The 57671-nt window shown below is 51.0% G+C and carries 53 protein-coding genes (1 of these 53 running past the window's edge); 21 read left to right on the plus strand and 32 right to left on the minus strand.

Translation table 11 applies throughout. The features are described 5' to 3' along the window. Positions 1–278 precede the first annotated feature (278 nt). Together JOD20_RS13810 and JOD20_RS13815 are read left to right on the plus strand one after the other, a co-directional pair. Positions 279–1949: an acyl-CoA dehydrogenase family protein gene (locus tag JOD20_RS13810; RefSeq protein ID WP_204755825.1), complete on the plus strand. Its 1671-nt coding sequence runs from the start codon at positions 279–281 to the stop codon at positions 1947–1949. Positions 1950–2158: 209 nt separating this feature from the next. Further along, a complete protein-coding gene (locus JOD20_RS13815) occupies positions 2159–3244 on the plus strand; it encodes an STAS domain-containing protein (protein WP_204755826.1) in 1086 nt (361 codons plus the stop codon). On the opposite strand, the gene JOD20_RS13820 is transcribed toward JOD20_RS13815, so the two are convergent. The 4 genes from JOD20_RS13820 to JOD20_RS13835 all read right to left on the minus strand — a co-directional run bounded on the left by JOD20_RS13820 (position 3241) and on the right by JOD20_RS13835 (position 6233). Then, a complete protein-coding gene (locus JOD20_RS13820; RefSeq protein WP_204755827.1) occupies positions 3241–4035 on the minus strand; it encodes a nitroreductase family protein in 795 nt (264 codons plus the stop codon). The genes JOD20_RS13815 and JOD20_RS13820 overlap by 4 nt on opposite strands. 16 nt (positions 4036–4051) lie before the next feature. Then, a complete protein-coding gene (locus JOD20_RS13825; RefSeq protein ID WP_204755828.1) occupies positions 4052–4807 on the minus strand; it encodes an SCO1664 family protein in 756 nt (251 codons plus the stop codon). Between the two features lie 111 nt (positions 4808–4918). Continuing rightward, positions 4919–5524, minus strand: coding sequence for a DUF3090 domain-containing protein (locus JOD20_RS13830; RefSeq protein ID WP_204755829.1), 606 nt, complete (start codon positions 5522–5524; stop codon positions 4919–4921). A gap of 37 nt (positions 5525–5561) precedes the next feature. Then, complete coding sequence (locus JOD20_RS13835; RefSeq protein WP_204755830.1) at positions 5562–6233, minus strand: MSMEG_4193 family putative phosphomutase; 672 nt, start codon at positions 6231–6233, stop codon at positions 5562–5564. Positions 6234–6643: 410 nt separating this feature from the next. On the opposite strand from JOD20_RS13835, the gene JOD20_RS13840 reads away from it, so the two are divergent. After that, positions 6644–6922, plus strand: coding sequence for an HU family DNA-binding protein (locus tag JOD20_RS13840; protein ID WP_054535028.1), 279 nt, complete (start codon positions 6644–6646; stop codon positions 6920–6922). A 114-nt stretch (positions 6923–7036) separates the two neighbouring features. Next, positions 7037–7501: a GyrI-like domain-containing protein gene (locus tag JOD20_RS13845; protein ID WP_204755831.1), complete on the plus strand. Its 465-nt coding sequence runs from the start codon at positions 7037–7039 to the stop codon at positions 7499–7501. Between the two features lie 203 nt (positions 7502–7704). Here JOD20_RS13845 and JOD20_RS13850 read toward each other — a convergent pair whose 3' ends face one another. After that, positions 7705–8190, minus strand: coding sequence for a hypothetical protein (locus JOD20_RS13850; RefSeq protein WP_204755832.1), 486 nt, complete (start codon positions 8188–8190; stop codon positions 7705–7707). An 81-nt stretch (positions 8191–8271) separates the two neighbouring features. Between JOD20_RS13850 and JOD20_RS13855 the strand changes: the two genes are divergently transcribed. Beyond that, the gene (locus JOD20_RS13855; protein WP_204755833.1) at positions 8272–8727 is read left to right on the plus strand and encodes a redoxin domain-containing protein; all 456 of its coding nucleotides are present in this window, start codon (positions 8272–8274) and stop codon (positions 8725–8727) included. Between the two features lie 32 nt (positions 8728–8759). Here JOD20_RS13855 and JOD20_RS13860 read toward each other — a convergent pair whose 3' ends face one another. From JOD20_RS13860 to JOD20_RS13920, 13 genes are all read right to left on the minus strand, one after another. Further along, positions 8760–9080: a hypothetical protein gene (locus tag JOD20_RS13860; protein WP_204755834.1), complete on the minus strand. Its 321-nt coding sequence runs from the start codon at positions 9078–9080 to the stop codon at positions 8760–8762. A 20-nt stretch (positions 9081–9100) separates the two neighbouring features. Further along, positions 9101–9439, minus strand: coding sequence for a hypothetical protein (locus tag JOD20_RS13865; RefSeq protein WP_204755835.1), 339 nt, complete (start codon positions 9437–9439; stop codon positions 9101–9103). Positions 9440–9495: 56 nt separating this feature from the next. Continuing rightward, positions 9496–10179: a response regulator transcription factor gene (locus JOD20_RS13870; RefSeq protein WP_110519387.1), complete on the minus strand. Its 684-nt coding sequence runs from the start codon at positions 10177–10179 to the stop codon at positions 9496–9498. Beyond that, positions 10160–12208, minus strand: a complete 2049-nt coding sequence (locus JOD20_RS13875; protein WP_204755836.1) for an ATP-binding protein — start codon at positions 12206–12208, stop codon at positions 10160–10162. The genes JOD20_RS13870 and JOD20_RS13875 overlap by 20 nt, the downstream gene beginning before the upstream one ends. Before the next feature lie 593 nt (positions 12209–12801). After that, positions 12802–14007 carry a glycerol-3-phosphate dehydrogenase subunit GlpB gene (gene glpB / locus JOD20_RS13880; RefSeq protein ID WP_204755837.1) on the minus strand — a complete coding sequence of 402 codons (1206 nt, stop codon included), beginning with the start codon at positions 14005–14007 and terminating at the stop codon, positions 12802–12804. Between the two features lie 2 nt (positions 14008–14009). Further along, on the minus strand, positions 14010–14789 hold the full coding sequence (locus JOD20_RS13885; protein ID WP_204755838.1) for a hypothetical protein: 780 nt from the start codon (positions 14787–14789) through the stop codon (positions 14010–14012). Next, a complete protein-coding gene (locus tag JOD20_RS13890; protein ID WP_204755839.1) occupies positions 14789–15760 on the minus strand; it encodes an ABC transporter ATP-binding protein in 972 nt (323 codons plus the stop codon). The genes JOD20_RS13885 and JOD20_RS13890 overlap by 1 nt, the downstream gene beginning before the upstream one ends. A 9-nt stretch (positions 15761–15769) precedes the next feature. Continuing rightward, entirely contained in the window at positions 15770–16615 is an 846-nt protein-coding gene (locus JOD20_RS13895) for a hypothetical protein (RefSeq protein WP_204755840.1), read from the minus strand. Positions 16616–16624: 9 nt separating this feature from the next. Then, a complete protein-coding gene (locus tag JOD20_RS13900; protein ID WP_054535040.1) occupies positions 16625–16999 on the minus strand; it encodes a hypothetical protein in 375 nt (124 codons plus the stop codon). A gap of 111 nt (positions 17000–17110) precedes the next feature. Further along, positions 17111–18337, minus strand: a complete 1227-nt coding sequence (locus tag JOD20_RS13905) for an endo-1,4-beta-xylanase (RefSeq protein ID WP_204755841.1) — start codon at positions 18335–18337, stop codon at positions 17111–17113. 88 nt (positions 18338–18425) lie between these two features. Further along, positions 18426–20186: a cellulase family glycosylhydrolase gene (locus JOD20_RS13910; protein WP_204755842.1), complete on the minus strand. Its 1761-nt coding sequence runs from the start codon at positions 20184–20186 to the stop codon at positions 18426–18428. Positions 20187–20300: 114 nt separating this feature from the next. Continuing rightward, complete coding sequence (gene nadC / locus JOD20_RS13915; RefSeq protein WP_239583859.1) at positions 20301–21146, minus strand: carboxylating nicotinate-nucleotide diphosphorylase; 846 nt, start codon at positions 21144–21146, stop codon at positions 20301–20303. Between the two features lie 237 nt (positions 21147–21383). Then, positions 21384–22919 (minus strand): nicotinate phosphoribosyltransferase, encoded by a 1536-nt coding sequence (locus JOD20_RS13920; protein ID WP_204755844.1) that lies wholly within the window; start codon positions 22917–22919, stop codon positions 21384–21386. 388 nt (positions 22920–23307) lie between these two features. On the opposite strand from JOD20_RS13920, the gene JOD20_RS13925 reads away from it, so the two are divergent. From JOD20_RS13925 to JOD20_RS13945, 5 genes are all read left to right on the plus strand, one after another. After that, complete coding sequence (locus JOD20_RS13925; RefSeq protein ID WP_204755845.1) at positions 23308–24987, plus strand: acyl-CoA mutase large subunit family protein; 1680 nt, start codon at positions 23308–23310, stop codon at positions 24985–24987. A gap of 291 nt (positions 24988–25278) precedes the next feature. Further along, positions 25279–26370, plus strand: a complete 1092-nt coding sequence (locus tag JOD20_RS13930; protein ID WP_204755846.1) for an nSTAND1 domain-containing NTPase — start codon at positions 25279–25281, stop codon at positions 26368–26370. A 243-nt stretch (positions 26371–26613) separates the two neighbouring features. Further along, positions 26614–27600, plus strand: a complete 987-nt coding sequence (gene glpX / locus JOD20_RS13935) for a class II fructose-bisphosphatase (protein WP_338034188.1) — start codon at positions 26614–26616, stop codon at positions 27598–27600. A gap of 349 nt (positions 27601–27949) precedes the next feature. Next, positions 27950–29200, plus strand: coding sequence for a transcription termination factor Rho (rho, locus tag JOD20_RS13940; protein ID WP_083469902.1), 1251 nt, complete (start codon positions 27950–27952; stop codon positions 29198–29200). 538 nt (positions 29201–29738) lie between these two features. Continuing rightward, positions 29739–30554, plus strand: coding sequence for a mechanosensitive ion channel family protein (locus JOD20_RS13945; RefSeq protein WP_110516272.1), 816 nt, complete (start codon positions 29739–29741; stop codon positions 30552–30554). Here JOD20_RS13945 and JOD20_RS13950 read toward each other — a convergent pair. Both JOD20_RS13950 and JOD20_RS13955 read right to left on the minus strand, forming a co-directional pair. Beyond that, on the minus strand, positions 30490–30846 hold the full coding sequence (locus JOD20_RS13950) for a putative quinol monooxygenase (RefSeq protein WP_204755847.1): 357 nt from the start codon (positions 30844–30846) through the stop codon (positions 30490–30492). The genes JOD20_RS13945 and JOD20_RS13950 overlap by 65 nt on opposite strands. Positions 30847–30915: 69 nt before the next feature. Next, positions 30916–31683 carry an MBL fold metallo-hydrolase gene (locus JOD20_RS13955; RefSeq protein WP_204755848.1) on the minus strand — a complete coding sequence of 256 codons (768 nt, stop codon included), beginning with the start codon at positions 31681–31683 and terminating at the stop codon, positions 30916–30918. A gap of 116 nt (positions 31684–31799) precedes the next feature. Between JOD20_RS13955 and JOD20_RS13960 the strand changes: the two genes are divergently transcribed. From JOD20_RS13960 to panB, 3 genes are all read left to right on the plus strand, one after another. Beyond that, positions 31800–32498 carry a lysoplasmalogenase gene (locus JOD20_RS13960; protein WP_204755849.1) on the plus strand — a complete coding sequence of 233 codons (699 nt, stop codon included), beginning with the start codon at positions 31800–31802 and terminating at the stop codon, positions 32496–32498. Positions 32499–32963: 465 nt separating this feature from the next. After that, positions 32964–33779 (plus strand): Rossmann-like and DUF2520 domain-containing protein, encoded by an 816-nt coding sequence (locus JOD20_RS13965; RefSeq protein ID WP_204755850.1) that lies wholly within the window; start codon positions 32964–32966, stop codon positions 33777–33779. Positions 33780–34197: 418 nt separating this feature from the next. Continuing rightward, positions 34198–35064, plus strand: coding sequence for a 3-methyl-2-oxobutanoate hydroxymethyltransferase (gene panB / locus JOD20_RS13970; protein ID WP_204755851.1), 867 nt, complete (start codon positions 34198–34200; stop codon positions 35062–35064). Between the two features lie 52 nt (positions 35065–35116). Here panB and JOD20_RS13975 read toward each other — a convergent pair whose 3' ends face one another. The 5 genes from JOD20_RS13975 to JOD20_RS13995 all read right to left on the minus strand — a co-directional run bounded on the left by JOD20_RS13975 (position 35117) and on the right by JOD20_RS13995 (position 39982). Then, the gene (locus JOD20_RS13975; RefSeq protein WP_204755852.1) at positions 35117–35890 is read right to left on the minus strand and encodes an HAD-IIA family hydrolase; all 774 of its coding nucleotides are present in this window, start codon (positions 35888–35890) and stop codon (positions 35117–35119) included. Positions 35891–36124: 234 nt separating this feature from the next. Beyond that, positions 36125–37174, minus strand: coding sequence for a glycosyltransferase family 2 protein (locus tag JOD20_RS13980; protein WP_204755853.1), 1050 nt, complete (start codon positions 37172–37174; stop codon positions 36125–36127). A gap of 77 nt (positions 37175–37251) precedes the next feature. After that, a complete protein-coding gene (locus JOD20_RS13985) occupies positions 37252–38118 on the minus strand; it encodes a lysophospholipid acyltransferase family protein (RefSeq protein WP_204755854.1) in 867 nt (288 codons plus the stop codon). Between the two features lie 339 nt (positions 38119–38457). Continuing rightward, positions 38458–39531: an inositol-3-phosphate synthase gene (locus JOD20_RS13990; RefSeq protein ID WP_054535056.1), complete on the minus strand. Its 1074-nt coding sequence runs from the start codon at positions 39529–39531 to the stop codon at positions 38458–38460. 148 nt (positions 39532–39679) lie between these two features. Next, complete coding sequence (locus tag JOD20_RS13995; protein WP_204755855.1) at positions 39680–39982, minus strand: hypothetical protein; 303 nt, start codon at positions 39980–39982, stop codon at positions 39680–39682. 304 nt (positions 39983–40286) lie between these two features. On the opposite strand from JOD20_RS13995, the gene JOD20_RS14000 reads away from it, so the two are divergent. The 5 genes from JOD20_RS14000 (at position 40287) to JOD20_RS14020 (ending at position 46265) form a co-directional block, all read left to right on the plus strand. Then, entirely contained in the window at positions 40287–42419 is a 2133-nt protein-coding gene (locus JOD20_RS14000; protein WP_204755856.1) for an ATP-binding protein, read from the plus strand. Between the two features lie 140 nt (positions 42420–42559). Further along, complete coding sequence (locus JOD20_RS14005) at positions 42560–42715, plus strand: hypothetical protein (protein WP_204755857.1); 156 nt, start codon at positions 42560–42562, stop codon at positions 42713–42715. An 83-nt stretch (positions 42716–42798) separates the two neighbouring features. Then, positions 42799–44295, plus strand: a complete 1497-nt coding sequence (pdxR, locus tag JOD20_RS14010; RefSeq protein ID WP_204755858.1) for a MocR-like pyridoxine biosynthesis transcription factor PdxR — start codon at positions 42799–42801, stop codon at positions 44293–44295. An 89-nt stretch (positions 44296–44384) separates the two neighbouring features. Next, positions 44385–45299, plus strand: coding sequence for a DMT family transporter (locus JOD20_RS14015; RefSeq protein ID WP_204755859.1), 915 nt, complete (start codon positions 44385–44387; stop codon positions 45297–45299). A 30-nt stretch (positions 45300–45329) separates the two neighbouring features. After that, positions 45330–46265 carry a branched-chain amino acid transaminase gene (locus JOD20_RS14020; protein WP_204755860.1) on the plus strand — a complete coding sequence of 312 codons (936 nt, stop codon included), beginning with the start codon at positions 45330–45332 and terminating at the stop codon, positions 46263–46265. Positions 46266–46377: 112 nt separating this feature from the next. Here JOD20_RS14020 and JOD20_RS14025 read toward each other — a convergent pair whose 3' ends face one another. Next, a complete protein-coding gene (locus tag JOD20_RS14025; protein ID WP_204755861.1) occupies positions 46378–47811 on the minus strand; it encodes a hypothetical protein in 1434 nt (477 codons plus the stop codon). A gap of 223 nt (positions 47812–48034) precedes the next feature. On the opposite strand from JOD20_RS14025, the gene JOD20_RS14030 reads away from it, so the two are divergent. From JOD20_RS14030 to JOD20_RS14040, 3 genes are all read left to right on the plus strand, one after another. After that, positions 48035–48754 carry a class I SAM-dependent methyltransferase gene (locus JOD20_RS14030; RefSeq protein ID WP_204755862.1) on the plus strand — a complete coding sequence of 240 codons (720 nt, stop codon included), beginning with the start codon at positions 48035–48037 and terminating at the stop codon, positions 48752–48754. Between the two features lie 86 nt (positions 48755–48840). After that, entirely contained in the window at positions 48841–49581 is a 741-nt protein-coding gene (locus JOD20_RS14035; RefSeq protein ID WP_204755863.1) for a TylF/MycF/NovP-related O-methyltransferase, read from the plus strand. A gap of 31 nt (positions 49582–49612) precedes the next feature. Continuing rightward, positions 49613–50134, plus strand: coding sequence for a hypothetical protein (locus tag JOD20_RS14040; protein ID WP_204755864.1), 522 nt, complete (start codon positions 49613–49615; stop codon positions 50132–50134). On the opposite strand, the gene JOD20_RS14045 is transcribed toward JOD20_RS14040, so the two are convergent. The 6 genes in view from JOD20_RS14045 to JOD20_RS14070 are tightly spaced (at most 50 nt apart) and all read right to left on the minus strand, a layout consistent with a single transcriptional unit that may run on beyond the window. Beyond that, positions 50109–51275 (minus strand): glycosyltransferase family 4 protein, encoded by a 1167-nt coding sequence (locus tag JOD20_RS14045; RefSeq protein WP_204755865.1) that lies wholly within the window; start codon positions 51273–51275, stop codon positions 50109–50111. The genes JOD20_RS14040 and JOD20_RS14045 overlap by 26 nt on opposite strands. A gap of 8 nt (positions 51276–51283) precedes the next feature. After that, positions 51284–52618, minus strand: a complete 1335-nt coding sequence (locus JOD20_RS14050) for a polysaccharide pyruvyl transferase family protein (RefSeq protein WP_204755866.1) — start codon at positions 52616–52618, stop codon at positions 51284–51286. Next, positions 52588–53859, minus strand: coding sequence for a lipopolysaccharide biosynthesis protein (locus JOD20_RS14055; protein ID WP_204755867.1), 1272 nt, complete (start codon positions 53857–53859; stop codon positions 52588–52590). Before JOD20_RS14055 ends, JOD20_RS14050 begins: the two co-directional genes overlap by 31 nt. Positions 53860–53909: 50 nt before the next feature. Then, positions 53910–55100: a glycosyltransferase gene (locus JOD20_RS14060; RefSeq protein ID WP_204755868.1), complete on the minus strand. Its 1191-nt coding sequence runs from the start codon at positions 55098–55100 to the stop codon at positions 53910–53912. Next, the gene (locus JOD20_RS14065) at positions 55100–56233 is read right to left on the minus strand and encodes a glycosyltransferase (RefSeq protein WP_338034189.1); all 1134 of its coding nucleotides are present in this window, start codon (positions 56231–56233) and stop codon (positions 55100–55102) included. The genes JOD20_RS14060 and JOD20_RS14065 overlap by 1 nt, the downstream gene beginning before the upstream one ends. An 8-nt stretch (positions 56234–56241) precedes the next feature. After that, a protein-coding gene (locus tag JOD20_RS14070; RefSeq protein ID WP_204755870.1) for a hypothetical protein crosses the window boundary here: on the minus strand, positions 56242–57671 show its 3' portion. The gene runs 619 nt beyond the window's last position; 1430 of the gene's 2049 nt are visible here — the last part of the coding sequence; the start codon falls outside the window, past its right edge; it ends in the stop codon at positions 56242–56244.

Consider the following 57671-nt stretch of genomic DNA (forward strand, 5'->3'; position numbering starts at 1 on the left):
TAGAATTCCTCGGATCACTGGCTGCTGACACGTCCAGTATACGCGGATTCTCTGCCGTTTGTACATCGCATCGATTAACTACCTACCCTTGTAAGCACCCCCCAGCCCCCTCTCCCACGAAAACGCGGGCGAGGGGGAGCACCAATTTCACTACAAATCATGCAAAAACTACGCCATTAAAGCCCCTCGCCCGTGCCACGGGAGAGGGGTTGGGGTGAGGGAATCTAGCCGTGGTTAATCTGATGTACCATTACATCTAATAGCTAGGAGTTGCAACGATGCCACCCTTTAATCAACCAGCACCACAGCTTACCAATCAATATACAAGTGATCGCCTGCTGCAATTGTATCTGCGCCGCCGTTTGCCCGCCGAGGTCTTGGCCCAAATCGGCCCCGCGCTGCACGAAATGGGCGATTTAGCCGCCAATGAACTGTATCAATTGCAATTGACTGATCGGCTTAATGAGCCTGAATTGACCCAGTGGAATGCCTGGGGCGAACGCATCGATCAGATTGTGTTGACTCCGCTCTGGCAGCGTGCCCAGCAGATCGCAGCTCAATCTGGCTTGATTGCAACTGGCTACGAACAAACCTTTGCTGAATATTCGCGCACCTGCCAATTTGCCTTGGCCTATCTCTTTCACCCTTCGAGCGATGTTTATAGTTGCCCCTTGGCGATGACCGATGGCGCAGCCCGCAGCTTGCTTCAATCGGGCAATCAGGCGTTGATCGAGCGCGCCATGCCCCATTTGACTAGCCGCGATCCCAAGCAGTTTTGGACGAGCGGCCAGTGGATGACTGAATCGACGGGTGGCTCGGATGTTGGGCTTTCAGAAACGATTGCCCGCCAAGATGCTGATGGCACATGGCGTTTGTATGGCCGCAAGTGGTTTAGCTCGGCCACAACCTCGCAAATGGCCTTGACCTTGGCGCGACCTGAGGGCAACCCTGCTGGCGGGCGTGGTTTGGCCTTGTTCTATGTCGAAACCCGCGACCAACACGGGCGGCTCAATCAAATCGAAGTCAATCGGCTGAAAGATAAATTGGGCACGCGCAAAGTGCCGACAGCTGAGCTAAATCTGCTTGGCACGCCAGCAATTCCTGTCGCAGGCTTGCAGGATGGCGTGCGGGCGATTGTGCCAATGTTGCAACTTACCCGCACATGGAACAGCGTTTCGGCGGTCGGCTTTATGCGGCGCGGCATGGCACTGGCCCAAGATTATGCTCAAAAACGCTTTGCTTTTGGCTCGCTGCTCAATCAAAAACCGCTGCATATCGATACTTTGGCTGGCTTGCAGGCTGAGTATGCTGGCGCATTTCTGCTAACGTTCTATTTAATCGAATTGCTGGGCTTGGATGAAGTTGGCAAGAGCACGCCCCAACAACGCCAATTATTGCGCTTACTGACCTCGATTACCAAATTAACCACTGCTCGCCAAGCAGTTCAGCATACCAGCGAAATTGTTGAGAGCTTTGGTGGTGCTGGCTATGTCGAAGATACTGGCTTGCCAAGCCTCGTGCGTGATGCGCAGGTGCTTTCGATGTGGGAAGGCACAACCAATGTTTTGGCGCTCGATAGTTTGCGTGCGATCAGCGAAGATCCGAGCATTTGGCCAAGTTTGCGCCAGCAAGTCAACCTGTGGCTGAGCAACGTCCATGATCCGAGCCTTAGCCAAGCAATTGAGCTAGCCCAAACCTCGCTTGATCGCTGTGAGCGCTGGCTGGCTGAGAGCAATCGTGATCGGGCGGCGGCAGAAATGGGCGCACGTCGTTGGGCATTGACGGTTGGCCGAACACTTGAATTGGCATTATTACTTGAGCATGCTCAAGCAGCTTTGAGCGAGCATGCTGATCATTGGTTGGCGGCGGCAGCACGGCGGTTTAGTTGTAGCCAGATTAATCTGATTGTGGCGATCGATCCTGATGATAATCAACTGTTGCTGAGTTAATTTTTACAATTGCATAGCTGGAAAATCCTAACATGCGATCATATTCAACTATTAATAATTATGCTAGGGTACTATGAAAAAGCGGTTGAGCCTAGTACTGTTGTCTGTTTGCGCGCATGAATAGCCTAGGGTATAGTAGGGCAACTTGTTATTCCTCCAACGATCCAATAATTAATGGTTTAGCCGATTGAGCTAAAAAGGGTTTTTTCATGAAAGCACTACTAGCGTGGTTAGCTCAGGTTGATCATCCGCTTGAAGATGTGCGGCGACGTGGCCAAATTATCATCAGCGTGATGTGTGCGATTTTTGTGATTGCAGTAATTGCCCTCCCATCATTAATCTTTAATCCCAAGCCATTAACCTCTGGTGTGGCCTTAGGCTTAGGTATTATCTTGTCATTGATCGTTATTCCACTGGCGCGCCGAGGCAAAGTATCGTTTGCTGGTTGGATTGTTGTGATCTCAACGGCTTTTATTATCTCGATTCCCATGATTTTACGCGGCGAAAGTAGCTATACCTTGGCCTATTTGTTGATTCCGGTCTTGATTGCTGGGGTCGTGCTGCGGCCATGGCAAATTGTCGGCGTTTTGATGGGCATATGGGTCATGATTTTGGTGTTGGAATTGAATTATCCTACAGCGCAGACCGTTGCCACAAGGGGCGGCGTATTAACCCACGCCCTGCTCATGACGTTTATCGGCGCAGTGATTAGCTTTGTGAATAGTCGAATTACGGTTGGGGCATTTGATGCAGTGTCTGATGGTCAACAGACAATCGAGCAAAATGCTCGGCAATTGGCTGAACTTAATGCCTCGCTCGAACAACAGGTGAATGAGCGCACAGCAGACCTTGAAACTGCACTCGTAAAGTTGCAAGAGCGAGCCACTACCCAAGAACGCTTGCTTGATGAGATTGAACAGCAGCGCGAGGTAATTCGCGAAATGAGTGTGCCAGTCTTGCCAGTGGCGGCCAAAGTGTTGGTGATGCCACTGGTTGGGGCGCTTGATAGCGAACGGCTTAGCCGCCTGCAAGAGAATGCCTTACAAGCGGTGCAGCGTCAATCGATCAAACATTTGGTGCTGGATATTACCGGGGTTGTGGTGGTCGATAGCCAAGTTGCCCAAGGCTTTATTAGTGTGGTGCGGGCGGTACGCTTGCTTGGCGCAGAAACCATGCTAGTTGGCGTGCGTCCCGAAGTTGCCCAAGCCATGGTTTCGTTGGGCCTAGAATTGGATACCATCAGCACCTCGGCGACCTTGCAAGAAGGCCTGCAACGGATTCATAACTACAATTAAGCCTCGTTTGTTGGCTCAAACGGTTCGTCCCAACGGTTGGCATAGGCCAAGGCTGCGGTGCGCTTGCGCTGCGATGAGGTCCAATCGATCGTTGGGCGATCGGCGCTTTGTGGAATGTAGCCCAAACGATACAGCACCATCAAACTGTGCTCTTCAGGAATCTGCAATAGCTTGTTGATTTTCTCCCACTGGCCTTCAACTTCCATCGGAGTCGAGATAAACTGCATGCCAATGCCAAGTGAGGTGGCGGTTAGCCAAATTGTTTGCATCACCGCGCCCAACGAAAGCAGCGAGTACATGCCGGATAGATCGTCGGGCTTGTATTCGCTTTTATCCAGCGTAATCCCCAAAATTAAGGGCGAACCAGCCACCAACTTGCGGGCATCCTTGCCAAGCACTTTGGGCACTTGAAATTTGGCCATCAACTCGCCGCCACGCTCGGTAAAAATATATTTGGCAAAGGGTTTGAGCACTGCTGGCAGATTGTCGATCAAAATGCCATCGCCACGTTGATCAACTTCCTTCTTGGAGAAGCGAAAATATTTGCGATAGCGTTGCCAAAAGCGACCACCAGCCATTAATTTCTGCATCGATTCGCCAGCAATATCAGCTAGTTGCATACGCGTCGCCTGATCTTGGATGACGACGAAACGCCATGGCTGCGAATTAAAGTGCGAGGGTGCACAAGCCGCCATCTCCAAAATAGTTCGCACATGAGCTGGGTCGAGCGGGCGATCTTCAAATGGGCCATTGGTGGTGCGGCGCGAACGAATCGCATCGAGCAAATCCATAAATGGACATCCTTGTCTACACGGGCGGCCACGGAATTGAGCGCTGCCCATACGAAGCGGGGAATTTGGCATTGCTGATCAATCGGCTGAGCCGCTGGCGCATGGCTTTGATTTCACGTGGATAGAGCATGGCGTTGAGGGCTTGGGTTAGGCTGCTGTCTGGCTCCAAATCCTGTGCCAGTTGCTTGAGGTCAGCTAAATCTTCTGCGGGAATATCCTCGCCCACCCAATCCCAAATTACCGTGCGCAACTTATATTCATCGTGAAAGCAGATGCCATGATCAATCGCCCAAATCCGCTGATCATCATCAACGAGCACATGGCCACCCTTGCGATCTGCATTGTTGATCACAATATCAAACAAGGCCATACGCTGAAAATCGCGTTGGTGACCTTCTTTCAAGGTAAAAAAATGCTGCTCGTAATCGGCGTGAATCAGCAATTGCACCGAGCCAACGCCGTGGGGGCCTTGGCGGGTAACGGTTGGCGGCACCAAATGCCATCCCAAGGCATGGCTAATCATAAACGCCGCTGCCTCGCGTTTGTATAATGTGCCCTGCGGGAAATCCCAGAGCGGGTTCTCGCCACGTTGGGGTTTATAGACCGCCCCCAGCACCAGCTCGCTTGGGTCATCAGCATGGACTTCAACTAAAAAGGTATAGTTACTGCTCCATGGCAATAAGCCCTGCAATTCGATCCGGCCATCGCGCAGCACTTGCAAGATCGTTGCCAGCTCAAGCGCTAGGGGTTGCTCTGATTCGTTATCGCTCATGGGCTACCTCAGTATTTGGCAAATGGGGGGCGGGGGCTGAGGATCAGGACGTTGCTCAATCCCAAATTAGGCTAAACCTGATCCCTGATCCCCAGCCCCCGCCCCCTACTTCTACATTTCGGAAGCTTTTTTATTGCCGTGGCCGTTTTTCTTGACGCACATATGGCCTTCATCTTCCATTGGCTGCAAACATTGAGGGCAAATTGGCCGCCCGCCAGTGGTGATGATGTCCATCGCGTTGCGACTTAGCGCTTGCATTTGGGCGCGGGTTGCCGAAATGCGAACGCGACGTGGCTCGTTTTTGGCTTCTTCATCATCGTCGCTGCGTTGCTGCAAAATTGGATCAATATCTTCATCTTCATCATCGTCGCCCAACTGCAATTCATCGGCCTCGATGACCAACAGATCGCTGGTTGGGTCGTAGGCGAGCGCCATTTGAGCGATGCGGAAGAAGGGATTTAACGGTGGCCGCAGCAACAATTCGGCTGGGGTTGGCTCCTCGGATGCATCGGGCCGCGCCACGCCACGCTTATCCAATTCTTCGAGAATATCGTCAATGCGTAAGCATAACGCGCGAACCAACTCTTTTTCGGTGATCAACGAAACCAGATCGTTGCCTTTTTGGGCTTGAAGATAGAACGTGCGCTGGCCTGGCTGGCCAACTGCTGCTGCCGTAATATGGCTAACGCGGCGTAAATCGTAGACGAAATCTGACATACCGAACCTTTCAATTCAGTGTAAGCGAGAGCTTAGCTTAACCCACAGGCCGTTCAGTTTCCGGCGTAACCTCGTTTGGATCGTTCGAAGCAGGCTTGGCTTCAGGAAAGCTGGGCATTTCGCTGGTTTGATTGACACACAGCACATGCGGCCCGCTATCGTTGACCGTAACCACCGTCACTGAGGCTGGGCTAATGACAATTCGTTGAAACAAATCTAAATGTACGCCCAAATAATGCGCAATCATGGCTTTAACCACATCGGCATGGGCGAAAACGGCAATAACCTCATTGGGATGTTGCTGACGCAGCGCTTCGAGCGCATCGACCACCCGATTTTGCATCTCGCGCAAAGTTTCGCCGCCTGGAATCCGCGTTCCCGATGGAAAACGCTGGATATTACTCCAAGTCGGGGTATCGGCTAATTCCTTAATCGTGCGGCCTGTCCACTCGCCAAATTGAATCTCGCCAACGCCAGCCAAGATTTGAACCTCAAGGCCAAGCTGTTGCGCGATTGGTTGGGCGGTTTCGACAGCACGCTCAAGCGGGCTGCTATAGATCGCTTTGATCGGGGCGTTGGCCAAATGTTCAGCCAAGCGTTGAGCTTGGGCCTGACCTTCGGCATTGAGGTGGACGTTGGGTGTCCAACCAGCCAAGGCTTTACCAACCATATCGTTAGTAGCATGGCGAATTAATAAAAACGTCGTCATTGGTCTTGATTTCCTCCGCTACGACGCACAATACATCGTATTATACGGCGATTTTACTGCCAATGGTGAGCTTATGATGATTAATCTTTGGCCGCTAGCCGCTGGGCGTGCTATTGGCTGCTTAGTGCTGAACAAGCGCAGCCCACGCCCCAAGCGGCCAACCATGGCCAATTTGTAACCAGAATTTCTAAAGAAGCTTAATAAATCGCCCAAATCCAAGGCTGATGGCACTGCATTTGCTCTTTGCTAGGCCAAAAACCTACTCCCTGAGCCAAAAAGCACTTGCATTCTTGGCAAGGGTGATATAAGGTAGGTGCTATCGCGAATGCTTGAGGTATTACGAGGATACTAAAGCCATGCGGCTGTCTTTCTATTTTGGTGAAGACAGGTAGTGTAAGGAGTAACTCCAAATGCATCAATCGGATTTGATCAAGGCCATTGCGGAAAAATCAGGTTTGAACCAAGCCCAAGCTGGCAAAGCAGTTAACGCCTTGCTCGAAAGCATTACCGAAGCGTTGGCAGCTGGCGATCGGGTCGTCTTGACTGGCTTTGGCACCTTTGAAGTCCGCGAACGCCAAGCTCGCACTGGCTTCAACCCCAAAACCCGCGAGCCATTGGAAATTCCTGCTACCCGCGCCCCAGCATTCTCGGCTGGTAGCAACTTGAAAAAAGCTGTCACCGAGAAATAATGCTCGGTTGGCCCAACCACGGCTAGGCAATGGGCTTGGCCGTGGTTTTTTGTGGCTTGAAAATAGCACATTTGTTTTGTATAATTGCTTGGTTGTGTTGTATGAGGATTTTCTATGCAGGTCTATGAACGGGCTGGCGTAACAATTGCTGGCTTGGCAACTCGCACCACCAATCAAGCAGAAAGCGACCCCAACACTGGCTTAATCGGCCCATTGTATCAACGCTTTTTTAGCGAGAATATTAGCCAGCAGATCGCCAATGCTGATCTTACCAGCCGCTATGCGGTCTATACCCACTATGCCAGCGATCATCAGGGCGAGTACGATTTGATTGTTGGCCATGCGGTCAGCGGCGAGCAACCAGTTGCTGCTGGCTTAACTCAAATTACTATTCCTGCCCAGCGTTATTTGCGTTGGCAAGCAACGATTGCCCAACCAAGCGATGTATTTGGGCTGTGGGTGCAGATTTGGGACTATTTTAGCCAGCCCCAAACCTATCAACGCAGCTATACTGCCGATTTTGAATACTACGATTTTGCCCAGCCTGAGCAAGTCGAAATCTGGATTGCTATTCAGTAAGTTTTGAGTAGATCCCCGCGCCCGTGGCGTGGGCGAGGGGCTTTAACGCGCTGGTTCTCCCACAATTCCTTGGCGAAAAATGGTCGGCTCCCCCTCGCCCGCATTTTTGTGGGAGAGGGGGCTGGGGGGTGAGGGAACGCTCCATCGCCGACCAATCGCTCAAAACCTACCCTTGAAAGGAGGGGGCTGGGGGGTGAGGGAATTTATGTGGCATCAAGCGTTTGTTTTGTCCAATCGATGGTATAGCCAGCTGCCGACTTGTCGATGACCTGCTCAACTGCCCCCAATACTTGGCCAATAAAATCAGGATTTTCATGAACGAACACAATTGCCTCATTCGGCCCAGTGTTTGGCACCACTAACAAGCCATGTTGGTCGCGCCAGCCAAGATAATCGAAAAAGAGATACGTGATCGCTAGCACTAGGCCTGCAGATAGCACATTTTGGGCATCCTCGATTAAAAAGTTTGACCTTAAGCCCATCGTAATTGTTAAGCCTGTGGCTAAAATCAATAATTGCTTGGTCGGAAAAGCTTTGTAGATTTTTACTTGAGCAACTTTGGCAAGGTTTGCGATTGGAATAAGTGTCTGATCAATCCGTAGCCGCGTGCCATTAATCTGCATGTGTTCGGCGTGTACTGTGGTAACGCGGTGTTTGGCGATCGGTTCGATTGCTGATTCGCTTGGCATAATTCCCCTCAATTCACTCCAATGCGGAGTATAATGCAATACGGTATTTAGGATGAGTGTGTACATTAAGGAGCGATGCGCGTGGATAGTACCACCCTTAAAGTTGGCGATCAAGCCCCCGATTGGACATTAAGTGGCACCGATGGCGACGTGCATTTGGCCGACTTCCAAGGCCAAAAAAACGTTGTGCTGCTGTTTTATCCCTTAGATTTTAGCCCTGTCTGTTCGTTGCAATTGCCCAGTTATCAAGCCCGCAAGCCTGAATTCGATCAACGTGATACTGAGATTTTTGGCATTAGCACTGATAGTAAATGGTCGCACAAAGCATTTTCCGATCAGTTAGGGCTTGAATATCAACTACTCAGCGATTATCAACGCCAGGTTTCCGAAGCCTATGGCGTGTTGCGCCCAGAAGGCTTTACCAATCGCGCCGTATTTGTGATTGATAAAGCTGGGATCGTGCGCCATATTTCGGTAACCAACCCTGGCCAACAGCCCGACCAAAACGAAGTGATGAACGTGCTCGAAACCTTGTAAATTGCAATGGCGCGGTACTGCCCTGTATCGCGCTAGCTGATGATTGCCAGCACAATCACTAATCCTGCGTGCAGCAATGCCAAGCCAGCCAAGCTCTTAAATGCGCCATCAGGTAACCAATCGGGCCAAAGCCCAGCAGTTTGCTTAATTGGCTGGCGGTCTTGGCGATAGCGCGGGTGATAACGGCCATGCACATAGCTGGCAAGCATCAGCATCACCCCTGGAATGCTATCGATTAACATTCGCAAGCCAGTGCTTAGTCCGCCAGTTTGCCAAAATGGGCTATCGATCAAGGCTAAACATGTGCCGAATAAGCCAATCATTCCCACTAAAATCTGCTTCCAATATTTCATCGTTCTCTCCGATTATGCGTTTAGAAAAACAGCTTGCTCAATAGCCACAGCGCGCCAGATCCAACCAAACCAAGCTGTAGTCCAGTCAGCACCCGTTGTTGGCTTGGGCTGAGCCACGCATTAAATTGGGTTAGGGTTGGCTGTTGATTTGGTGCAGCATTTTCATAGCCATATTGGCGCATAAAAAGCCAGTAGTAGCCAACATTGCTCGCAACCCATAAGCCCCACGCAATCGTGACTAAACTTTTGAAATTTGCTTCAAGCGATGCGCTATTGACCAAGCTACTGGCTTGCTCAAGGCTCATACCTACGCCGCCTAGCCCGACCACAGCATACAACAGGCTATATTTTGGTTTCATCGCTGGCTCCAAATATTCTGTAACGCTGTACGCAGCGTTGTTGGTTTTGATGCAGCTTAGTTTGCGCCATTGGGTTGCAAAATATAGCCAACGCTAGGAATCGTCACCAAATATTGCGGCTCGGCGGGGTTTGGCTCGATTTTTTGGCGCAAACGATGCACCAGTTGTTTCAATAGGGTGCGATCGCCAATGCCATGCTGGCCCCAAACGTGGATGGTAACCTGTTCGTTGCTGACGACACGGCCTGCATTGGCCAACAAATATTGCAGCAAGCGAAATTCGCGATTGGTCAACGAGACAAAGCCCAAGCCTTCGCGGCTAACGCTTTGGCGCTCGGTATCCAGCACCAAATCGCCTTGTTGCAAGGGCGTTGGGCGTTCGCCGCCACCGCGTCGCAACAGAGCGCGCACCCGTGCGGTGAGCGTGCGAGGGCTAAATGGCTTGTTGAGATAATCGTCAGCGCCGCCATCCAAGCCCCGAATCAAATCATCTTCGCTGTTGCGCACAGTCAGCAACATTACTGGCACAGCCGATTGGGCACGAATTCGGCGACAAACTTCAAAGCCATCCAAACCTGGCATATTTACATCGAGAATCACCAATTCTGGTTGTTCGCTGGCAAATTGGGTTAAGGCTTGGGTTCCATCGGCAGCTTGCACCACGGTATAGCCTGCTTGGCTCAGGGCAAAGCCAATTAAGCCGCGTAATTCAGCATCATCATCAACGACTAAAATTTTCATCGCTTCCTCTGGGTAATTCAATCACAATCCGCGTGCCAAGGCTGCGAGCTGGTACATGAATGCGGCCATCGTGGCGCTCAATAATTGATTGAACGATCCACAAGCCCAAGCCTGCGCCGCTTTGCTCTGGCTCGTTGCGCCCGCGCACAAACAGGCGAAACGGCGATTCGCTGGGCGATGGCGGCATTCCTGGGCCTTCATCTTCGACCCAAACCTGCAAATGCTCGGCGCTTACCTCACCACCAATGCCAATGGTGCTATCGGGCGGCGAGAATTTGCTGGCATTGGCAAGCAGATTGACAAACACTTGGGTTAATCTGGTGGCATCGCCAGCCACATTCGGCAGTGGATAGGGCAAATCGACCTCGACTTGCTGGCGGCGTTGTTGAATTAATGGCAACATCAACTCAACTGCGGCCTCGACGACCGCATCTAAGGCGATTTCGCTGCGTCGAATCGTCAATTGGCCCGCTTCGATGCGCGCACTTTCCAACAAATTATCGATCAAATAGGTTAAGCGCAAGGCTCCACGCTGTAATGATACGATCAGTTGGCGAATTTGGGCGGTCGAAAGTTGCGGTAATTGATCAAGCAGCAGCTCCAACGAAGCTAATTGGGCTGAGAGCGGGGTGCGAAACTCATGCGAAATAGTCGCCAAAATTGTATCGCGCAAACGGCGTGAAGTTTCAATATCGGTTTCATCACGCATCACTTGAACATGATTGTGCTCAAGATCACCCGAACTGGTGATAATTACGGTGCGGCGGCGACCATCGCGCAACTGTAAATGCTCGGTGGCTTGGGCTTGACCGCGAAAACGGGCATGAATAATCGGGCAAGCTTGCTCACAAGGCCGCACGCCATCGATCAACTGTGGCTGCAAGACATCGCCACAAAAGCGCCCAATTGCCTGCTCAGGCTCGATGCCAAGCATGCTTGCTGCTTGTTGATTCAAATAGCGAATTCGCCGATCGCGATCGACGGTAAACACGCCTTCGACAATGCCCGCCAAAATAGCGTTGGCCTCAGATTGTTGGCGCTGAAGATCGGCAGTCAGGCCGCGCAGGCGTTGGCGCATATCTTCCAAGGTGCCAGCAAGCGTGCCAACCTCAACGCCTTTGGCGGGAGCCACGGGCGTGGTTAAATCGCCGCGACCAATTTGGGCGGCGGCTTTGGTCAAACGCCGCAACGGCCCGCCAACGTAGCGCCCAACCAACAAATTGAGGCCAAAGGCCAAAACTCCGCCAACCAAGGCAATTGTGAGCAACACTTCGCTGAGCCGCTGCGCCGAATTGCGAATTTGAGTATCGGGCAGGGTCACACTGACAACGCCAATTGGCTGGCCAGTGCTGGCGAGTAGCGGGGCGCTCGCGATGTACTGATGTTGCGCGCGCAAATAGCTATCGGTGGTTGAGTTTGTGTTGAGCGCCGCAGTTTGGGTTTGGCTTAATGGATCGTTGGCGTTGCTCAGGCGCTGTTGCGGCACAATCGCCACAGGCAAACTCAGAATAGTCGATAATTCAGCTTGATACTGTTGGTCAAGCTCGATCCAAACCGCGACAATGACGCTCGGATCGGTGGCGAGTGGCACGCGGGCAGCTAAGCGCAACAACGGGCCATCGAGCAATAATGCCCGATCTTCGAGGGCTGGCATGGCCGGAACCTCAGCTCCAACCGCGATTAATAGCTGGCCATCTTGATAGATTGCACAGCCCGCGAGATCACTGGTGGCTTGAAATTGGCTCAAAAATGTGCTGAGCGCAGCTTGATCATTGGTTTGCAACAAGCGGGCGAGAGTTGGGCGTTCGGCCAGCAGTTGCGCGGTTGTCAATACCTCGTTGCCTGAACGCTTCACATCGTTTTGAGCGATTGCAACGCCTTGGCGTACTCGGGCTAAGCCTTGATCATCGCCCAATTCGAGCAACAAGCTAATTGCCACCGTCGCAATTCCGACGATGGCAATGATTAACACAGCTAAGTTTACGCCGATCAGCAGCGTTGGTAGGCGAATTTTAGGCCGTAATTGCATCTCGATACCGCTGCACTATAAGGTTGATCCACGAAGCGCATGAAGGACACGAAGGATTGGAACCGCGAAGATCGCGAAGGCCACGAAGGCTCAGTTTTTTAGCCACAGATTCCACAGATTCTGTTTCTGCTGCCCTTGATGCTAGGTTGTAAGATCCCCTCACCCCCAGCCCCTCTCCCACTGAACGCGGGCGAGGGGAGCACGGATTCAGCGGTTCCCCCTCTCCCGTCGAACGGGAGAGGGGGCTAGGGGGTGAGGGGGAAAACCGTCACGCAATGTACCAGTACAGCTACAGGCTATTGGCTAGCGGACGATCGGTGTGATTTCCTGCCAATCATTCATCCAAAAGCCCTGGTTTTTCGCCACATATTAGCCAGATTATGTTCTTTTTCGCCACGAATGCCACGAATTGCACGAACAAGGTTTCGATAGCCCAAAGCCCATAGCCATCGTTCCTCTGCGCCTCTGCGTTAAAAACGGAACTCGATCCCTCGCCCCTATTTTGCCTTTTGCCTTCTGCCTTGGATTATGTTCTATGCTCTATGTTCTATGTTCTGACTTTCATCCCTCATAATTCATCCTTCTGACTTTCGCTATGTTCTATGTTCTTTAAACGCTTGGGTGGCACTTGCAAGGGCTAAACCCTCAACCCAGCGCTCGCGAATCGGGTCGCATCCGGCGAGAGCGGCCCCAACAATTTGCAAATTTTCGGCAATTGGCTGGTGCTCTGTATCAATTGGCTGGAGCTGTTGATTAACTGCAATGCCTGCTTGAAAGAGCTGATGTTGCTGGTGAAGATTGGGTTCGAACCACTGATCGCGCTCGGCTGGTTGCTGGACTGGCAAATTGAGCGCGGTTTCACGCAGCAGGTTGGGATAATCGGCGCGTAATCCACCGCCGCCAATGCCGCCAGTTGCCAAAATATAGTGCTTGGCGCTGTGGCGTTGTTCGCGGGCGGCGGCAGCGCTATATACTGCAACCAGCCGTTGGTGCTGAAACTCGCCGCGAATAACTTCTGCATTCAGTTGAATACGGCCATTTAACTGCTCAAAATGGCTGATTAACATGCGTTGCAAGCGTAATCCGGCCACATTGGTTGGCAAGGTTGGCACTTCGGCCACCAAACAGCCCAAGCTGGTTTGCAGTTCATTAACTATACTTGCGCTCTGGTCGAGGCCAAGAATTGCGGGAAACAGCAGGAGTTGTGCATCGTCGCGAATCTGATCGATCTGCTTGATGAGCGCTTGGCGAAAACTGGCTTGCTCGCATAAACGGGCCAAATTGACGCTATTGAAATCGCGGCTGCGTTGGCTTGGTGGCATCGTTAAATATGTGCCACGAGCGGCAATCCCTTGTTCTGCGAGCCGCGCTGCCAACAACGGCGGAAAGAAATCGCGCAATTCGTGAAAACCAAGCACCAAGACCCGATAATTGCTGATGATCGAGCGTTCTGCGTTGATCATCGTTAAGGGAACGGCGTTGGTTGGCCGCCACGTGCCAATTGCGGTTGGCAACCACGCATGCTGGCGCTTAGCAATAAAGCGATAGCCCTGCTGCTCGCTGAATTGCAGCCAAGCTTGGGTTGCTGGTTCCAGCGCTGATTGAATGGTCGAGAAAGGATGGTGAGCGCTTGGTTCGGCTGGTGGTTGGTGCGGCCAAAGATCAAGGCAGCCACTGCTCCACGGCAACGTGCCATGGCCCTTGGCCAACAACGTGACGCTTCGGCCTGCTTGGGCATGCAGAATCGCGCTCCACAAGCCTGCAAGGCCTGCGCCAATTACCAACACATCAGCTTGCACGCTTAGGCTCCTAGAATAATATCGCGGCGTTCAAAGGCAAAAAAGCCAAAGGCGCTGACCGCAATTAACAGGGCCATTTGACCACCCAAAATTGCCAAGGCTTGATTGATATTGCTCTCGTAGGCTTGGCGGGTAACGGCTAGCTCAAAGCCTGCGAAAAGCGGCGTTAATGGAATGCCAACGATGGTGCGAATAGCGGCCAAAATTTTGCCCAAGCTGCCATTCGGGGCAAAGGTATTGGTAAAAATATCGCTGGTGCTCAACGAAGCCAAGGCAACTACGCCCAAAATGCTCAAGCGCCAGCCTTGCGATAAGACCAAGCTGGAAAGCAACAGCACCAACGCGGTTACTAAGGCAATATCTAAAATAAGCGGCAACGCGCCAGCGCCCCAAATCACTGCATCCCACAAAACAGGTTTATTGATCAGCGTGACGATTAGCGTGCAGAGCAACAGATTCATTAGGCTAATTAAAAAAGCGACTAAAAATAAGCCAACCAAATAGCCTTTGCGCCCAAGCGAGCGCGCTAAAACGACATAGCCCTGTGGTCGATTGCCCATACCTGCCATCATTGTGGTAGTGAAAATTGTTTGACATAATACAAAAATGGCGGTCATGCCAAAGAATTGAGTTGCGGTGAGCTGGGCGGCTGTATTTGGTTTGCGCAGAAACACATAAGCAAAAATAATTAATGCGCCAAACTCAATTAAGAAACGCCCAGAGCGTTTATATTCGCTCCAGATAAAGCCTGTCCAAGCCCAAATTTGCCGAAGCTTTGCCATTATTGCTGCTCCTCGTTCGCTAACAAACTATCAAGAATTGCCAGCGGTGCTTGGGGCTGCATTTCTGCTGGTGGTTCTTTGCCCGATACAACGTGCAGGTACAGGTCGCGCAGATTGCCAAGCGTCGGTTGCAAGCTCGACACTGTGTAGCCTTCATCAAGCAGCAATTGCAATAACCGCCCTTGCAAGGCTGGGTTATTCTCGGGCACGGTGATAAAGCGATCATCGCGCACAATGCTGGGGTCAATCGAACGCAAGGCAAAATCGAGCGCATCGGTTGGAGTTTCTTTCAGTGTCAGCACGATGCCATTGGTGCCCGTTAGTTGGGCTAAATCGGTTTCGGCGGCCAGCGCGCCTTGGACTAAAATGCCCACCCGATTGCAAACCGCCTCGATCTCATCAAGCTGGTGCGAGCAAATTAAAATTGTATGGCCTTGACTGCGTAGATCGAGCAGGAGATCGCGCATTTCGAGTTGGCCTTGGGGGTCGAGGCCCGATGATGGCTCGTCGATCAGCAAGAGTTGCGGGTCGGCAAGCAAGGCTTGGGCAATCCCAACCCGCTGAGTCATCCCCTTGGAATAGGTGCGCATGCGCTTATCGGCGGCTTCAGTCAGGCCCACCAATTCGAGCAAATCGTTGACCCGACTTGCGAGGCTTGGGCCACGTTGGCCGCCAAAATTGCCCATATAGGTCAAATATTCGCGGGCGCTGCAATGGGTGTGGTAGCGCAAGCGTTCTGGCAAATAGCCAATTTGGCCGTGCATGGCGGCAGGCGTTTTGCCAAAAACCTCAATCCGGCCACTATCGGGGTATAAAAAGCCCATAATTAAATGAATTAAGGTCGATTTGCCAGCGCCATTTGCCCCCAGCAATCCATAAACTTGGCCTTCTTGGACCATCAAATTCAACTGGCGCAAGATCGTGGTTGTATCAAAACTTTTGACAATCTTTTCAAGCAAGAGTGCTGTCATACCTTCTCCCTACATCCAACGCTGCATGACAACCAAGACAATGCCGCTGAGCAAGGCCACTGGCAAGGCGCGCGTATAGCACCAACGCAAGCTTTCGTTCAACGGCTGGCGCACGGTTGAGCCGTTGATGTAGCGGCCAACTCCAGCCAAGGCCAAGGTCGTGGCAACGGTCAAGGCTATGTGCAGTGACCAATGCAAGCCTGCCGTAATTGGAAAGCCCAATAGTGGAATTAATGTGAGCAGGACGGTTGCACGAATTGCCCGCCCCCACTGGGCTAGCTCGGCGCTAGCGCGATTGAGTTCGGCTTCGGGGCCGCCAGGCGTTAAGCTCCAATCGTGGGCAAATGGCCCCCAACCCAGTGCAACCGGCAACGCCATGGCTGCGGCAATCAAGGCCAACACCCGCGCTGGCACAATGTTCCATTGCCAATTATCGCCTGTCCAGAGCGCAACGCCCAAGGCCAACCACAAGACAATCCGGCCTGCGCTACTCAATTGGGCCTCACGCATGGCTGCGCGCACGCTCGAAGCCGCCAAACTTTGCAAACCAGGCATCAGCGCCAGCATAAACGAGGTTTCGAGCAAGGCCCAAGCTAGCCACAATTGGCCTAATCGCGGAGTTGCCAGCGGTGAGCCAGCCCATGGCAAAAATGCAGGTGCAATTAAGCCCAAGAGCGCTGCGATTGCCAGACTAAGCGAGGTTTTGCCTCGCAATGCCGCTAATAGCCCGCGGCTCAAGCCACCCCCGGGCGCGTGCAACTTGGTAATCCCAATCACGGCGAGGGTCAAGAGCATTGTGGTAAGCATGCCTGGGTAGAGCAACGCAGCAATCAATTGTTCAATTAATGTATTCATAAGCGACCTTTAGTGTTTGGCGGTACGGGCGTTGAGTGCCTGAACGATGCCAGCCTGAATTGCCGTCACTGTCGGCGGATCGCCATCGATTTTCGCAGCAACCTGAATTTCTGGCAGTTCGGCCAAGCCGCCGCGCCCAAACGGATGCCCATCGATGCTGGCGCGGCCCAAGGCAATCAGCGGCGCACGATCAACGATAAAATCGCGCCAAACATTCATGAGTGCTGGGCGCAACAAGAGTGGAATTGGCCCGGTCAGCACAAAAATATCAGCATGGGCCGGAGTGGCTGCCCAGGTTAGGTTGCGCGCGCTGCGGATAGCCTCGGCTAAAATGCGAACTTCGATGCCGGTTGAGCCAGCATTTAGGTGATAAACCGCAATCACGCTGACCTCCATTTCGTATGAAACCGCGTGCTAGTATACCAGAGTCTGGGGGGCTATTGCGTGAGGAGTTTGATTCGGCATACAGCGTGTGCTCTATGCCGAATCAATGGTTTAGCGGCCTTCTTCGGTCTTGACGGCGTTAACAAAGCCTTGAATTTTTTCAAAGACTGGCCGTGGGCTCCAATCGGGATTGAGAATCCCGAACGAGGCCGTTTGATCAAGCGGGTCGGGCGAGGTTACCGCGAAATTGAGGTTCCACACAAACATCGTGGCGACCCATGGATAATCGCGGCGGGTCATTTGCAAGGCATCGAGCACATATTGGCCTTGTTGTTCAAGGCTAATTTCGTTGCCATACTCGTAGCCTGGGCTGGTATTTTGAGTTGCCCAGCCAAACTCCGTCACCCACACCTGATACTCGCTCATGCCATATTTATCCATCAAAATTTTGAGGTTTTCGATATGGCGGAAGTAGTGGGTTGGGCTTTCGAGCCAACCTGGGCCTGGGCCTGGCATATCGGGCCAAAGGGTCGCAGGCGGGTTGTACGATGGTGAGGGATGGAAACCCACGCCATCGATATGATCTTTGAAAATGCCATCTTTGTAGCTGAACATTTGCTCAAAGTAGGTCATATCATCGACTGCTGCTGGCGAATCGCCGGTTGAAGTCAACGCGCCTGAGATCACAAATGCTTCAGGATCAATCGGTTTGATCCGATTATAGGCTTCAACCAAGAGATCGACATATTTGGTTGCGTCGATTGACTCACGTGAGCCACCATTTTCGTGATCAAGATTTTGCTCGTTCCAAATTTCGTAGGCTTGGACTTTGCCTTTGTAGCGTACCACCAAGGCCTCGACGAAATCGCCAAAATCTTTGATATTATCGGGCATGCCGTTGGTGCCATCGGCGCGTGCCCACGAAGGCGAACGCACAATGCTCAACAGCACTTTGATATTTTTGGCGTTGGCATCGGCGACAATCGCATCAAGCTCGCCCCAGCCAAAGTTGCCCTTGGGGCCTTCAATATCTTTCCATTGAATTTGTTGGCGTACCCAATCGAAACTGGCGTTGTTCATCAAAGTTAAGGCGCGGTTCCGATCAGTATAGTAGAGTTGGGCAGCTGCGCCATATTGCAAATAGGGCAAGCTTAATGGGTTGCCACTGGTAACTGCTGGGTTCGTGCCCGTGGTTGGGGCCGCAGTTTCCGGCGTAGCAGTAGCTGCCTCAGGATTCGTTGGTTGGGCGGTAGGAGCGCTATCGCCACCACAGGCTGCCAAGATATTAACTGCGAGTAAACAGCCTATGGCAGCACTTAACCAGCGTAATTTTCGCATATCAAACTCCTCGTCAGACAACAAACACGAAGATCAAACACTGGCTTCAGAGCGTGATCTTCGTGTTGTGTAAACCGACCTCGGTTAATTATTTATGGGTTGCTGCAAACTGTTGCAATCGGGTATAGGCTGGGCGTGGGCTCCAATCAGGGTTCAATACCCCGAACGAAGCGGTTTCGTGCAGCGGATCAAATGATGTGACCGCGAAGTTTAAGTTCCACACGAACATTGCGCCAACCCATGGAGCGTAATCGTAGCGAGCCATATACATTGCTCGTTCGAGGTACGCGCCTTGTTCTTCGAGGGTGTTCGAGTTGCCATATTCAAAGCCTGGGCTGGTGTTGGCGGTTGCCCAGCCAATTTCGGTTACCCAAATTTGGCGGTCGCCGTTGCCACTGTTGGCCAGCACTTGATAGACATCTTCGATCCGTCGCCAGTAGAATTCTGAGTTGTCGCGCCAGCCTGGGCCTGGGCCTGGATTGTCTGGCCACTTGGTATCTGGTGGATTGTAGGTGCCACCGAAGTGTGCCCCAATTACGTCGACGTTGCTCCAGAATTTAGGAATTGCAAACATTTGGCTGAAGTAAATCAGCTCATCAATTGCAATATCGCTGCGATTGGTTGCGGTTGGCGTTGGCGAGCCAGAAACGACAATTGCTTCTGGGTCGGCAGCTTTCACGCCTTTGTAGGCATATTCGAGCATATCGACATAATATGAAGCGGTTGCAACTACGCCACCGTTTTCAATTGCGTAATTTTGCTCGTTCCAAATTTCGTAGGCTTGAACTTTGCCTTTGTAGCGTTGCGCCATGCGCTGCATGAAATCGCCAAATTTAGGGAAGTTGCGGCGTGATGGCAAACCGTGGGTGCCATTTTCGCTCGCCCATTCCGGCGAACGCACGACACTCAACAGAACTTTAATACCTTTGGCGTGTGCTTCGTTGACGACTTTATCCAACTCGCCCCAGTAGATTGTACCGTCGGCAGCTTGGAGATCTTCCCACGGTGCTTGTTGGCGAATCCAGCCGAAGGCTGCATTGTTGACCAATTGATACAAGCGATCACGTTCTTGGTAGAACGCTTGGACATTATAGCCATAGATAAAATCGGCTGGAATGGCTTCGTCACGAGTGTGATAGCGGAAGAACCATTCCTTGACTGCCAATTTTGGCTCGTCTTTGTGTTCGTTGTAGTATTGTTTGCCCAACAAACCAAGCAATACTTGATATTCAGGCTTTTCTTCTGGGTGATATTCGAAGCGATTACGCTCGAAATATTGAACCCAATAGACTTTGCCTGTATCGGGATTCAGCTCTTGGAATGGCTCCGACAAAGGATAGCCAAACACCGACAGGCCGCCATAATTGCGCCAGAAGGTCAAGAATGGGCCAGGTGTGTTGGTCAAGGTGTGTTCGGTTTCTGGGAACCAAACCGTGCCATTGTTGGGGTTAGCAACTGGCTTGAAGGCTGGTTCGTTTTCGCGACCCTTGGCCAATTCTTTGCCCAACAACCGCCCAAGCACAAAGTATTTGTTGCCATTGGTTGGGTGATTGAAGTTTTCAGGGTGCTCTTCTAAGATGGCACGTTCGAAATATTGCACCAAATAGAATTTACCAGGCTCGGTAAAGCTTTCTTGGACAAATGGCAAAGAAATAGGATAGCCCAACACGCGCATAGCGTTTGGCGTATTCTTCCAAAATTGCCAAAAATAGTTGACCGCTGATTGCCCGGTTTCGGGGAAATACTGGGCTAAAGGCGGCGGCGGTGTAGCCTCGGCCTTGGTTCCAGGTAGCACTACGCCCATGGCAATAAGCATGAGCAGGCCAAGACGAACCCATCGTCGTCGCATGGCATTCTCCTTTTATCGAAGCACTAAATCGTTCGCAAGCAATTGCTTAGGTCTGACTGCGTAATAGTAGCATGCCCAACCTGATAAATTGCTTATAGCCTACTGATGAGCACGTTACGAATTGATTGCAATGTCCAAGCTGATGTCGAGCGCAACTGCTGAGTGAGTAATCGCGCCGCACGAAATGAGGTTTACTCCCGTTTCGGCAACGGCCCGAATTCGCTCAAGCGTAATACCACCAGAAGCCTCAACCAAAGCGCGCCCAGCAATTAACTGCACCGCTTCGCTCATGGCTTCAATTGACATATTATCAAGCATGATAATGTCGGCTCCCCCATCAAGTGCTGCTTGTACCCCCGCCAAATCTTCAACTTCAACCTCGATTTTGGTGGTGTGCGGCGCGACAGCCCGTGCTCGCTGCACTGCGCCAACAATATCGTGGCCCCCAAGCGCCAGATGATTGTCTTTGATCAAGACACCATCGCCCAAATTAAACCGATGATTGGCTCCGCCACCTGCGCGAACGGCAGCTTTTTCCAAAGCGCGCCAGCCTGGCGTGGTTTTGCGGGTATCAACGAGTTTGGCTTGGGTTCCGGCGATTTTGGCAACATACAATGCTGTTTTGCTGGCAATGCCCGAAAGCCGCTGCAAAAAGTTAAGCATGGTGCGTTCAGCCATCAGCACCGAACGGGCTGGCCCGCTGAGGTAGGCCACAATCGTGCCATACTCAACTGCTGCGCCATCGTTCAGCACTGCTTGCCACTCCAAGGCTGGGTCGACCAAACGGCAAACCGCCGCCGCAACCTCCATTCCTGCGAGCACACCTTGATCTTTAACTAAAACATGGGCTTTGGCTGTTAAATCAGCCGGAATTGTGGCTAATGATGTTAAGTCGCCACCATCGAGGTCTTCTGCTAACGCCAATTCAATCAGGCGTTGAGTTGCTTGAGGAAGGTACATTGCACAAACACCATTGTCCTTGTACATTGGGTTTCGATTGTCAATCATAGCATAAAAATCCTTGTTGCGGGGATCAATCTGCCCAAGCGACCACGAATCCTGCAAACAACCCATGCTCAATGGTATTGCTCACAGGATTCTCTGGCAGTATCGATTTGGCTGATTGAATAATAAATTTATTAAAAATCTTTATAAATACGTCATCAAATACGCATCTGCTCATTAATATGATCAGATTTAGCTTTTGCGCATCTCTTTAATTAAGTTCTGTTTCAATTCCCACAAGCGTTGGCTGAGCGAAACGTGATAGATGTGGGGATTGACCAAGCGCAACACGCCAGGATCAAGCCGCGCCAAATCGCGCACGCGGCGTTCGCGCAACTCGGCCAAATCGGGCACATCGACGACGCGCCGCCCAGAATCGAGCACCGTGGCATACAAGGCTTCAATGGTGTGGTCGGCAGGCGTGAGCGTGCGCTGTTTGCCTGCATCAGTTGGATGATACAAATTCAGCGCTTCGCTTTGCTGTGGATGTTCGTCATCCAAGGTCAGAACATCGGCGCTGGCACGGCCACGGCTATCATAGACTCGCCATGCTGCTTTGCGCCCAGGCGTTGGCGTTTTCTGGGGGTTTTCCGAGAGCTTGATTGCAGGCTTCCAAGTATCGCGATCAAATAATGAAACCAATTTATACACGCCACCCAAGGCTGGCTCGCCCCACGATGTGACCAAATGCGTGCCAACCCCAAAGACCAAGCGCTTGATCACTGCATCGGCTTCAAGGCCATAGCGCGGCGCTTCGGCGCGAATTTGGGTCAGAATTTGCCAAATCACCAGCTCATCGAGATTGTTGGAGAGCACAATTGAAACATCGGGAAAGCCAGCGCTATTGAGCATTTTGGCCGATTGAATGCTGAGATAGGCCAAGTCGCCAGAATCGAGCCGAATGCCAACGGGTTTGTGGCCTTGGCGGCGCAGTTTTTCAAACACCTTAATTGCGTTCGGCACGCCGCTTTCCAAGGTATTGATTGTATCGACCAAGAGCAAGGTGTCGTCGGGATAGGCTTCGGCGTAGGCTTCGAATGCACCTAATTCGCCCATGCCCAAGGCCATGGCGGTTTGGACCAAGCTATGAGCATGCGTGCCGCTTGGTTGCACGCCCATATCGAGCGCTGCCCCAACGTTCGATGAGGTGTCAGCGCCGCCGATTAATGCCGCGCGCGTGGCCAAATTGGCTCCCCAGCCTTGGGCGCGGCGCAAGCCAAATTCCAAAAACAAGCCATCGCCAGCGCTCTCGCGCACCCGCGCCGCTTTGGTGGCAATCAAGGTGCTGAAGTTGAGCATATTAAGCAACGGCGTTTCGAGAATTTGGGCCAATACCAGCGGGCCTTCGACAATCGTCATTGGCACGGTGTGGTGCACCACGCGGCCTTCGGGAATTGCACGAATCGTCAGATTGCGCAGATCACCATATTTGCGCAGCCAGCCCAAGAAATCGCTGCTAAACAAAGGTTGGCCAGTGCGACCTTTCATGGTCGAAAGTGCGCCAATTTCGCCCTCGCCAAAGCGTGCCGTATCCATCCATTCGAGCAATGGTTGCATCCCTGCGGCTACCGCATAGCCCGCAGCATGTGCGCCATAGTTGGGATAGGCACGGAAATAGTGATCGAACAAGGCTGGTCGCTCGTGCAGCCCCAAACGATAATAAACCTGCGACATGGTTAGCTGATATTGATCAGTAAAGAGAATGCCATGTTGAAAGCGCGTTGTCATCTATCACGTCCTTTACAATTGTAAATTGACTTAGTGTCTATAATACACTAATTAATGAGAAATGCAATATGATCCACGAAGGACACGAAGAGCACGAAGGATGGAACCGCGAAGCGCGCGAAGAAAGCGAAGGGAAATTGGCTCTAGGCTTTGGGCTTTGGGCTAGCGGAACAATTGTTGCCATTTCAAGAAATTTCCAATAGCCAATAGCCTAGAGCCTGATCCCTTTTGATTTTTGATTTCTGACTTCATCCCTCATCCTTCATCCTTTCACTATGCTCTATGTTCTATGCTCTATGTTCTATGTTCTATCTTGGCGGTTCTTTGCTACAATGGATGCATATCGCATGAACGTTGAGATTTTTCATAACCCAAGGGGGAAACGACGATGTTTAGTCCCGATCAGTTAGCTCAAATGCGGGCGGCGCAGGAGCGCTGGAACGATGAAACGCTGGCTCCGACGCTCCAGAAAACTCCTGAACGTCCGGCGTTATTTAGCACCGTCTCAAGCGAGCCGATTCAGCGGTTGTATACGCCGCTCGATATTGCTGATACCGATTATGCCAAGGATATTAGCTTTCCTGGCGAGTTCCCCTATACCCGTGGGATTCACCCAACGGGCTATCGCGGCAAGCTCTGGACAATGCGCATGTTTGCTGGTTTTGGCACAGCAGAAGAAACCAATGCCCGCTTCAAATATTTGCTGAGCCAAGGCCAAACTGGGCTTTCGACCGCCTTCGATATGCCAACTCTCTATGGCCGCGACACCGATCATCCTTTGGTTGAAGGCGAATTTGGCAAGTGTGGCGTGGCCGTCACTTCCTTGGCCGATATGGAAATTTTGTTCGATGGCATTCCATTGGATCAAGTGACCACATCGATGACGATTAACTCGCCAGCGGCAATTGTTTGGGCGATGTATATTGCGGCGGCTGAAAAACGCGGCTTTCCGCGCGCCAAATTGGGCGGCACACTCCAAAATGACATTCTCAAAGAATATGCAGCCCAAAACGAATATATTTTTCCAATTGCGCCATCGATGCGCTTGGTCGTTGATACGATTGAATTTGCGGCCCAACACATGCCCAAGTGGAATCCAGTTTCGGTCAGCGGCTATCACATTCGTGAAGCTGGCTCAACTGCGGCCCAAGAATTGGCCTTTACGCTTGGTGATGGTTTGGCCTATGTCAAAGCCTGTATCAAACGCGGCATGAATATTGATGATTTTGCGCCACGAATTTCCTATTTCTTCAATGCCCACAACGATTTCTTCGAAGAAATTGCCAAATATCGCGCTGCACGGCGAGTTTGGGCACGCCAAATGCGTGATGTCTATGGCGCGAAAAATCCGCGCTCGTGGTGGATGCGTTTTCATACTCAGACCGCTGGCGTTTCGCTGACCGCCCAACAACCAGAAAACAACATTGTGCGGGTCGCAATTCAAGCGCTGGCAGCGGTCATCGGCGGCACGCAATCGTTGCACACCGATGCCATGGACGAAGCACTGGCCTTGCCATCGGAAAAAGCCGTGACAATTGCGCTGCGTACCCAGCAAATCATTGCTGAAGAAAGCGGCGTGATCAACACCGTCGATCCGTTGGCTGGCTCGTACTTTGTTGAAGCCTTGACCAACCGCATGGAAGCAGAATGTCTCGATTATTTCCGGCGGATCGAGGAACAAGGCGGCATGGAAGCTGCGTTGGAAAAAGGCTGGATTCAACAACAAATTGCCGATTCGTCGTATCGCTTCCAGCAAGAGGTCGATAGCGGCCAGCGCGGCTTTGTTGGGGTCAACAAATACACCGTTGACGACCCAATTGAAATTCCAATTTTGCAAATGGACCCCAACGGCGAGAGCAAACACATGGCGCGTTTGAACAAAGTGCGCAACGAACGTGATCAAGCACGTTGGTCGGCAGCTATGAATGATTTGCGCCAAGCAGCCCAAGGCGATCACAATCTGATGGAGCCAATTTTGGCAGCGGTCAATGCCTATGCCACCTTGGGCGAAATGTGCGATGTGTTGCGCGAAGTCTTTGGCGTGTATCAAGAAGTGATGATTGTCTAATTTGAACAAAGAACATAGAACATAGCTGTAATGGTTCAGTGCGTTAACGACGATTCCCCTCACCCCCTCGCCTCCGCTCCTGCCCGCGAGGCGAGGAGGAACCACGCAACCCGTGCTCCCCTCGCCCGCGTTCAGTGGGAGAGGGGCTGGGGGTGAGGGCATGTTCTTGATTGCAAATCCAATTAACCAGTACACATTGCTCTTTGGAACTTGCTAAGTTTCGAGTATCATAGACGTATGTTCAGCTAACGCTTTATGATGTTCTATGCTCTTTGTTCTATGCTCTAATTTATGAAACAACGCTATTTTTCCACAACACCCATCCACGATCCGCGCGACTTTGTTGGGCGTGAGCGTGAAATTGTTCAAATTAACGAAGCCTTGGCGGCTGGTCGCTCGTGTGCAGTGATCGGCCCGCAAGGCAGCGGCAAAACCTCGTTGCTGCATCATATTGGCCAAGCAGTGGCCATGGTGCTCGACGAGCCTCCCCAAGTTGTTTTTCTTAGCCTAACGCGGGTTAACGATGCCCGTGATCTGTATTCGCCAATGTTGCGGGCCTTGCGCGCCAACGGCGATGATGAGCTAAGCCTTACCCAAGCTTTCAACGAAACCAATACCCCGCCAATGTTGCTGTTGCTCGACGATTTGGAAGCAGCGGGCTTGGGCTGGATTGGCGTTGTGCGCAGTGCGTTGCGCGGTTGGGTTAACCAAGGCTTTTTGCAAATTGTAGCGGCTAGCAGCCAAGCGCTTGATCACGTTGCGCCCGATTTACAAAGCACGCTCAGCCAAATCACGCTGCCGCCAATGCCTGAACGCGAAGTGCGCAGTTTAATTGATACCCTGACCCAAAGTGCCAAGCTTGAGCCTGATCCCGCCACGATTAACCAAGTTATCAATTTGGCTGGTGGCTATCCCGCTGCAATCAAATTGGCCTTGGAAACGTGGGCACAGTCGCAGGCGACAACGGGATTTGATTGGCAGCAAGTGTTTCGTGAGCAGCAACAGCAAGCAGCCCATGCCAGTAATGGATTGGGTGGCTATAGCACAACAATTGAAAGCGAAGCCCTGCCAACCAAGGTTAAGCAACATCCTGCTCAGCCGAGCAAACCACGATCCAAAGCCGAAGAACCGCAACGCCCACGCACCTACAAAGCCGACGACCCGAGCGAATTTTTGATTATGCTGATTTTATTTTCGCTGGCGGTATTGCTTGGCTATTTGGTTGGCTCATGGTTGGGCCTTGTGGTTGGGCTGGCGGTGTTGGGCATGTGGGTTGGCTTGGCCCATGCGATGGTGCGCTGGCGTGGCAATGGCGCACTCAGCCATATCTATGTGCGAGCCACGCGCTGGCTGCCCTTGGTGGGCCGTTTTGCCCCCAAATAGTTCCCACGCATGCTGATTGACACTAGGACTAAGAACCTACTACGTTGTGGTAAAAAACTATGGTATTATCAGCCGCAGTTAGGCGAACCAAAGGCTCACACGCTTAATTCAACATCCTACAAATTTGATTGTGCTCGTTAGCAATCATCAATTGCTGCCGACTTTGCGAAATATGGTACAATCGCATTTTTAGAATAATCGTAAAGCTCGCAAGCGATGATATTGCGCAACAAGGAGGTTGGCATGAAGCTGGAGCGTAATTTGGGGTTTGATCTCCAACGGGCAACGGAAGCGGCTGCGTTACGGTCAGCCCGCTGGATGGGTCGGGGCGATAAGAACGAAGCCGATGGTGCGGCGGTCGATGCCATGCGTTTTGCGCTCAATGCCACCGATATGGATGGGATTGTGGTGATTGGCGAGGGCGAAAAAGACGAAGCACCGATGCTCTACATTGGCGAGCAAATCGGCAACGGCAACGAACCAAAGGTTGATATTGCGGTCGATCCGGTTGAAGGCACAACCTTGCTGGCGCAAGGGATGCCGGGGGCAATTGCGGTCGTCGCAGCAGCCGAACGTGGCAGTCTGTTCAACCCACCTGGAATCGTCTACATGGATAAAATTGCCGTTGGCGAATCGGCCAAGGGTAGTATTGATATCAATGCTTCGGTCGAGGACAATATCCGAAGCGTTGCCAAAGCACTTAAAAAACGGGTCGAAGACGTAACCGTGATTGTGCTTGATCGGCCCCGTCATCACGATGTTATTGCGCGGATTCGTGAAATGGGTGCGCGGATTAAGCTGATTTTGCATGGTGACGTTGCAGCGAGCCTCATGCCGAGTATGCTTGAGGCCCCCGCAGATATTCTGATGGGCATTGGCGGAGCACCAGAGTCGGTGATTTCGGCCTGTGCTATGAAGTGTACTGGTGGCGAGATTCAATGTAAGCTCTGGCCTCGCAATGATGGTGAGCGCGACCTAGCCCGTCAGAATGGCTTGGATCTCGAAAAAGTGTACACGACCAACGATTTGGTACAAGGAGACAATATTTTTTGGGCGGCGACGGGAATTACGACCGGAGATTTTCTCAAAGGCGTACAATTTTTTGGGTGGGGTGCTACCACTCACTCGTTGGTTATGCGTTCGGCCTCTGGCACAGTGCGCTACATCGAGTCTCGTCACCGTTGGGATAAATTGATGCGGATCTCAGATTTGCCGTTTGCTGAGCACTAAATCTATCATTGCTGCATAAGTTAGAAATTGCTTAAAATTGGGCAACGTCATGCGAAAAATGGCGTTGCTTGCTTTTGTCAGTCGTGGTATACTGCGTGCGACGCATTTGGGAATCCCCTTCCAGCGTCACATTCACACATCTCCAAACAGCAGCCAACTATTTAAAACACAACTCATTGTTACATCCCCTCACAAGATCGCTTCCCATTGTGGGCACGTCCGTGAACGCATGGTAGTGCGGCATATTGGTTGAACTATGCTATTAGTTCGCCACGCAACGCCATTGATTTTTTGAAGAGGTCGGATGATGCACGCCCGCTGTAAGAATTCATCGTAGGAGGATAGCACGGTGGTCAACCTTGCTGATTTAGAAAACAAAACGTTGAGCGACCTCCAAGAAATGGCTCGGGAGTTAGATATCTCTGGCTATAGTCGCCTCAAGAAACAAGACCTCATTTACAAATTAATTCAGGCTCAAACTGAACAAGCAGGCAATATTTTCAACACGGGGATTCTCGACATCGTTTCTGATGGTTTCGGGTTTCTGCGGAGCGATCGGATGCTGCCTGGCCCCGATGATGTGTATGTCTCACAAACCCAAATTCGTCGCTTTGGCCTCCGCACTGGCGACCGCATCTCCGGCCAAATTCGCCCACCCAAGGAAAGTGAACGCTACTATAGTTTGCTGCGGGTTGAATTAGTTAATGGCATGGACCCTGAGCAAGCTCGCAAGCGCCCCCATTTTGAAAAATTGACCCCGATTTTTCCCAATGAACGCTTTATTTTGGAAACCGAGCCGCAAATTCTCTCAACCCGTTTGGTTGATTTGATTGCACCAATCGGTCGTGGCCAGCGTGGCTTGTTGGTTTCGCCACCCAAAGCTGGTAAAACGATGTTGATGAAGGCGATTGCCAATGGTATCACCACCAATTATCAAGATGCCCACTTGATGGTCTTGTTGATTGGCGAGCGCCCAGAAGAAGTAACTGATATGCGGCGCTCAGTGCGTGGCGAAGTTATTGCCTCGACCTTCGATGAGCCAGTCGAAGACCATACCAAAGTTTCAGAAATGACCCTCGAACGAGCCAAGCGCTTGGTCGAAGGTGGCCAAGATGTGGTGATTTTGATGGACTCAATCACTCGTTTGGCCCGCGCCTACAACTTGGATATGCCGCCATCAGGTCGGACATTGACTGGTGGTATCGATCCGGTTGCGCTCTATCCCCCGAAGCGCTTCTTTGGTGCTGCCCGTAACATCGAAGGCGGCGGCTCCTTGACGATCATCGCTACCTGTTTGGTTGATACTGGTAGCCGCATGGACGACGTGATTTACGAAGAATTCAAGGGTACTGGCAACATGGAATTGCACTTAGAACGGCGCTTAGCTGAACGCCGCACCTATCCTGCAGTCGATATTGCCCGCTCTTCAACGCGTCGCGATGAATTGTTGCTCTTGCCTGAGCAATTGCGCCAAGTTTGGACGTTGCGGCGGATGGTGAGTATGTTGGGCGAAAACGAAGGCACCGAATTGGTGCTGACGCGCATGTCCAAAACCCGCACCAACGATGAGTTCTTGCTGACGCTCAACAAGAGCCTCTAGGATTCGATTCATCGCGATTCTTCCCTGTTCTCATTCATTGAGGGCAGGGAAGCGTTTTTTTTAAGGATGAAGGATGAGGGATGAGGGATGAAGGATGAAATTGCGTTTTGATCCACGAAGGACACGAAGCTACAAGAAGATTATTTTAGCCACGAATTGCACGAATTGCACGAATAATTTTTTAGCCACAGATTGCACAGATTTATTTGATTCTAATTTCTCCTAGCCCAATGCCAATCACATAATCCCCAAACTCCAACTCCTATGTTCTTTGCTCTATGTTCTATGTTCTCACTTCATCCCTCATAATTCATGCTTCATCCTTTCGTATGCTCTCTGTTCTTATTTTTGATTTTTGCTTTCTGCCTTTTGACTTTTGCTTTACCCTTCATCCTTCATCCTTCCCAGTGCCTTTTTGACTTTTGCCTTTTGACTTTTGCTTTACCCTTCATCCCTCATCCTTCATCCTTATACTATGCTACTCTGTGGCATGCGACTTGCCGCATACTGCGGCACAAAGATTTAGCAGAGGAACCCTATGTTCGATTGGCTTCAACCCTATTTACCACCAGCAAATAGCATTGCATACTACCTTCTTCGTGGCACAATTACCTTTTTAGTGGTTGCTGTAGCCGCTCGAACAATTAGCGTCATCATTCGGCGCGCTTTTCTCTCGAATGCCCAACTCTTGCGGCATAACCTGAGCGAGCGCCGCCGCACCACGTTGCGGGCCTTGGTTTCGTCGTTAACCAATGGCTTGGCGATATTAATTTCGTTGTTTTTGATTTTGGGCATGTTTGTGCAGCCAAGCGCTTTGTTTACCTTTTTGGGCTTGTTTAGCGCTGGCTTAGGCTTTAGCGCCCGCCCATATGTGAGCGATTTTCTGGGTGGCATTACGTTGCTGTTCGAGGATCAATTTGCCTTAGGCGATAAAGTGGAGATTGGTGATCGCCAAGTGGTGGGCTGCGTTGAACGAATTAGTTTGCGCATGACCTATATTCGTGGTGAGTCGGGCGAGCTTTGGCTGGTGCCAAATGGCGATATTCGCACGATTCGCAATTTTACGCGTGGCAAATGGTCGCCAGCTAGCATTAAATTAACCGTACCAACCACCAAACTTGATGAAACGATGGTCGTTCTGCACCAAGTGATCAGCGATCCAGGCGATGATGTGATCGAAACCCCTGAAATCATCAGCGAAGATGGTGAGATTGGTGCAGTAACGACGACGATTACATTAAAAGTTAAGGCTCGTTATAGTATGGCTCCGGCGGTGCGTGAGCGCTTGATTACTCAGCTGCAAGCGGCGTTAACGGAGCACCATGTGTTGGCTGCGGATGAAAATCGGGAATAGCATCGCCAGTTAATGCATCGTAAGAAACTGCATCGGCAGGCTCGCGCAACAACGATTTGACCCGTGGCCAAAAACCACGGAAAAACTCCGAGCGGCGATAACGTTGCAAGTCACGGCCTGATTCCCAGGTGCTCCAGGTTGCAAAGGCGGTTGGGTCGCCAGTTTCACGTAAAAGCGATAAGGCTAAACAGCCTTCTTGATGGCGAATTGTTGGCTCGCATTCAGCATAAAATGCAAGAAATTCTGCTACATGTTCGGGTGCAAATTTTAACCGAACTAAGCGCACAACCATTGGCGTAGCTCCTTATTGGGAAGTGACACAAAAAGAGGTGGCCGTAACCACAACGCTATCTTAGCATGCTTATGCCTCGCTCAATGCAAAAACAGCACCATCATGGGCGATCAAAACTTCGCCTTGGAAAATCTTGGCGACGCGGGCCAACACTTCGGCCTCTGGCGCTGTATTGATTGGGCTATAGTGGGTCAGAATCAGCCGTTGCACGCCAGCGCTTTGGGCAGCAGTTGCAGCCTGTTCAGGCGTTGAATGAGTTTCGAACGGTGTTGACACCGTGCATTCATGAATTAATGTATGTGCGCCTTGGCTTAGTCCAACCAGTGTCTCGCATGGCCCACTATCAGCCCCATAGACCAAACTCCGTTTGCCTGGCTGATCGATGCGCAAGGCCAAGGTTGGGCGGCTATGATAGGTTGCTGCGCTGGTAAAACTTGCGCCTAAATCGAATGGCAGCTCGATTGTGCCGCCAGCATCGGCTACTGTTTGAAAGCTTGGCACAATTGCATGAATTCCCAAATCGGCTGCTTGGATGACTGCCTCAGCGGTCGCGATTGTGCGTTGATTACCAAAAACCAATAATTCGCCGTTGTGTTGCGCTAGCCACAGGTGTAACAACAAACTCGGCAGACCCATCAGATGATCGGGGTGATTGTGCGAGATGAAGATTGCCCGCAGTTGGCGTGGATCAAGCCCATATTTGAGCATACGGCGATATGGGCTGCCGCCGCAATCGAGCAAGACCAAACCAGCCTCGCTTTGCCAAACATAGCCACTATTTTCACGCTCAGCATCGGGAAGTGCCGTGCCAGAACCAAGCACAATTAAATTGTTCACGATGATCTCCTTTGGTCGTGAAAGATGCGCAGAAAGCGCAGCAATTAGTATAATAGGCCACAAAAGACCAGACAAGGGTGCAAAATTACTATTTTGTAGCCACTATAGGAGCCAGTATGGACGCACTCTCCGGCCCGATGCAGCTTTGGTTGACTGGATTATTGATTGCTTGGGCGCTTGTGCTCGTTGGTGGGTTTGTGCTTGGGCGGCCCAATCCAGAAGGCACGCGGCGCATGACGCTTTGGGGACGTTTAGGATCGTCGGCGATCTTAGTTGTGGCGGCTTGGAGTTGGTGGTGGCAATTGCGCCAAACCCACAATCTGACGGCCTTATTGCTCGCCGTTGGCATGAGTTTGGGCTTTTTAGGCGATTTATTTATGGCCAAAGTCTTTCCAATTAAAAATTATGTGCTTGGTGGAATGAGCGCGTTTGGCTTGGGCCACGTTGCCTACATTAGCGCTGGCTTGCGCATCGAACGCTTTGATTGGCTGAGTTGGATCATTTGGATGATTGTTGGGGCGATTGGCTGGTATATGATCGTCTGGCACGATAGCTCGCGAAGCCGTTTGCATCAAGTTGCCTTGCCCTATGCGCTTTTGCTGGCGAGCACAACCGGGGTTGCAACCGGCGTGGCCTTGGAGCAATTGCCGATGGCGACCTTTGCAGTTGGGGCTGCGCTGTTTTTGCTTAGCGATTTAGTGTTGGCCACCCAATTGTTCAATAATGCTCATTGGCGCGGAATTGGCGACGTGGTTTGGTTTACCTATGGCCCAGCCCAAGCCTTGATTGTCTATAGTATAGCGTGGTTGTTGTAAGCTGGGGATCGGAGGCTGGGGTTTGGGGATCGGAACCGCGAAGAGCACGAAGAACACCGAATTGGGGATTAGTAATGACAAGAACATTCCACAAAATATGATTTAGGGGGTGCTGGGGGATGAAAACCCCCGGCGTTTCCCTCCGGCGGAGGGACGGAAGGGTGGCGAAATAATTTTTGGAGTGCAGGAGTTTTCGATCGGAGCCGCGAAGATCCTAAAGATCGGGCTAAATCTATCATTCAAGCACAGCGCTAAAAGCCAAACCAAGCCAATTTTGCTTGGATTGATTGACATTTAACAGAACGTGCTACAATGATCATGCTCTCGACCATTGTTGGCGGGAAGCACTGGTTCATTTTCTGGTTTCAAACACCACTTGGATCGCAACCGACCGAGATGGTAAGTACACAGTGATGTGCTTCGTTCTCCTCGGCTGACGCGATTCGGCGTTGCGGAGGTTTTTTTATGGCTTTTTCCGCTCGACCGACGGTCGGCATGCTTGGCGCAGGCAAGGTTGGTACTGCTTTGGCTTTGGCCTTAAAGCAGGCTGGCTATCCGATTGCTGGCGTTTCCTCACGTTCACCAACGTCGGCCCAGATGTTGGCCCAGCAGCTTGAATGCTCGGTGCTAACACCTGCTGCGTTATTTACCCAAGCCCAACTCATTTTCCTGACTATCCCCGATGATCAATTGGCCCCGTTAGCCCAAGAACTCGCCGCAACCTTGCCGCAAAGCACTGGCATTGTGGCTCATTGTTCGGGCGCTTTGACTAGCAGTGTGTTGCAACCCTTGCAATTGCGTGGTTGGCAGGTTGCTAGTTGCCATCCATTAGCTCCGTTTGCCAGCCGCACCACTCCCTTGCCGCAAGCAATTACTTGGGCAATCGAGGCTGAACCAGCGCTGTATGCTGTGCTGGCCGAGCTTGTGCAGGCCGTTGGCGGAATTCCACGCCCAATGCAGGCCGAGCATAAAGTGCTGTATCACAGTGCCGCCGTGCTTTCAGCTAATTATGCCATTACCCTTGCGGCGCGAGCCGTCGATTTGCTGCAACTTTGCGGTTGGTCGGGGCCAGAAGCCTTGCAAGCACTCGTACCCCTACTGCGCGATAACGTCGAGAATTTGGCGCGGCTTGGCTTGCCGCAAGCATTAACTGGCCCCTTGGCCCGCGGCGATTATGGCACGGTCGAACGCCATCTTCAGGCGCTCGATGCCAATGCTCCCGAGATTGCACGCTTGTATCGAGCCTGCATTGAGGCAACCCAACCGTTATTGAGAACATAGAAAAGTATGAAGGATGAGGGATGAAGGATGAACGTAAGAACATAGAGCATAGAACATAGAACATAGAACATAGAAAAGGATGATGGATGAAGGCAGAAGGCTGAATTCAAAATAGGGGCGAAAGAGCGGGGTCTGTTTTTAACGCAGCGGCGCAGAGGAAGGATGGCTTTTGGCTGGAGGCTATTGGCTATCGGGGATTTGTCAGAAACTTTAGATCCAAAGCCCATAGCCAAAAGCCCATAGCCTTACCCTTCGTGCCCTTCGCGTTCTTCGCGGTTTCAGTGGCTTTGGACTATCGAGGTTTGTCAGAAACTTTAGATCCAAAGCCCATAGCCAAAAGCCCATAGCCTTACCCTTCGTGCCCTTCGTGGATCAGAACGTTACACAATTCTTTATCAACCAAGCAAAGGAGCTACCTATGCGAACCCAATTGAGCGATATTCAACGGATGAAAGATCGAGCCGAACGCTTGGTGATGGTAACTGCTTACGACTACACCAGTGCCCAATTGATCGATCGCACCGATATTCCCTTGATTTTGGTGGGCGATTCGTTGGGCATGGTCGTGCAGGGCAATAGCTCAACTGTGCCCGTCACCATCGATGAAATTGTCTATCATACCAAGGCCGTGATGCGCGGCAGCAGCAAAGCCCTTGTGGTCAGCGATTTGCCATTTTTGAGCTATACCAGCCCTGAACAGGCCATCCAAAATGCTGGCAAATTGATGCAGCTTGGCGGTTGTGGCGCGGTGAAACTTGAAGGTGGCGTGAATATGGCTCCGACTGTGCGCCGCTTGGTCGATTTGGGCATTCCGGTGATGGGTCACTTGGGCTTTACGCCGCAATCGGTCAATCAAATTGGCATGCGGGTACAGGGCAAAACCGTTGCTCATGCCCGCCAGTTGCTCGAAGATGCCTTAGCCTTGGAAGCTGCTGGGGCGTTTGCGATTGTGCTAGAGCTAATTCCCGCTGCCTTGGCCAAAGCCATCACTGAGCGGTTGCATATTCCAACGATTGGGATTGGCGCAGGGGTTGGCTGTGATGGCGAAGTCCAAGTTTGGCACGATATTTTGGGCTTGTATAACGATCATCTGCCCCGCCATACCAAGCGCTACGCCGATTTGGGCAGCACGATTGAGCAAGCGCTGAATCAATATGCCCAAGAAGTGCGCGAGCGGAGTTTTCCAACTGCCGCCAATAGCAGCGTGATCGATGCTAAGACGTTAACCGAAGCGCTCGGTGAACAGGCAGTCAGCCTCGGTACAGCTGCCAAAGTCAGCGTCTAAATTATTGATTGAAACAAACGTCCGCTGCTAAGACACAGCGGACGTTTGCTGTTTAATTGAACAATTCAGCAACCGATTCAATAATTGCGGTTGGGCGATAGGGATAGCGCTCTGCATCCAAGCGGGTCATCATGCCCGAAAGCACGAGGGCGGTGCGCATGCCAGCCTCGGTGCCGCCAATAATATCGGTGTCCATGCGGTCGCCAATCATCATTGCTTCGGCAGCGTGGGCATCGATAGTGCGCAATGCGGTGCGCATCATCACTGGGTTAGGCTTGCCCACAAAATAGGCCTCGGCATTGGTCGCAGCTTGAATCAAGGCTACAACTGCGCCACATGCTGGCAAAATGCCGCGCTCCGATGGCCCCGAAACATCAGGGTTAGTGCCGATCAGGCGCGAGCCAGCGGCAACCAAACGCACAGCTTGGGTGATCCGTTCAAAGCTGTAGGATGTCGTTTCGCCAATCACCACATAATCAGGATCATGCTCGGTCATGGTGTAGCCAACATCATAGAGCGCATTGGTCAGTCCAGCCTCGCCAATGACGAAAGCTGTGCCATTGGGCCGTTGCGAATCGAGAAATTTGGCGGTGGCCAAGGCAGAGGTATAAATATCTTCAATTTCTAAGGGCAAGCCAATTCGTGCCAAACGTGCTTGCAAATCGCGTGGCGTATAAATTGAATTGTTGGTCAAGACTAAAAATTTGCGGCCTGAAGCGCGAAGCCGACCCAAAAACTCCGGTGCGCCAGGAATAATTTGCGCGCCGTGGACTAATACGCCATCCATATCGCATAACACGGCACGTACATCATCAAACTGATTCATCACAAGCCTCCCAAAACAAATGCGGGACGATAGGCCTATTATAATCCGAAAGGATGAAGGATGAAGGATGAATGGGTCGATGACTATTGGCTATGGGCGATAGGCTATCGGAACAATGGTTGGAATTACCAAATAATCCCCGATAGCCAAAAGCCTAGAGCCTCATCCGCTCTGCGCCTCTGCGTTCGGTCGTGGATCTTCTGCCTTTTGATTTTTGACTTCTGATTTGCGTAACTACTCGTGAATTTCTTGGCCTTCGTTGGGTGGTGAGCGACGGGCGACCTCGACTTCAAGGTTGCGCAAACGATAGAGAATTTCTTCGTTGATTCGGCGATTGTTGCCGCTTAAGTCGGCCAGAATGCCAATGAAGAAGGTCAAAATGCCGACAATCATAAATACGCCGCCAATAAAAACCGATTGTAAATAGCGGGTATAGGTCTGATTCGGATCAAGCAGGTAGTAGATCATAAAGCGCAGCAGCAAGCCGCCGCCAATTAGCAGAAACGGCAGCGCAAAATAGGTGAAGGTTTTAAGCGGTTCATATTGGGCATAGGTTCGAATAATTGTCGCACCTTGGCGCTTCACAAAATTGAAATTGCCGCGATGCAAGCGCGATGGTCTGGTTGGTTTAGTGGTAATCGCCACATGATCAACATGCAGGCGACGCTTGCCTGCTTGAATCAAATTTTCAATCGTGTAGGAAAATTCGCTGGTGACATATAAGCGCAAGCCAGCTTCTTTGGAGTAGGCCCGAAAACCACTGGGCGCGTCGGGCACATCGGTATCGGAGGCAACCCGCACGACCCAGCTGCCAACCCGTTGCAGTAATTTCTTTTGGGTTGAAAAATGCTCGACGTTTTGGGTTTGGCGGTCGCCAATCACAATATCGGCCTTGCCCTCTAAAATTGGCTTGATCAGCTCTGGAATTGCTGAGCCTGGATATTGATGGTCGCCATCGGTGTTGACGATAATATCAGCGCCAAGTTTGAGCGCTGCATCCATGCCCGATTGAAAAGCGGCTGGCAGGCCTTTGCGCCCACGATGGCGCACAATGTAGTTAACCCCAAGCTCACGCGCTACCTCAACCGTGCGATCAGTCGAGCCATCGTCGATGACGAGGGTTTCAAAATGCACATTGGGTAAATCCAAGGGAATATCATTCAACACTGCTGGCAAGGTTTCTTCTTCGTTCAAACAGGGAATTTGAATAATCACTCGCCAAGGATGGCTGCGTGTCGGTTCGCTTGGTTGAATATAGGTTTCACTCATTGGCATCGTGGCCATGGGCGTGGCCTTCCTTTGTATGCTAGTTATTCAGCGAATCAGCAGATTGCCTGTATCGGCCAATAGTAGCACGAAATTCAATCGTTGGTGCGCTCAGGCCAAACTGGTTGCAACACACCCCAACTTTCGGGCCACTTTACAATCCAGGTTTCCAAATAGCTCAGCATTTCACGCGCTACTCGTTCTGCTGCTTGGTCGGCGTTTTCATCGGGCAAGGCCTGAAAATGGCGAATGGGATCAACGCGAAAGAATGGCTCATTTGCACCAAACCAAGCGCAGCTGCCAAGCGCCACTGGCCAACCGCGTAACGCCAAGCGCGCTGGGCCAATCGGCACATCAGCCAACTCGCCAAAGAAGGGAATTTTGATCGCTTGCGAAGCCAAATCGCGATCGCCTGCTAAAACGACAATTTTCTTCGCTCGCAGCGCTTTGAGCACTTCGCGGCCTGCATTTGGCCCCAGCACAATCAACTCGCCGCCATGGGCTTCGCGCAATTCTTTGACCAACTGCAAATATTCTGGTGGCTCGATGGCCTCGACAACCAGCACCACGGGCAAACCATGGGCGGCCAAGACCGAAAGACCTGTGCTAAACGCGCCAGTGTGGGCAACCACCAACAAGCCGCCAGTTTCGGCCAATGCCTGCAAATGCTCTAGGCCCGAGTAATCGAAGCGTTGGCGCATGTGCTCTAGGCTCCAAGCTGGCAAGCGCACGAGATCGGCATAATGGCGCAAAACATTGGCAACCACCCGCGATTGCATATACAAGCGGGCGAGGCCTTTGGTTTTGGGCGCAACCCGAGCCAGATTCGAGCTGGTGTTACGGCGGAGTTTGGGGCTAAACAGCGCCAAGAGAGCGCAAACATCGCAGGCTGTATATACCAGCCAATTGGGGAAGCGCGGCAACCAGCGCATTGCCAAACGATACAGTTGTAGTGTGTTCATAATGCTTGAGAACATAGAACATAGAACATAGAGCATAAATGTACTGGTTCATTGGATTAACGACGGTTTGCCCCCTCACTCCCTAGCCCCCTCTCCCGCCCGCGGGCGAGGGGGAACCACGAGACCAGCGCTCCCCTCGCCCGCGTTCAGTGGGCGAGGGGGCTGGGGGTGAGGGCATGAACTATGGTTGCCAACCAAATGAACCAGTACACATAAAAGCTTGGAATTGAATTTTGATGATGGAGGATCATTGGTTAATCCGACCATATTCCGATAGCCAATAGCCATCAGCCACTAGCCAACTCTGTTCTATGCTCTATGCTCTAGGTTCTCCCTCAACTATTCGCCAGCAATAAATTGTTCGGTGCGGCGATGAGCTTCGTCGTCGGTGTATTGTTCTGGTGGGGTTTTCATAAAGTACGATGAAGGTGCGTACAAAGCCCCGCCAACGCCTCGATCAAGCGCCAACTTGGCACAGCGAATTGCATCGAGCACCACGCCAGCAGAGTTTGGCGAATCCCACACTTCAAGCTTAACTTCGGCGTTCAATGGCACGTTGCCAAAGGTTGTGCCTTCCATGCGGATATAGCACCATTTGCGGTCGGTCAACCATGGCACATAATCGCTTGGCCCAACGTGGACGTTTTGGTCAGGCAAGCCATAGGGCAATTGGCTGGTAACGGCGTTGGTCTTGGAGATTTTTTTCGATTCCAAGCGTTCGCGTTCGAGCATGTTGTAGAAGTCGGTGTTGCCACCAAAATTCAATTGATAGGTGCGATCCAAGTGTACGCCCCGTTGCTCGAACAAGTTGGTCAGCACGCGGTGCACGATGGTTGCGCCAACTTGCGACTTGATGTCGTCGCCAATAATTGGCAAATTCTTTTCTTCGAAGCGTTTGCGCCAGTATTCTTGGCTGGCAATAAAGACTGGCACACAGTTGATGAAGGCACAGCCAGCTTCGAGAATTTGCTCAACATACCACTTGGTGGCCATTTCCGAGCCAACTGGCAGATAGCTAATCACCACATCGGTTTTGGTATCGCGCAGAATTTTAACAATATCTGCGGTTGAGCCAGGTGCTTTTTCAATCACTTGGCTCAGATATTTGCCCAAACCATCGTGGGTCATGCCGCGATAGACTGGCACATTCAAGTGGGGCACTTCGGAAAATTTATAGGTATTGTTTGGTTCGGCGAAAATCGCCTCAGACAAATCCTTGCCGACCTTCGTAATATTAATATCGAAGCCAGCGGTAAATTCAATATCACTGACGTGATAGCCACCAAGATTGACGTGCATCAAACCAGGAATGCGGTCGTTCTCGTTGGCATTTTTGTAAAATTCAATCCCTTGAACGAGTGACGAGGCACAGTTGCCCACGCCGATAATGGCTACGCGAATTTTCTTACTCAAAACGACACAACTCCTTAAATGGCTGAACGGAAGCTCTATCCAAGGAAAAATTGTACTCCAGTTAAAATCCATTGGCAAGCAACAATAGCAAATTGCACAGCTTAATCAAGCTGTGCAATTGCTAGACCACGTTTTGGCCTATTTTTGCTTAACTTACAGCCAAATTGGCTAAAATTTGGTAGTTAAACAAGCGTTGTAATCGATACCACTTGCCATTTATCGCATCGCGGCGTTGACACACCACAAAGAATGATTGCTGATCAGAAGGATGGGCTTCGATTGCCATTGAGTTGCGACGAATTGCTGGAAATTGTGGTGGTTGCAACGAGTCGCCATCAAGAATCCCATAGCCTTGCGGTGGCACAAAATCATGCCAGAAGTTTTCAACATGTTGGCAAAACAGCCTGACTGCTTGGCGTTCTAAAACGGTTCGTTGTTGGGCATTGAACATACAATGCTCCTTCCTGTGATTGCGCTAGCCTTGGCTACGCAGATCAGTTATCAGTGGATGTTGAAACCGCTAGGGGGTAATTGCTGTGGCATGAATATGCTACAATTCAAACACACCCAGTACTCCATAGGTTGCAATCGCTGCAACAGCGCTTTATGACGACAGTTATAACGTCGGTCAAAGCTCGCTAGGCGATGATTCGGTAGAACTGCTTGCATCTCATGGTTATTGAACGTGGGGTCGGAATGTGTTGAGATGGTCTACAATGAAAACAGTAGGATCACACAAGTTAACTCGTTGGTTCATGCTAGCAGCATTTATCATTATCGTCAATGGCCTTCTGTCATGGCAATATCTGTTAACCATTCAAGCCAATAATGCGAATGTAATTGAATCGGAAACGATGACCAATCGCTTAAATCGGCTTTTAGCCTTGTTGACCGATGCAGAAACCGCTCAACGTGGCTTTATTATTACTGGCAGCGAGCAGTATTTAGAACCCTACAAAATTGCCCAAATTGAGCTACCTGGATTAATTGCTGAGATTGAATCTAATAGTACGACCCGTCCAATTTTTTATTCGCGGCTTCCAGATTTAAAAAACTTGATTCAACAGCAACAACAAGAGCTCGTTACAACAATCGAGTTGCGGCGCACGCAAGGCTTTGAAGCAGCCCAAATTATTGTGCTGGAAAATCAAGGCAAAGAATATATGGATACAATTCGTCAAATTGTCAATGGCTTGTTGATCCGTGAAAATAATCGGGCACTTGAACGCGCTGCTCAAACCAAACTCAACGTGCAACGAGCTGGGTTTGCTTTGGCCTTCGCCACTTTAATCGCCAGTGCCTTTGTGATTGGCACCATGGTGTTGACCAAGCGCGATGCACGCCAGCGCGACGAAGCCGCCAATGAGTTGCGCAACCAACGCGAATGGTTTGCCGTAACCCTCGCGAGCATCGGTGATGCAGTATTAACCACCGATACCGCTGGCCAAATTACCTTTATGAACCACATCGCCAGCACCATCACTGGCTGGCCCGAAGCCCAAGCGCTGGGCAAATCAATCAATGAGGTAGCGGCGATTTTCGATCCCATCAGCAAACAAGCGCTTGCTCATCCAGTGAATACCGCCTTGGAACACGAAGAAATTGTTACCTTAAGCAATTCGGTGGTGATGCGCCAAGGCAATGATTTTGTTGCAATTGAGGATAGCGCTGCGCCAATTTACGATCGCGAGCAACAGGTGATTGGCGTGGTGATGGTGTTTCGCGATGTAACCGAGCGCTATCGCGATGAATTTGGCCAACGTTTGCTCCGCACATTACATAATCAATTGGCCTCAACGATCGATTTGAGCCAGGTTTTAGCAACCAGCGCTGCTGTGCCAACCCCAAGTTTTAGCACGGCCTGCGGCTTGTATCTCGTGCTCGACCCCGACGATGAGCCAATGACCAGTTATAGCAGCGCTGAGCAACCATTGATCGATTGGCACGAACACCCAGCTTTTGCCCCAGCAATTGCCAGCGGCCAAGCCCAAATCATCGATCACGCCTTGCCACAGGGCTATCAATCAGCAATTATCATCCCATTTAAAGATCAACATCAACTAAGTGGGGCGATTGTCTTTGTGCATGCTGAACGCGATTTTGACCAGATTGATTTTGAATTGGCCGAAGAACTTGGCCAACGCATGATTTTGGCGCTTGAGCAGGCGCATCTCTATCGTCAAGCCCAAGATGCAGTCCGTCTGCGCGATGTGTTTTTATCGATTGCCTCGCACGAGTTGAAAAACCCGCTGACGACGTTGCTTGGCCAATCGCAATTAAGCTTGCGCCGCCTAGAACGCCTCAACTATGAAGATGAACGGCTTCAACGTTCGTTGCAAGCAATCGAAGCCCAAGCCAATCGCATGAACAAAATGGTCACGGCCTTGCTCGATGTTTCACGAATTGAAATGGGCCAGCTTGATATGCAGCACGATCAGATTGATTTGGCCCAACTGGTGCACAATTTGGTCAATGATTTGGCGCTGACAACCGACCATCATCAGATTCGCTACCAATGCCTGACTAGCCAACCAATTCAAGTCACGGGCGACTCAATGCGCTTGGAGCAAGTATTTATCAATTTGATCAACAATGCGCTCAAATATAGTCCCGAGCAAACCGAAGTGCTGGTGCGAGTTGATCGCAATGCGCAGCAAGCGATTGTCGAGATTCGCGACCATGGGATTGGCATTCCAGCGGAAGCCTTGCCAAATTTATTTACCCGCTTCTATCGCGCCAGTAATGCAGCCCGCAGCCATGTGGCAGGGCTGGGCATTGGCCTCTTCGTCGTCAAAGAAATTGTCGATCTCCACGGTGGCACTATCGACGTGACAAGCCAAATTGGTCAAGGCAGTGTTTTCACGATTTATTTGCCCCTACAAGCCTAAAATACCTCAAACTATCCTCATTTATTAACAAATGTTGACAATATGTCCTAGGGTACAATGTAGAATTGTCACTCTACAATATGTTGGCTAAATGGTACATTAGTTGCAGACAATAGTCACAACAAAAAGGAACTAATGCGATGTATAAGCAAGAATCAACCAATATATTTAGCCCAGCAAGTCAACAATCATGGATGCCAATCGATACAGAAAGTCATTGGACAATCAAAAACCCGCTGAATGTCTTTATTGTCCTACCAATTGTCCTACTTGTCTTTTCACTTGTTATGGCCTAAATGACAATAATGGCGTAGGGCTGGTACAATAGAGTTCTACGCCATTGTCTTTAATTGCCAATCCTTCCACAGAAAGGCCAACCATGGAATTTCAGCTCGATCGCCAACATGCCAAGCCACTCTACATCCAATTGTCCGAACAATTACAAGAACGGATTCGGAGTGGCTCTTTGCCAGCTGGCACCAAATTGCCACCAGTGCGCGATTTAGCCGAATCCCTTGGCCTTACTCGCTTGACTGTCCACAATGCCTATAGTGAGTTACAAGCGAGTGGTTGGGTTGAGGCCTACGTTGGCCGTGGAACCTTCGTCGCCGAACGCTCGAAGCCAATTATTCCCGAATACGAGCTACGCCAACGCGCTGTTGACGAGCTGCAAACCCCATGGATTAGCCAAGGCATGCTGGCTGATATGCTGCGTTTGGCCCAACAGCCCAACCTGATCTCCTTTGCCCAAGCCTCACCAGCAGAAGAAACCTTTCCAGTGCGCGAAATTGGTCGGGCAATTCAACAAGCCCTGCGAGACCCAAGTGCTCTAGGCTATGGCCCAACCCAAGGCGAATTATGTTTGCGCGAAGCGATTGCAACGTGGTTGCTTGATCGCAATGTAGTGACCTCGCCCGATCATGTGCTGGTTACGACTGGCGCGCAACAAGGCGTGGCGTTGGCATTAAAGGCCTTTGTGCGTCAAGGCGATGTGGTGTTGGTCGAAGAACCAACCTACTTAGGTTTTATCGAACAAGCGACAGCGTTGGGCGTGCGTCTGATCGGCATTCCCTTGGATGAGCAAGGCTTGCGGCTGGATATTTTGCAACGGGTCTTGTGCGAATACAAACCACGCTTGCTCTACACCGTGCCAACCTTTCACAATCCAACCGGCGTTTGCCTTGCACCAGAACGCCAAGCAGCGCTATTACACTTGGCCGAAGAGCATAATCTGATTATTTTAGAAGATGATGTGTATGGGCCGTTGAGCTATGATACCCAGCCACCGCACCCAATCAAATCCCGCGATACCAATGGGCGGGTGGTGTATCTTGGCAGTTTCTCCAAAATTTTGACCCCTGGCTTGCGTTTGGGCTATTTGGTTGCCCGCGATGAGCTGTTGCACCCATTGCTTGCTGCCAAACGTGGCAACGATTTGCATTGCTCGCCGTTGCTGCAACGGGCCTTGGCCGATTACCTTGGGCGCGGCCAGTTGGCAGCCCATCTGCGCTATGTGCGCGAACTCTATCGCGAGCGTCGCGATGCTATGGAACGGGCGCTCAACCGCTATTGTCCCCGTGATATTCAATGGACGCATCCACGCGGCGGGTTATGCTATTGGCTGACCTTGCCTGCTGGATTGAATGGCACCGATATTTATACCGAGGCGATTGAAGCAGGCGTTGGCGTAACGCTCGGCAATGTCTTCTTTCCCCAACCGCCGCGCAATGCGCACCTGCGGCTTTGTTTTGCCACCCAATCACCAGAATTAATTGATCGTGGAATTCGCCTATTGGGCGATGTTTTGACCCGCCATGTCTTGCGTTGCGGCCAACTTGCTGCGCGGGCTTGGCGCGAAACCACACCACTCATGTAATCTGGTGAATTCCAAAACAATGCTGGAACAGCACTGCTCCGCCTTGGTTCATCGATAGATTGCTGGCTTGCAAGGAAGGAAATTGTGGTATGACACTGCGGCAAATGGGCGTATTGATGATTTTAGCGTTAGTTTGGGGAGCGTCGTTTTTATTCATTCGGCTGGGCGTAGAAACAATTCCGCCAATTAGCTTTGTGTTTCTGCGGCTGGCAATTGCTGCGGTGTTAATTTATGCAGTGTTGCGCTGGCAAAAAATTAGTTTGCCCCGTGAGCGCAAGCTTTGGTATTCGCTGGGCTTTGTTGGGTTTATCAACGCCGCCTTGCCCTACTGCCTCTTTGCCTGGGGCGAGCACAAAATGGGTGCCAACGCTAGTGGGCTGGCTTCGATCTATAATGCGACGACACCGTTATGGACAGTGATTCTGGCGTTTAGCTTTGTACGCTCAGAACGCCTGACCGGGGTGCGCACCTTTGGCATTTTGCTGGGCTTCGCTGGGGTCGTGTATTTATTTTCGCGCTCAATTGGCAACATTGATAGCTTGGATACGTGGGGCCAAATTGCCTGTATTATTGCTTCCGCGATGTATGGGATTGGCACGTTGTATGTGCGCCGCACTTTTGGCGGCTTACCAGCCCTGATTCCAGCGTTTGGCCAAATGGCGAGTGGCGCGCTGATGCTCTTGCCAATCGCAATTGTAGTTGACCATAACAGCTGGCAAACGCCGAGTTTAGTTTCGCTTGGCTCGCTGTTTGGCTTGGCCATTTTAGGCACTGCAATTGCCCAGATTCTCTATTTCTGGTTGGTTAAACAGGTTGGGGCAGCGCGTACCTCGCAAGTGACCTATATTTTGCCAATCTTCGCGATTTTTTGGGGCTGGCTGTTTTTGAATGAAGCCATTCGCAGTGATATGCTGATTGGTTTATGTTTGATTTTGCTGGGCGTGATCATTGTCAATGGCAAATGGCCATTTCGTCGTCAGAGCGTGGCCGCTTCCAGCAGCTAATTAATTCTTGCCTACAATTAAGGAGTAGCTATGTCAACCAATCGTTTTGCCTTTTTCAAAGGGGAAATTGTGCCGATTGCTGATGCCAAAGTCAGTGTTATGAACCATGCCTTGAATTATGGCACTGGCTGTTTTGAAGGCATTCGGGCCTATTGGAACGAAGCCGACGAGCAATTATATGTGTTTCATTTGCAAGCCCACTACGAACGCTTGTTGCGCTCGTGCAAAGTGCTGCAAATTCGCTTGCCCTACACGGTGGAGCAACTGGTTGAAACCACGCTCGAATTATTGCGGCGCGAAGAATTTCGCAGCGATGTCTATATCCGCCCATTGGCCTACAAATCGTTTGAAGGCATTGGGGTGCGTTTGCACGACATCAGCGACGATTTTACGATTTGGGCGATTCCATTCGGCAAATATATTGAAAAAGAAGCTGGCTTGAAAGTTGGCATTAGCTCATGGCGCAGAATTGATGATAATGCGATTCCAGCCCGCCTCAAAGCTACTGGATCGTATGTCAATTCAGCGCTGGTTAAGAGCGAGGCCATGCAAAATGGCTTTGATGAAGGCATTGTTTTGACCCAAGATGGCCATGTTTGCGAAGGTAGCGCCGAAAACATCTATGTGGTGCGCAATGGCGTATTGTACACCCCAGGCATTACCGACAACATTCTGGAAGGCATTACCCGCCATGTCATCAAGCAACTCGCCACTGAGGAGCTTGGCTTGCAGGTTGTTGAGCGCACGATTGATCGTACCGAGCTTTATGCAGCCGATGAAATCTTCTTCTGTGGCACGGGTGTGGAAGTTACGCCTGTGGTCGAGGTTGATCATCGGGCGGTTGGCAATGGCGAGATTGGCCCAATCTTCACGCAACTTCGCAGCTTGTATTATGCAGCAACCCATGGCCAAGATGCCAAGCGCCGCGAATGGTGCAGCCCAGTCTATAGTTCTGTCTTGGCATAAACTCAGCGAACCAAGCAAAAACGCCAGTTCATGTGAACTGGCGTTTTTATATGCACAAAAAAGCCTGCTCCATTGCTGGAGCAGGCCCAAGGGAATCCTCAAAGGTTTTAGCCTAGTTGAAAGGAATACCGTTGTAGTCTTCGCCGGTGGTGCTTGTGCCAACTGGTGAAGTTACGCGGGTAACAACAATCAAGCTAGCGCCTGCGCCTTCAACCACGGCTGAACCGCCACCAACACCCATACCGGCAGCGCTTGGGGTTGCCAAGGTTGGGTTTGAGCTAGCTTTAGCGCCAGGGGCGATGTTTGCGATGGTTTGGGTCCCAATCAATGCACCACTTGCGTTGTAGTACTTGACGGTGACGTTGGTTGCAGCAGTGGTACCAACATTTTGGATAGCAATGAAGGTTTGTTGGCCACCTTGAGCTGCGCTCAACCAGCGAACGTATGGCAATGCAATCTTGGCGCTACCAGCGGTTGCACCTTCGAATGCGGTGTACAAGCCACCACCAGTAACCTTGCCAATCGCCAAGATTGGTTGGTTTGAGTTGATGGTTGCTGAGCCATTGAAGTTGTTTGGTGCCAACGTGGTTGAGCCTTGGCTACATGGATTGAAGCTAGCTTTAGCGCCAGCAGGAATCGATACAGCTGGTGACGTTACGTTAACTGGTGTGCCATTAGCGGTACCAACATAGGTAACGGTAACGCTAGCTGCTGAAGTACCAGCATTTTGCACTGCATAGAACGAGGTGGTTGCACCGCTTGGAATCACCAAGTTACAGAGGGCGCTTGCCATGTAGACTTTGTTTGCAGCAGCGGTTGATGGGAATGCTTGTGAAGCATATGCACCAGCACCGTTGGTTTGCAATTCAAGTGCCGTACCAACAGCGCTACCAGGGTTGCTGGTGCCATTCTTGGTGGCGGTTACGCGAACTGAACCATTGAAGGTTGCGGTCAATTCAGCAATCGTGCCAGCATCATAATAGACTGAAGCGTTTGGCAAGATGTTGGTTGGGTTAGCGGTGTAAACAACGCCAGTTGGGGTCACGAATTCAATCTTGAAATCGTTCGCAACTGAGTCGGTGTTTTGAATGACAAATTTGCTGGTGTAGTTAGCAAATGACTTCAAAACGGTTGGAATCAAAACGGTTGGTGAACCGCTTGAGAAACCATTCGACAATGGGCGGTTTTTCACAACTGAGGCTGCTGCTGGAATTTGGACCAAGGTTGCAGCAATTGGTTGATCAGCTGAGATAACTGCTGAACCATTGAAGCTCGTGCCGAAGCTGCTAACTGAGCCAACGAAGAACGAGCCAGCGCCATTTTGAGCCAAGGTTGATGATGGAACTGGTGATGCAGTACCAGTTGAGCTGTAAACAACCAAGTTAATGTTTGCTACACCAGCACCAATGTTTTGGTAGGTAATTGAGGTAGTGAAGGCGGTTGCATAGGCATTGGTTTGAGCTGATACGCCCCGACCGCCTACTGCAAAGATTGAAAGCAACAAGGCAACCATCATTGCCCGGACACGCAGCTTCGCAAACGTCATGGATGAACTCCTTTATAAGACCGTTAATTTACCTAAACACTTCGTAGGTATTCCCTTGGATGCTGGCTATAGTATCACAAGATCATAGGTTCAGTGCAATACTCCATCTTGGCTAATCGGGGATTATTGATCGGTTTAATCGTTCCTCGCTAGGTTTGCTGTGGCCTTGACAGCATGGTATGCTTGGCAGCGATTTCGTTAAATATTGTTTTAGGAACTTGCTATGGCAATTTTGCCAAAAATTCTGCGCCGTTATGCCAAAAACTCATCGCGCGTTTACCTTGAGCAATTTGTTCAGCAGGCCGCCAAAAGCCTGCAACCAGGCCAACGCATGCTCGATGCTGGTGCTGGCGATGCTGCCTATCAGCGCTTTTTTCAGCACGTAACCTATGAATCAGCCGATTTCTGCCAAGTTGATAAAGCCTACGCTCCAATGACGTATGTCTGCGATTTGGCCGCTGTTCCGGTTGAAAATGAGCGTTACGATTTGATTTTGCTGACCCAAGTATTGGAGCATTTGCCCAATCCTCAGCTGGTATTAACTGAGATGCTGCGGCTGCTCAAGCCGAATGGCACCCTTTGGCTTTCGGCTCCTTTGTTCTATGAAGAGCATGAAGTGCCGTTTGATTTTTATCGCTATACGCAGTTTGGCTTTAAGCAGCAGTTAACCCAAGCTGGCTTTCAGGTTGAGCAAACCCAATGGCTTGAAGGCTATTATGGAACCTTGGCCTATCAAGCTGATTTAGCGGTGCGCAGTTTGCGGCTCAATCCTCGCTTTTATGGCGGCGGTTGGGCAGGCTTAGGCGGTAGTTTTACTGCACTGTTGTTGCGCCCAATCCTCGTCGCTACATCGTTACTATTTAGTCGCCTCGATTTGCAATATAAATTTACTGAGGCTGGAATGTGCAAAAATTATGCGCTAATCGCCCGTAAACCCGCTTAAAACCGACTAATCCTTTTGGGTTAATTAGCTGGTTTAAGGCTGTTTAGAGGGGTTAATTTCGCGCGATTAACGAGGAGTTGCCAGATTTGGGAATCAAAGCACGATTAAAGAATAGCTCGTCAAAACTGATCAATTCATGGCGCTTGAGTACGCTCAATCGGGTACACCCAAAGCTGGTAAGTGCAATCAGCCATGTCCAAAAACAGCACTTAACCTATCTTGATCAAGCAGCCTTGATCGATCTCGGCTTGGCAGTACGTGAGCTTGAACAAGCGGGCATCGCTGGCCAAATGCTCGAATTGGGCTGTGCTGCTGGTGGCTCGGCGATTGTGATTACCAGTGTCAAAGCCAAACAACGTCCATTTGCCATTTACGATGTTTTTGGCATGATTCCGCCACCTTCAGAGCGTGATGGCCATGATGTGCATCAACGATACGAAGTGATTAGTACCGGCAAATCGCCTGGGCTGGGGAATCGGCGCTACTATGGCTACGAAGAGGCGCTTGATCAAAAGGTAATTGCGGCCTTTGCCGAAGCAGGCTACCCCATTGAGCAACATCATGTAAGCCTCGTAAAGGGCTTATACGAAGATAGCTTACACATCGATCAGCCGGTCGCTTTCGCCCATATTGATTGTGATTGGTACGATTCAGTGATGGTTTGTCTTGAACGAATTGTGCCGTATTTGGTTCAAGGTGGCATCTTGGTCATCGACGATTATGAGAGTTGGTCTGGTTGTCGCCAGGCGATCGATGATTTCTTCCGTAATCGCCAAGCTGAATTTCGCTTTGAGCATAAAAGTCGCTTGCATATTACTCGGCGCTAATTTCATGTTTTAGGAAAGAGGTACATTGTCTATGCGCAAAATTCTTTTGACAGGCTTGATCCTTGGAGCGTTGGCTGGCTGTAGCGATAGTAGTTTGCCTGCTACAACCAACCCATTGCCAACCGCTAACAGTTCCTTGCCAACGGTTGGAACCTTGCCAACCCCAACCCTCATGATCGCCGAAGATCGCGATTTGAGCCAAATTAAAGATCCTGAAAGTGGCCGGACTACGGTTTTTGGCAATGTCAGCAACCCAACCAACAATCAACCCTATAGCCAAGTTCCTATTCAATTGGCTGAAGCCTATGATAATGAAAAGGGCGAAACCAATTTTGTGCTCAATACCGCTCATAGCCCAATCACCGTTGCTGATGATCAAGGCGATTTTGTCTTTGAAAATATTCCACCCCATCGTTATGTTGTGGTGGTCGGCGATGTCTTTGGCAACTATAAGGTGTTACTTGGCCCCGATCAGGTAACGATGGTGATTGATCCGAAAAGCGATCAAAAGCTTGATCTCGGCGCAATCAAGGTCGATATTTTTGCTCCCTAATCAGCCGTTCGTAGATTGCCTCATACTGGGCAGCAGTGCGTTCCATCGTGAACTGCTGCCCCCACTCGTAGCCGCGCTGGCCCATGAGTGCCGCTTCGCTAGGATGTTCCAGCATCCAAATCATGGCTTCGGCTACAGCACTCGCATTTTCGGCCTCGACCAATAGCCCCGTCTCGCCATCGACAACTTGCTCGTTGTTGCCGCCAATATCGCTGGCAATAATTGGGGTGCGCGCAGCCATTGCTTCCAAAATAACGGTTGCAAAGCCTTCCCAGCGCGACGTTGAAACCAATACATCAACGTGGCTCAAGACTTCGGGAATATCATCGCGTGGTCCAAGGAATGTTATGGCATGCTCAATCGCTAAATTGGCTGCAAGCTGGCGGAAATTGGCTTCTTGCGTGCCCTCACCTGCGAGCCAAAATTCTGCATCTGGAGCGTGTTGCAGCACCAAGGCCGCCGCTTGAATAAAAATATCTTGGGCTTTTTGAATTTCTAGGCGGCCAATTAATAAGAAGCGTGGTGGGCTAAACGGGGTGTGCTGCTTTGGTAAATCGAATTTTTGCAAGCGAGCCAAAGGGAGGCTATTTTGAATCAGCGTCGCTGAACGCCCAAAAACTCGTGCTGCCATGCGGTTATCAAGCATCGTTTTGGTGGCTTGCGAAATCGCAATTTCTTCGCTAAACAATTGGGTGTAGGCAATGTTCATCAAGCGCCGCACCAACGGCCTCGTTACCCACATCGAATTGATGTGCAGGGTGCGTACTAATTTGGGGTAGTAGCTTGGGTGCAACAGTTTTTGCAGGCTAATGAAAAATTCAATTCGTTCGACATGGGTATGAATAATATCAACTGCTTGTTCTTGAATGAGTTGATTGAAGAGGGCACTAAAACGCACCATATCGTAGCGCAATTTTCTGCGTTCTGGCACCATAATTCTGGTTTCGATGCCTTCAGCAGCCAAGGTTTCGAGCCAGCGCTGCTCGGATGGCGCATCGTAGCGGTGAATGCCACAGACAATTGGCCGAAAGCGGCTTTTATCTAAGGCGCGGGCAACTTCGATGCCAAATAGCGCTGAGCCACCAGCACCTTCGGCGCTGGCAAAACCAGTAATCACATGAGCGACAGTTATTTTATCCATATACTTTGCTACTTTGCTCCTCTTAACCAATCGCCAACCGCTGCCCGAATTTGGCTGGGCAAGCGCTCTAGTTGGCTTTGCAGGCTGGGAATCGTGCTGCGCATCAGGGTTTTAATCAAGCTGCGCGCGGCAACGGTTTGGTCGAATGCGCTGATAAGGTTGGCACTCGCAATCGATTCAATCGGAATTTGATAATCTGCTAAGCCGAGCATCTGCATTACGCCCGCCGATTTGTGCAAATAGCCAATCACAAAACTTGGTGTGTTGCTGCTCAAGGCAAAAATTGCCGAATGCAAACGAGTTGCCACCAGCAAATCAAGCTGGCTATACAATTGCTTGAGCATGGCTGGTTGCAAGCGATCATCAATAAAGGTAATTGGGGTTTCAGCAGGTAGTTGGGCCAGCAAACGCCGCGCCACCACCCGATCATCCTCGGCCTCGCTTGCGCCCACACATTGGGCAAACACCAAGATATGCACATCGTCGCGCTGGCTGATATGCTGAATCAAATCGAGCAATGCTTGTTCGTAGCGCTGACCATGACTAAAGCCAGAGCCTGGATGCTGAATGCCAAAATCCATCGCTGTAATGCCAACCAATAACGCTGGGCGTTTGGCTGGTTGCCACCATTCTGCCAAATAGGCTTCGGCCTGGGCTGGCTCGACAGTTGGGCAATTGAAGGCTACATCGGGCACAACATGGACTGGTTGATTAACCCCGATGCTATACAAATACTGCTGCGAGCGCTCCTCGCGAGCATAGGCTAGCACCGAGCGATTGACCAGCCACGCCAAAAGTAGTTGGTTGAGCTTGCCAGTAACTGGCCCAAACGATTGCGGCAACAGCACCAACGGCTTGCCCATCATCACAGGCAAGGCCACACCCAACCAAACCCAAATATAGTTGAGGTCAAAGGCTTTGGTGGCATACAAATAACCACCGCCAATTGCCGCAGTTACGTCGGCCTCAAAATAATGATCAAGTAATTCGCGCCACGCACTGCTTGCCCGTGGCTTGAGTTTGAGGCCTGTCCAGCGATAGATTAAACTGATGCTGACCAACCAAATTGCCAAGCCCAGCATCAGCCATTTGCGCCGGGGCTTGGGCGCATCTTTGATCAAATTGGTTTTATGCTCGTGAATCGAACGAATGTAGGGCACATTGGCTGGCAGCCAAGCGGCTGGCTCTGGCTGATTGATCACATAACTCAAATCGGCGTGGGGAAAGGCCGCTTGCAAATGGGCCAACGATTGCTCAAGCAAGGCCAAATCGCCAGCATTTTGCGGCGAATGGGCGTTTAACAACAAAACCTTCATCGCATCACTTTCTGATAGGTTAGCCAAGCACCATATCCATACGAAATAAACAGGGCAATTTCGGTGATCATATTAATAATCGCCACGCCTTGCAAGCCATACAACGGAATCACCACGAAATTACCGAGAATGCTAATAGTCGCGCCGATGGTTTGCAATTTGACCCGCAATGGCTGCTGATCGTTGGAAACCATAAAGGTCGCCCAGCAAAAATTGAGGCTCTTGAGCAAGGGAATTATCGCCATAATCTGCAACAATGGAATTGCATCGGCATATTGCGCGCCATACATCAGGTTGATAATCCAATCGGAATACCATGTGAGCAAGGCGAACCATGCCAAGCCATAGAGCACGCTCAAGCCAATTGCCAAGCGAATCACCCGCCGATAGAGTGGCGATTTTGGCGAATGCTTGACGATCATTGGCAGCAAAATTTGGGCGGTAATGCTCGGCACTAAAAATGTGTTGTTGATAATTGCCAGCGGCGGTGCATAAATCCCTGAATTAATCGTTGGTAAGAGCAAGGCCACCAAAAAGAGGTCGACGCGCAAGGTCAAATAGGCCATAACTTCGGAAACAAAGTAGAAGCGGGCCTCGCGAATCGTATTAATCCATTGGCGCGGTTGCCAAACCCAGCGCAAAATGCCATGCAAATAGTACACGCTGAGGCCAAAACCCAGCGCCACCGCAATACAGCGATAGATCACCACGGTTGAGAATGGCAATTGGGGCGTAAACCAAATTGGCACAAATAAGCTTAGCGCGACGACAATTTGCAGGCTAGAGGCTTTGAGCACCTGAATCGAAGCCCGCAACGCGGTATCGGCGGTACCAACCAATAAATCGCCAATAATGCCTGCGCAGGCCAAGGCGATCAAGTGCGGCGTAAAGGCAGGGTTGCGCATGCTCACAAACGGCGCGGCGGCCAATAATAGCCCAGCCAGCACAAAGCCACGCAAAGCAAAAACCCGACTTACCGATTTATTCAGCAGCACCCGATCGGAGCTTTGGCGCAGCAGCCAATTATCCAAGCCCAAATTGGCCAGAATAATTAATGGGTTCAGTAAGGCATACAGCGAGTTGAACAAGCCATATTGCTCGGCACCTAAGCGGCGGGCCAAAATAATTTGGGTGAAAATCCCCAATAGCCGCGCCAACATAACGCCGCCCACCCCAAAGCTAATCTGAAAAAGCCGCGCGCGTGGTAATTTGGCCGTGGCTTGGGTTTCGGTCGCGGTGGCTTGGTTTGAAGTGGAATCCTTAATCATGGCGTTGCTCGCTGGTTAGTTGGGGCCAGATCAGGCGGCTCGTTTGCATATTATTCCTCGTAGCCTGTGCGCCAACGTAGCGCTAAAGCAGACCATGCATAGTCAGCTGCGCGCTCAAAACAGGCGTGGCGATCTGCATCGCTCCAGCTTGCGAGCACGCTTTGCAGGGTTTGAGCTAAACCCAAGCCATCGCCAGCAGGCGCAATCAAGCGATCGGCGACAAAATTCAAAATCAAGCGCCGATCGCCGACATCACCAGTGACCGCGGGGATGCCCAAGGCCAAGCTTTCAAATAGCTTCAACGGCGAACGCGCTTGCGCCACTGCATCATCATACACGGGATCAACCGTAACATCGGCAAGCGCCATCCAAGTCGGAATCGTGCGCCGATCTTGATGGCCAAGGCACATAATCCGCTCGTGATAGCCATGCTCATGAATCCAGTTTTGGACATAGCCCAAATCTTCGCCGCCGCCAATCAGCAGCACGCAAATCAGGGGATCGTGTTTTAATTGCAGGTCAAAGGCTTCGAGCAACAAATTGATTGGGTGATTGTGGAGGGCAATTGTGCCAACGTAGGCAATCACTTTTTTACCATCAAGGCCCAAACTGCTGCGCAAACCAGCCAAAACTGTTGGTTCTGGCGCTTGAAACAAGCTATGATCAACGCCATTGGGCACATAGACGATTTTGGGCACGCGCGCTTGCAGCATACGGGCGGCTAAGGCTTGGGTATTGACGGTTACGCCCTTGGCTAAGCGCGGCAAGAGCCATTGCCAAAAAGCAAAGACCATGCGCTGAGCCTGGTTGGTGAGCCGATTACTGCCAACTTCATCATCATCGCAATCGACCCAAAACTGCTGCCCGCGCCCAAGCAGCACGCCTAAAACTGCGGCCAATCCATTTACCGGTTGCGGCTTGCCAAGGTGATAAATGGCTGCTGGCGAGCAGAAAATGCCCCAAAGCATGCCCAAGGTGGCGGTGATTAAGACCCACAGCAATTGCAAGGGCGAAAATGGCACCACCTCACCATGGCGTTTGCGCGAGTGCATCTGGCCAACATACCAAATTTCAACGCCATCTTGCTTAAAACGGCGCTGTTGGCACTGGGCCAAATCGGGGTGCAAGGCTAAAATGCGCACCTGATCGCCATTGCGCACTAACTCGCGGGCCAGATTAAAGTAGCGCTGGCCCGACGGTCGTTCAATGCCCATTGTTATCAGAAACACGATCCGCCGCATTATTTGGCCCCAATTTGTTCAATGCAACTGATCAGATTTTCCCAGCCATGCAATTGTTGGCCGCGTTCAGCCTGAACCGCTGCCGTCATCGGCGCTTTAAGTTCTTCCTGAAAATAGCGCACAATTGCCTTGGCCAAGGCTACTTCATCTTGCGGCGGCACGACTAAGCCATTTACGCCATCACGCACAACTTCGTGCAAACCGCCAACGCGGGTGGTGATGACTGGCTTGCCAAGCCCAAATGCCAATTGCACTACCGCGCTTTGGGTTGCCGAAATATAGGGCAAGACCACGACATCGGCCAGATCGAAATAGGGGCCAAGCTCTTCGTTGGGCACATAGCGATTGACAAAGGTCACATTGGCTTCAACGCCATACTCGCGGGTGTAGCGCTGATAAAATTCGGGCGAAGCCCAAAACTCACCAACCACCAGCAAATGCACAGGCCGCTCTTTAACCACCAATGGCAAGGCTTGAATCAAATATTCGAGGCCTTTGTAGGGCCGTACAAAGCCAAAAAATAGCAAAATATCGTGCGCGCTGGAGATGCCAAGCTGGCTACGCAAACCTTCAATTGCCGCCGCATCGGTGTGCTTGGCAACTTCTTCAAAGGTTGGCAGCTGCGATTTAAGCACAGCTGCTTGCGGCAACAGCGCTTGGGCACGATGCAAATCTTGGTCGCTATGCACAATTAATGCATCGCCCTGCTTGAGCACCGTCGAAGCCATGCGCCGATCCAAAAAGCCACCGCCATCATGTGGCATGACGTTGTGGCAAATATACACAACCTTGGCTTTGGTATGTTTTTTCAGCCAGCGCGAAATATAGCTCAGCGATGGTGTCCAGTAGGGAACCCACCATTGCAACACCACCAAATCGGGATTATCGGCGCGAATTTTGCGGCACAAGCGCCACCAAGTAATTGGGTTGGTTGGGTCGAGCACATATTCGCATTCAACCCGCAACGGGGTTGCGCTCGGGTCTTTATCGGTTTTGCCTGGAAAAAGCCAGCGCGGATATTGGCGGGTATACGAATAAAATCGCACCTGATGGCCAACCTCGCGCAAGTGTTTGACCAAAAGCGTGGTGTAATGAGCAATCCCCCCACGGTAGGGATAGGTTGGTCCAACCACACACAGTTTCATTGTTGCGCCTTTACTGCAAAGATCACCACTCCATCACGCTCGTAGACAATTGGAAATTGCTCTGGCCGATAACGAAGGGCTTGAATGTTCAGCTGGGTATTTTGAGCATTCTGGCCCATATGCGGGCCAGTATAAATATAATCAACCTGATTTTTCTGAAGCAAGGCGATGCCTTCGGCGCTTTCTAAAGCTGTCGAACGCAACGCGTCATACAGCATATACACATCGCGATCAAGTTTGGGATCGCTGGATTTTTCCGAGCCATAGGTTAATGGTGGAATGGTGGTCTGGCGACCAGTCAGGAAGGGAATCCACATGCCACCATCATCGGCAATAATCAAGGCATCGCCATAGCTCGATAGCCCGTTGATCAAAAAGCGTGCATCTGGCTCGGTTGTTGTGCGAATCCAAGCCATCGCTTGCTCATCGGCACTGGTTAATAGCCGATTTTGTTCATTCACAATCGCGGTTTGCCATGGTGTCGACCAAACGATCAAGCCATACAAACCAACCACGGCCACACCTTTGAGATACCAGTTGCTGCTGAATCGATCGAGCAACAGCCCCAGCGGGTAGGCGGCTAAGGGAATGATCGGAATATACAACATAATTGAGACTGCGAAGCCACTAATAATCCCGCTAATCGGCAAATTAAAGACATAGGGAACCGCTAAAATCTCGATTCCAAGGCTCCACACCACCAGCAAGAGCATACGCCAAGCGCGTTGGGCAAAAGCCAGCCAAATACCGATAACCGCCAAAAGCATAATTGGCGCTTTGATATAGGTTGGCACAATTTGGTCGAGCGTGGCAACAGTTGCCGCATAGCCCGAACTATAGCCAGTCACATAGTTGCGAGCAATCGCCGTGAGTTTGCTCTGAATAATCGTATACAGCCACGGCGCGGCAATCAGCGCGCTGGCGATTGTAATGACGCTTGCGCGTAAGCTCAGCTGCTTTAACTGCTCAAATGTAGGGCGCAAGGCTAATAATGCCAAAATTAGCATCGCAACCATCACCACTGCAAACAGCGTTACCAAATAATGGGTCAATAACAAGCCAGTGGTCAGAATGGTGGCTAAACCAAGCAACTTCCACGAAAAGCGCGGGTATTCCAAGGCCATAAACCAAACGACGACCAAGCCCACCAAAATAATTTGGCCAGTTAATTGAGTAAAGCGGCTCCAGTTAACATAAAAAGCAGGCATGAGATTGTAGAAGCTGGTGAGCGCAAAGGCGATCATGCCCACGCTAGGTCGCCCGCTGAGTCGTCGCCCAAGCATATAGGCCATGATTGTGGTGGCAACGCCGTGGAGTTGGCCGGTATACAACACGCTGGTTGTGGCGGCGAGCTGGCTCCACCAGGCCAAAAAGGCACTATTGGCATGAAAACCATAGTGGTAGCTGAATGTATTTAACGCTGCAT

The organism is Herpetosiphon giganteus (assembly GCF_016907925.1).
Taxonomy (GTDB): Bacteria; Chloroflexota; Chloroflexia; order Chloroflexales; family Herpetosiphonaceae; genus Herpetosiphon; species Herpetosiphon giganteus.

Excerpts from the sequence above, each read along its gene's own strand:
- JOD20_RS14060 (WP_204755868.1), bottom strand. The coding sequence starts at position 55,100 with ATGCGGCGGATCGTGTTTCTGATAACAATGGGCATTGAACGACCGTCG.
- JOD20_RS13845 (WP_204755831.1), top strand. The coding sequence starts at position 7,037 with ATGCAGGTCTATGAACGGGCTGGCGTAACAATTGCTGGCTTGGCAACT.
- JOD20_RS13885 (WP_204755838.1), bottom strand. The coding sequence starts at position 14,789 with ATGGCAAAGCTTCGGCAAATTTGGGCTTGGACAGGCTTTATCTGGAGC.
- JOD20_RS14015 (WP_204755859.1), top strand. The coding sequence starts at position 44,385 with ATGACACTGCGGCAAATGGGCGTATTGATGATTTTAGCGTTAGTTTGG.
- JOD20_RS14055 (WP_204755867.1), bottom strand. The coding sequence starts at position 53,859 with ATGATTAAGGATTCCACTTCAAACCAAGCCACCGCGACCGAAACCCAA.
- JOD20_RS13895 (WP_204755840.1), bottom strand. The coding sequence starts at position 16,615 with ATGAATACATTAATTGAACAATTGATTGCTGCGTTGCTCTACCCAGGC.
- JOD20_RS13995 (WP_204755855.1), bottom strand. The coding sequence starts at position 39,982 with ATGTTCAATGCCCAACAACGAACCGTTTTAGAACGCCAAGCAGTCAGG.
- JOD20_RS13930 (WP_204755846.1), top strand. The coding sequence starts at position 25,279 with ATGAAACAACGCTATTTTTCCACAACACCCATCCACGATCCGCGCGAC.
- pdxR (WP_204755858.1), top strand. The coding sequence starts at position 42,799 with ATGGAATTTCAGCTCGATCGCCAACATGCCAAGCCACTCTACATCCAA.
- JOD20_RS13875 (WP_204755836.1), bottom strand. The coding sequence starts at position 12,208 with ATGCAATTACGGCCTAAAATTCGCCTACCAACGCTGCTGATCGGCGTA.
- JOD20_RS13980 (WP_204755853.1), bottom strand. The coding sequence starts at position 37,174 with ATGGCCACGATGCCAATGAGTGAAACCTATATTCAACCAAGCGAACCG.
- JOD20_RS13890 (WP_204755839.1), bottom strand. The coding sequence starts at position 15,760 with ATGACAGCACTCTTGCTTGAAAAGATTGTCAAAAGTTTTGATACAACC.
- JOD20_RS14045 (WP_204755865.1), bottom strand. The coding sequence starts at position 51,275 with ATGGATAAAATAACTGTCGCTCATGTGATTACTGGTTTTGCCAGCGCC.
- JOD20_RS13950 (WP_204755847.1), bottom strand. The coding sequence starts at position 30,846 with ATGGTTGTGCGCTTAGTTCGGTTAAAATTTGCACCCGAACATGTAGCA.
- JOD20_RS13975 (WP_204755852.1), bottom strand. The coding sequence starts at position 35,890 with ATGAATCAGTTTGATGATGTACGTGCCGTGTTATGCGATATGGATGGC.
- JOD20_RS14030 (WP_204755862.1), top strand. The coding sequence starts at position 48,035 with ATGGCAATTTTGCCAAAAATTCTGCGCCGTTATGCCAAAAACTCATCG.
- JOD20_RS13825 (WP_204755828.1), bottom strand. The coding sequence starts at position 4,807 with ATGAGCGATAACGAATCAGAGCAACCCCTAGCGCTTGAGCTGGCAACG.
- JOD20_RS13945 (WP_110516272.1), top strand. The coding sequence starts at position 29,739 with ATGTTCGATTGGCTTCAACCCTATTTACCACCAGCAAATAGCATTGCA.
- JOD20_RS13985 (WP_204755854.1), bottom strand. The coding sequence starts at position 38,118 with ATGAACACACTACAACTGTATCGTTTGGCAATGCGCTGGTTGCCGCGC.
- JOD20_RS14025 (WP_204755861.1), bottom strand. The coding sequence starts at position 47,811 with ATGACGTTTGCGAAGCTGCGTGTCCGGGCAATGATGGTTGCCTTGTTG.
- JOD20_RS13835 (WP_204755830.1), bottom strand. The coding sequence starts at position 6,233 with ATGACGACGTTTTTATTAATTCGCCATGCTACTAACGATATGGTTGGT.
- JOD20_RS14040 (WP_204755864.1), top strand. The coding sequence starts at position 49,613 with ATGCGCAAAATTCTTTTGACAGGCTTGATCCTTGGAGCGTTGGCTGGC.
- panB (WP_204755851.1), top strand. The coding sequence starts at position 34,198 with ATGCGAACCCAATTGAGCGATATTCAACGGATGAAAGATCGAGCCGAA.
- JOD20_RS13810 (WP_204755825.1), top strand. The coding sequence starts at position 279 with ATGCCACCCTTTAATCAACCAGCACCACAGCTTACCAATCAATATACA.
- nadC (WP_239583859.1), bottom strand. The coding sequence starts at position 21,146 with ATGTACCTTCCTCAAGCAACTCAACGCCTGATTGAATTGGCGTTAGCA.
- JOD20_RS13925 (WP_204755845.1), top strand. The coding sequence starts at position 23,308 with ATGTTTAGTCCCGATCAGTTAGCTCAAATGCGGGCGGCGCAGGAGCGC.
- JOD20_RS13910 (WP_204755842.1), bottom strand. The coding sequence starts at position 20,186 with ATGCGACGACGATGGGTTCGTCTTGGCCTGCTCATGCTTATTGCCATG.
- JOD20_RS13860 (WP_204755834.1), bottom strand. The coding sequence starts at position 9,080 with ATGAAATATTGGAAGCAGATTTTAGTGGGAATGATTGGCTTATTCGGC.
- JOD20_RS13840 (WP_054535028.1), top strand. The coding sequence starts at position 6,644 with ATGCATCAATCGGATTTGATCAAGGCCATTGCGGAAAAATCAGGTTTG.
- JOD20_RS14000 (WP_204755856.1), top strand. The coding sequence starts at position 40,287 with ATGCTAGCAGCATTTATCATTATCGTCAATGGCCTTCTGTCATGGCAA.
- JOD20_RS14020 (WP_204755860.1), top strand. The coding sequence starts at position 45,330 with ATGTCAACCAATCGTTTTGCCTTTTTCAAAGGGGAAATTGTGCCGATT.
- JOD20_RS13865 (WP_204755835.1), bottom strand. The coding sequence starts at position 9,439 with ATGAAACCAAAATATAGCCTGTTGTATGCTGTGGTCGGGCTAGGCGGC.
- JOD20_RS13870 (WP_110519387.1), bottom strand. The coding sequence starts at position 10,179 with ATGAAAATTTTAGTCGTTGATGATGATGCTGAATTACGCGGCTTAATT.
- JOD20_RS13830 (WP_204755829.1), bottom strand. The coding sequence starts at position 5,524 with ATGTCAGATTTCGTCTACGATTTACGCCGCGTTAGCCATATTACGGCA.
- JOD20_RS13905 (WP_204755841.1), bottom strand. The coding sequence starts at position 18,337 with ATGCGAAAATTACGCTGGTTAAGTGCTGCCATAGGCTGTTTACTCGCA.
- JOD20_RS13965 (WP_204755850.1), top strand. The coding sequence starts at position 32,964 with ATGGCTTTTTCCGCTCGACCGACGGTCGGCATGCTTGGCGCAGGCAAG.
- JOD20_RS13920 (WP_204755844.1), bottom strand. The coding sequence starts at position 22,919 with ATGACAACGCGCTTTCAACATGGCATTCTCTTTACTGATCAATATCAG.
- JOD20_RS13820 (WP_204755827.1), bottom strand. The coding sequence starts at position 4,035 with ATGGATTTGCTCGATGCGATTCGTTCGCGCCGCACCACCAATGGCCCA.
- glpX (WP_338034188.1), top strand. The coding sequence starts at position 26,614 with ATGAAGCTGGAGCGTAATTTGGGGTTTGATCTCCAACGGGCAACGGAA.
- JOD20_RS13815 (WP_204755826.1), top strand. The coding sequence starts at position 2,159 with ATGAAAGCACTACTAGCGTGGTTAGCTCAGGTTGATCATCCGCTTGAA.
- JOD20_RS14005 (WP_204755857.1), top strand. The coding sequence starts at position 42,560 with ATGTATAAGCAAGAATCAACCAATATATTTAGCCCAGCAAGTCAACAA.
- JOD20_RS13850 (WP_204755832.1), bottom strand. The coding sequence starts at position 8,190 with ATGCCAAGCGAATCAGCAATCGAACCGATCGCCAAACACCGCGTTACC.
- JOD20_RS13960 (WP_204755849.1), top strand. The coding sequence starts at position 31,800 with ATGGACGCACTCTCCGGCCCGATGCAGCTTTGGTTGACTGGATTATTG.